The organism is Dyella marensis, from assembly GCF_049532885.1.
Lineage (GTDB): Bacteria > Pseudomonadota > Gammaproteobacteria > Xanthomonadales > Rhodanobacteraceae > Dyella_D > Dyella_D marensis.
In genome coordinates this window covers 458,020-515,690 of record NZ_CP064029.1, presented here as the reverse complement: position 1 = coordinate 515,690, position 57,671 = coordinate 458,020, and the positions used below count along the sequence as shown (strand labels likewise).

The 57,671-nt window shown below is 68.5% G+C and carries 44 protein-coding genes (2 of these 44 only partly in view); 22 read left to right on the top strand and 22 right to left on the bottom strand.

The genetic code is table 11. From position 1 onward, the window contains the following. Positions 1-374, top strand: the 3' portion of a protein-coding gene (locus ISN75_RS02160; RefSeq protein WP_343821716.1) for an FAD-dependent oxidoreductase. The gene continues 1,447 nt to the left of window position 1, outside the view; only the last 374 of its 1,821 coding nucleotides appear in the window; its start codon lies off the left edge, out of view; its stop codon occupies positions 372-374. Positions 375-473: 99 nt separating this feature from the next. Here the strand turns inward: ISN75_RS02160 and ISN75_RS02155 are convergent, their stop codons facing one another. Beyond that, the gene (locus tag ISN75_RS02155; RefSeq protein WP_167252674.1) at positions 474-779 is read right to left on the bottom strand and encodes a DUF3247 family protein; all 306 of its coding nucleotides are present in this window, start codon (positions 777-779) and stop codon (positions 474-476) included. Positions 780-912: 133 nt separating this feature from the next. On the opposite strand from ISN75_RS02155, the gene ISN75_RS02150 reads away from it, so the two are divergent. From ISN75_RS02150 to ISN75_RS02140, 3 genes are all read left to right on the top strand, one after another. Then, positions 913-2,178, top strand: a complete 1,266-nt coding sequence (locus ISN75_RS02150; protein ID WP_167252675.1) for an MFS transporter — start codon at positions 913-915, stop codon at positions 2,176-2,178. A 30-nt stretch (positions 2,179-2,208) separates the two neighbouring features. Next, on the top strand, positions 2,209-2,883 hold the full coding sequence (locus tag ISN75_RS02145; RefSeq protein ID WP_343821719.1) for a glutathione S-transferase: 675 nt from the start codon (positions 2,209-2,211) through the stop codon (positions 2,881-2,883). 100 nt (positions 2,884-2,983) lie between these two features. Further along, positions 2,984-3,313 (top strand): hypothetical protein, encoded by a 330-nt coding sequence (locus ISN75_RS02140; RefSeq protein WP_167252677.1) that lies wholly within the window; start codon positions 2,984-2,986, stop codon positions 3,311-3,313. A 150-nt stretch (positions 3,314-3,463) separates the two neighbouring features. On the opposite strand, the gene aceE is transcribed toward ISN75_RS02140, so the two are convergent. The 4 genes from aceE to rsgA all read right to left on the bottom strand — a co-directional run bounded on the left by aceE (position 3,464) and on the right by rsgA (position 11,338). Continuing rightward, on the bottom strand, positions 3,464-6,157 hold the full coding sequence (aceE, locus tag ISN75_RS02135; protein ID WP_167252678.1) for a pyruvate dehydrogenase (acetyl-transferring), homodimeric type: 2,694 nt from the start codon (positions 6,155-6,157) through the stop codon (positions 3,464-3,466). A 357-nt stretch (positions 6,158-6,514) separates the two neighbouring features. Further along, on the bottom strand, positions 6,515-8,800 hold the full coding sequence (locus ISN75_RS02130; protein WP_168649236.1) for an NADP-dependent malic enzyme: 2,286 nt from the start codon (positions 8,798-8,800) through the stop codon (positions 6,515-6,517). Positions 8,801-8,985: 185 nt separating this feature from the next. Further along, positions 8,986-10,260 carry a flavohemoglobin expression-modulating QEGLA motif protein gene (locus ISN75_RS02125; protein ID WP_343821722.1) on the bottom strand — a complete coding sequence of 425 codons (1,275 nt, stop codon included), beginning with the start codon at positions 10,258-10,260 and terminating at the stop codon, positions 8,986-8,988. Between the two features lie 25 nt (positions 10,261-10,285). Beyond that, complete coding sequence (gene rsgA, locus ISN75_RS02120; RefSeq protein WP_167252681.1) at positions 10,286-11,338, bottom strand: ribosome small subunit-dependent GTPase A; 1,053 nt, start codon at positions 11,336-11,338, stop codon at positions 10,286-10,288. A gap of 139 nt (positions 11,339-11,477) precedes the next feature. Here rsgA and ISN75_RS02115 point away from each other — a divergent pair, with 139 nt between their 5' ends. The 6 genes from ISN75_RS02115 to ISN75_RS02090 all read left to right on the top strand — a co-directional run bounded on the left by ISN75_RS02115 (position 11,478) and on the right by ISN75_RS02090 (position 19,801). After that, entirely contained in the window at positions 11,478-12,716 is a 1,239-nt protein-coding gene (locus ISN75_RS02115) for an aminotransferase class I/II-fold pyridoxal phosphate-dependent enzyme (RefSeq protein WP_167252682.1), read from the top strand. A 7-nt stretch (positions 12,717-12,723) separates the two neighbouring features. After that, positions 12,724-13,320, top strand: coding sequence for an SGNH/GDSL hydrolase family protein (locus ISN75_RS02110; RefSeq protein ID WP_343821724.1), 597 nt, complete (start codon positions 12,724-12,726; stop codon positions 13,318-13,320). Positions 13,321-13,421: 101 nt separating this feature from the next. Next, entirely contained in the window at positions 13,422-14,279 is an 858-nt protein-coding gene (locus tag ISN75_RS02105) for a UDP-2,3-diacylglucosamine diphosphatase (protein WP_167252684.1), read from the top strand. 258 nt (positions 14,280-14,537) lie between these two features. Next, positions 14,538-15,461 (top strand): Grx4 family monothiol glutaredoxin, encoded by a 924-nt coding sequence (gene grxD, locus ISN75_RS02100; RefSeq protein ID WP_167252685.1) that lies wholly within the window; start codon positions 14,538-14,540, stop codon positions 15,459-15,461. Positions 15,462-16,009: 548 nt separating this feature from the next. Beyond that, a complete protein-coding gene (locus ISN75_RS02095; RefSeq protein ID WP_167252686.1) occupies positions 16,010-19,081 on the top strand; it encodes a TonB-dependent receptor in 3,072 nt (1,023 codons plus the stop codon). 306 nt (positions 19,082-19,387) lie between these two features. After that, complete coding sequence (locus ISN75_RS02090; protein ID WP_167252687.1) at positions 19,388-19,801, top strand: hypothetical protein; 414 nt, start codon at positions 19,388-19,390, stop codon at positions 19,799-19,801. A gap of 86 nt (positions 19,802-19,887) precedes the next feature. Here the strand turns inward: ISN75_RS02090 and ISN75_RS02085 are convergent, their stop codons facing one another. Beyond that, positions 19,888-20,673, bottom strand: a complete 786-nt coding sequence (locus tag ISN75_RS02085) for an AMP nucleosidase (RefSeq protein ID WP_167252688.1) — start codon at positions 20,671-20,673, stop codon at positions 19,888-19,890. Positions 20,674-20,883: 210 nt separating this feature from the next. On the opposite strand from ISN75_RS02085, the gene ISN75_RS02080 reads away from it, so the two are divergent. Both ISN75_RS02080 and ISN75_RS02075 read left to right on the top strand, forming a co-directional pair. Next, complete coding sequence (locus ISN75_RS02080; RefSeq protein WP_208399580.1) at positions 20,884-21,828, top strand: DegV family protein; 945 nt, start codon at positions 20,884-20,886, stop codon at positions 21,826-21,828. A 34-nt stretch (positions 21,829-21,862) separates the two neighbouring features. Further along, positions 21,863-22,510 (top strand): DUF4124 domain-containing protein, encoded by a 648-nt coding sequence (locus tag ISN75_RS02075; protein ID WP_343821728.1) that lies wholly within the window; start codon positions 21,863-21,865, stop codon positions 22,508-22,510. Between the two features lie 141 nt (positions 22,511-22,651). Here the strand turns inward: ISN75_RS02075 and ISN75_RS02070 are convergent, their stop codons facing one another. Next, on the bottom strand, positions 22,652-23,434 hold the full coding sequence (locus ISN75_RS02070) for an SDR family oxidoreductase (RefSeq protein WP_167252690.1): 783 nt from the start codon (positions 23,432-23,434) through the stop codon (positions 22,652-22,654). Positions 23,435-23,534: 100 nt separating this feature from the next. Here ISN75_RS02070 and ISN75_RS02065 point away from each other — a divergent pair, with 100 nt between their 5' ends. Both ISN75_RS02065 and ISN75_RS02060 read left to right on the top strand, forming a co-directional pair. Continuing rightward, the gene (locus ISN75_RS02065) at positions 23,535-23,750 is read left to right on the top strand and encodes a hypothetical protein (RefSeq protein ID WP_167252691.1); all 216 of its coding nucleotides are present in this window, start codon (positions 23,535-23,537) and stop codon (positions 23,748-23,750) included. Between the two features lie 4 nt (positions 23,751-23,754). Continuing rightward, positions 23,755-24,600, top strand: coding sequence for an ABC transporter ATP-binding protein (locus tag ISN75_RS02060; RefSeq protein WP_343821731.1), 846 nt, complete (start codon positions 23,755-23,757; stop codon positions 24,598-24,600). Positions 24,601-24,650: 50 nt separating this feature from the next. Here the strand turns inward: ISN75_RS02060 and sppA are convergent, their stop codons facing one another. Together sppA and ISN75_RS02050 are read right to left on the bottom strand one after the other, a co-directional pair. Then, the gene (sppA, locus tag ISN75_RS02055) at positions 24,651-26,513 is read right to left on the bottom strand and encodes a signal peptide peptidase SppA (RefSeq protein ID WP_167252693.1); all 1,863 of its coding nucleotides are present in this window, start codon (positions 26,511-26,513) and stop codon (positions 24,651-24,653) included. A gap of 52 nt (positions 26,514-26,565) precedes the next feature. Next, positions 26,566-27,948: an MATE family efflux transporter gene (locus ISN75_RS02050; protein ID WP_167252694.1), complete on the bottom strand. Its 1,383-nt coding sequence runs from the start codon at positions 27,946-27,948 to the stop codon at positions 26,566-26,568. Between the two features lie 271 nt (positions 27,949-28,219). Here ISN75_RS02050 and ISN75_RS02045 point away from each other — a divergent pair, with 271 nt between their 5' ends. The 4 genes from ISN75_RS02045 (at position 28,220) to tal (ending at position 34,706) form a co-directional block, all read left to right on the top strand. Continuing rightward, positions 28,220-29,449, top strand: a complete 1,230-nt coding sequence (locus ISN75_RS02045; protein WP_343821732.1) for a DUF3667 domain-containing protein — start codon at positions 28,220-28,222, stop codon at positions 29,447-29,449. A gap of 516 nt (positions 29,450-29,965) precedes the next feature. Continuing rightward, positions 29,966-32,146, top strand: coding sequence for a primosomal protein N' (locus ISN75_RS02040; protein WP_343821734.1), 2,181 nt, complete (start codon positions 29,966-29,968; stop codon positions 32,144-32,146). Positions 32,147-32,401: 255 nt separating this feature from the next. Continuing rightward, positions 32,402-33,688, top strand: coding sequence for an NAD(P)/FAD-dependent oxidoreductase (locus tag ISN75_RS02035; RefSeq protein ID WP_343821736.1), 1,287 nt, complete (start codon positions 32,402-32,404; stop codon positions 33,686-33,688). Between the two features lie 64 nt (positions 33,689-33,752). Continuing rightward, positions 33,753-34,706 carry a transaldolase gene (gene tal / locus ISN75_RS02030; protein ID WP_343821738.1) on the top strand — a complete coding sequence of 318 codons (954 nt, stop codon included), beginning with the start codon at positions 33,753-33,755 and terminating at the stop codon, positions 34,704-34,706. Positions 34,707-34,887: 181 nt separating this feature from the next. On the opposite strand, the gene ISN75_RS02025 is transcribed toward tal, so the two are convergent. The 6 genes from ISN75_RS02025 to rpoH form a co-directional block, all read right to left on the bottom strand. After that, positions 34,888-36,333, bottom strand: a complete 1,446-nt coding sequence (locus ISN75_RS02025) for an efflux transporter outer membrane subunit (protein WP_343821740.1) — start codon at positions 36,331-36,333, stop codon at positions 34,888-34,890. Next, positions 36,317-37,522: an efflux RND transporter periplasmic adaptor subunit gene (locus tag ISN75_RS02020; RefSeq protein WP_167252699.1), complete on the bottom strand. Its 1,206-nt coding sequence runs from the start codon at positions 37,520-37,522 to the stop codon at positions 36,317-36,319. Before ISN75_RS02020 ends, ISN75_RS02025 begins: the two co-directional genes overlap by 17 nt. Further along, the gene (locus ISN75_RS02015) at positions 37,515-40,718 is read right to left on the bottom strand and encodes an efflux RND transporter permease subunit (RefSeq protein ID WP_343821742.1); all 3,204 of its coding nucleotides are present in this window, start codon (positions 40,716-40,718) and stop codon (positions 37,515-37,517) included. Before ISN75_RS02015 ends, ISN75_RS02020 begins: the two co-directional genes overlap by 8 nt. A 247-nt stretch (positions 40,719-40,965) precedes the next feature. Further along, positions 40,966-42,435: a sensor histidine kinase gene (locus ISN75_RS02010; protein ID WP_167252701.1), complete on the bottom strand. Its 1,470-nt coding sequence runs from the start codon at positions 42,433-42,435 to the stop codon at positions 40,966-40,968. 10 nt (positions 42,436-42,445) lie between these two features. Continuing rightward, positions 42,446-43,147 carry a response regulator transcription factor gene (locus ISN75_RS02005; RefSeq protein ID WP_214569407.1) on the bottom strand — a complete coding sequence of 234 codons (702 nt, stop codon included), beginning with the start codon at positions 43,145-43,147 and terminating at the stop codon, positions 42,446-42,448. Between the two features lie 92 nt (positions 43,148-43,239). After that, on the bottom strand, positions 43,240-44,097 hold the full coding sequence (gene rpoH / locus ISN75_RS02000) for an RNA polymerase sigma factor RpoH (protein ID WP_167252703.1): 858 nt from the start codon (positions 44,095-44,097) through the stop codon (positions 43,240-43,242). A 332-nt stretch (positions 44,098-44,429) separates the two neighbouring features. On the opposite strand from rpoH, the gene ISN75_RS01995 reads away from it, so the two are divergent. Beyond that, positions 44,430-44,747 (top strand): hypothetical protein, encoded by a 318-nt coding sequence (locus tag ISN75_RS01995; RefSeq protein WP_167252704.1) that lies wholly within the window; start codon positions 44,430-44,432, stop codon positions 44,745-44,747. A 45-nt stretch (positions 44,748-44,792) separates the two neighbouring features. Here ISN75_RS01995 and ung read toward each other — a convergent pair whose 3' ends face one another. The 5 genes from ung to ISN75_RS01970 form a co-directional block, all read right to left on the bottom strand. After that, positions 44,793-45,497: a uracil-DNA glycosylase gene (gene ung / locus ISN75_RS01990; RefSeq protein ID WP_343821744.1), complete on the bottom strand. Its 705-nt coding sequence runs from the start codon at positions 45,495-45,497 to the stop codon at positions 44,793-44,795. Then, entirely contained in the window at positions 45,494-46,339 is an 846-nt protein-coding gene (locus ISN75_RS01985) for a response regulator (RefSeq protein WP_167252706.1), read from the bottom strand. Before ISN75_RS01985 ends, ung begins: the two co-directional genes overlap by 4 nt. Before the next feature lie 132 nt (positions 46,340-46,471). Beyond that, positions 46,472-47,452 (bottom strand): permease-like cell division protein FtsX, encoded by a 981-nt coding sequence (gene ftsX, locus ISN75_RS01980; protein WP_423385120.1) that lies wholly within the window; start codon positions 47,450-47,452, stop codon positions 46,472-46,474. Beyond that, positions 47,449-48,126 (bottom strand): cell division ATP-binding protein FtsE, encoded by a 678-nt coding sequence (gene ftsE / locus ISN75_RS01975; protein WP_167252707.1) that lies wholly within the window; start codon positions 48,124-48,126, stop codon positions 47,449-47,451. The genes ftsX and ftsE overlap by 4 nt, the downstream gene beginning before the upstream one ends. 115 nt (positions 48,127-48,241) lie before the next feature. Further along, positions 48,242-49,993, bottom strand: coding sequence for a DEAD/DEAH box helicase (locus ISN75_RS01970; protein WP_343821747.1), 1,752 nt, complete (start codon positions 49,991-49,993; stop codon positions 48,242-48,244). Positions 49,994-50,421: 428 nt separating this feature from the next. Between ISN75_RS01970 and trxA the strand changes: the two genes are divergently transcribed. From trxA to ISN75_RS01955, 3 genes are all read left to right on the top strand, one after another. After that, on the top strand, positions 50,422-50,748 hold the full coding sequence (gene trxA, locus ISN75_RS01965) for a thioredoxin TrxA (protein WP_167252709.1): 327 nt from the start codon (positions 50,422-50,424) through the stop codon (positions 50,746-50,748). 166 nt (positions 50,749-50,914) lie between these two features. Then, on the top strand, positions 50,915-52,672 hold the full coding sequence (gene rho, locus ISN75_RS01960; protein WP_167252710.1) for a transcription termination factor Rho: 1,758 nt from the start codon (positions 50,915-50,917) through the stop codon (positions 52,670-52,672). Positions 52,673-52,919: 247 nt separating this feature from the next. Then, positions 52,920-53,915 (top strand): hypothetical protein, encoded by a 996-nt coding sequence (locus tag ISN75_RS01955; protein ID WP_343821749.1) that lies wholly within the window; start codon positions 52,920-52,922, stop codon positions 53,913-53,915. Positions 53,916-54,007: 92 nt separating this feature from the next. Here the strand turns inward: ISN75_RS01955 and pbpC are convergent, their stop codons facing one another. Both pbpC and ISN75_RS01945 read right to left on the bottom strand, forming a co-directional pair. After that, the gene (pbpC, locus tag ISN75_RS01950) at positions 54,008-56,434 is read right to left on the bottom strand and encodes a penicillin-binding protein 1C (protein ID WP_168649215.1); all 2,427 of its coding nucleotides are present in this window, start codon (positions 56,432-56,434) and stop codon (positions 54,008-54,010) included. Between the two features lie 48 nt (positions 56,435-56,482). Then, positions 56,483-57,671: the 3' portion of an alpha-2-macroglobulin gene (locus ISN75_RS01945; RefSeq protein WP_343821751.1), read on the bottom strand. 3,794 nt of this gene lie beyond the right edge of the window; 1,189 of the gene's 4,983 nt are visible here — the last part of the coding sequence; the start codon falls outside the window, past its right edge; its stop codon occupies positions 56,483-56,485.

Here is a 57,671-nt window from a genome sequence, read left to right as displayed (position 1 = left end):
CGATCGAACGCGCCCGCGACACCGCGACCAACCCCGGCATGCTGGAAGCCTTCGCGCTGGCCATCTGCGCCAGCGGCGGCGAACCGGCCTTCGCCGGCATGCCCGGCGGCGCGCCCGAGCTGGCCCAGGCGCGCCAGCAGTCGCGGAAGATCGACCAGGCCATGCAGGCCTTGCTGAAGGTGGCGCCGGAGGCGGGCTCCTACGTGTCGGAGAGCGATTACTTCCTGCGCGACTGGCAGCAGCGCTTCTGGGGCTCCAACTATCCGCGGCTGGCGGCGGCGAAGCGTCGCTACGATCCGGATGGATTGTTCTTCGTGCACCACGGCGTGGGCAGCGAAGCCTGGAGCGCGGACGGATTCACCCGCCACGCGTAGGTTGGGGTGAGCGCAGCGAACCCCAACAAACCCGCACGATCCCGCCATGTTGGGGTTCGCCTGTGGCTCACCCCAACCTACGCCAGCGGCGAGGCGTGGTCAGCATTCGCTGCCCATCGTCGAATCCAGATGCTCCACCCGCGCGATCTCGTCGAGCCAGACCCGGCGCTGCCAGTCCGGCGCCTCCGGGCGCTCCAGGCGCAGCTCGCCGTTGATGCCTTCGCGCCGGTCGCTGGGGTCGAGATAGAGCTGCACGTTGGGGCGTTCGACGATCACGCCCTCGCAGCGGTCGCCATTGGTCAGCTCCAGGCGTACGCGGCCGTTGGTCGGCAGTTCGCGCACCAGCGCTTCCAGGGCCAGGATGGTGGGTTCATCGGTGTAGACATGTTCGGCGGACCGGGCCATGCGTGCTCTCCGCGTTGGAACTTGCGCCCACCGTAGCGGCGCGCGGGGCAATCGCGGATCAAATCGGCGGCACGATGGCGTCAAGCGGGCCGGGCAGCGCGACTACAATGCGCGATCCCCGGCAAGGACTCCCATGTCGAACTCGACCTCCGCCGCCTCCCTGCGGCAGCACCCCGCCTTCGTGCAGTTCTGGTTCGCGCGCATCGCCTCCGGCTTCGGTTTCCAGATGCTCTCGGTGGCGGTGGGCTGGCAGATCTACGAGATCACCGGACGCGCGCTCGACCTCGGCCTGATCGGCCTCGTGCAATTCATTCCCTCCGTGGTGCTGGCGCTGCCGGCGGGCCACGTGGCCGACCAGTTCGAGCGGCGGCGCATCGTGCTGCTGGGGCAGATCGTGGACCTGCTCGCCATCGCCGTGCTCGCCGCGCTCAGCCTGCTGCATGCGGCGCACGAGGCCGGCATCCTGGCCCTGGTGTTCGTGATCGGCGTGGCCAAGGCCTTCGAGTTTCCGGCGATGCAGTCGATGCTGCCGGCGCTGGTGCCGCCCGCGCTGCTGGGCCGCGCGATGGCGGTGAACGGTTCGGCCGGCCAGGCGGCGATGATCATGGGCCCGGCGCTGGGCGGCCTGCTGTATGTGGCCGGCCCCGGCGTGGTGTACGTGGTGTGCGCGCTGCTGTATCTGGCCGCGGTGCTGCTGATGAGCCGCCTGCGCTACGAGCAGGCGCAGCCGAAGCGCGAACCGGCCACTTTGAAGACCTTGTTCGCCGGGGTGCATTTCATCCGCGCGCGGCCGGACGTGCTCGGCGTGATCTCGCTGGACCTGTTCGCCGTGCTGCTCGGCGGCGCCACCGCGCTGCTGCCGATCTTCGCCAAGGACGTGCTGCACACCGGCCCCTGGGGCTTAGGGTTGCTGCGCGCGGCGCCGGCGGTGGGCGCGCTGCTGATGTCGGTATGGCTGGCGCGGCACAACCTGGAGCGGCGCGTGGGCACGCTGATGTTCGCCTCGGTGGCGGGCTTCGGCGTGGCGACGCTGGTGTTCGCGGTATCCACCTGGCTGTGGCTTTCGCTGGTGGCGCTGTTCGCGCTGGGCGCGTTCGACATGGTCAGCATGGTGATCCGCGGCGCGCTGGTGCAGCTGGACACGCCGGACGACATGCGCGGGCGGGTGAGCGCGGTCAATGCGATCTTCATCAATACCTCCAACCAGCTGGGCGAGTTCGAATCCGGCCTGCTCGCCGCCTGGCTGGGCGCCGTCAACGCCACCCTGATCGGCGGCATCGGCACCCTGGTGGTGGTGGGCCTGTGGATGTGGATGTTCCCCTCCCTGCGCCGGCGCCAGAAGCTGCATGCGGAACCGGACCCCGCCGAGGCGGGCGAACATGCGGCCAATACGCTGTAATGCCACGTCGCCGGCCATAAAGGGAATCCGATGATCACCGTCCACCATCTCAACAACTCCCGCTCGCAGCGCATCCTGTGGCTGCTGGAAGAGCTGGAGCTGCCGTACGAGATCAAGCATTACCAGCGCGATCCCAAGACCCTGCTGGCGCCGCCGGAACTGCGCCGCATCCATCCGCTGGGCAAGTCGCCGGTGATCACCGACGGCCAGCTGACCCTGGCCGAGTCCGGCGCCATCATCGAATACCTCGCCGACCGCTACAGCAACGGCCGCCTGCTGCCGGCGCCGGGCACGCCGGAGCGCCTGCGCAGCACGTACTGGCTGCACTACGCCGAAGGTTCGGCGATGCCGCCGCTGCTGCTGAAGCTGGTGTTCCAGCGCCTGCCCAGGAACCCGGCGCCGTTCTTCGTCAAGCCGCTGCTGCGCGGCATCGCCGGCAAGGTGCAGCGGGTGTTCGTCGATCCGCAGCTCAAGAACCACCTGGCCTATCTGGAAGGCGAGCTGGCCAAGGCGCCCTGGTTCGGCGGCGAGCAGTTCGGCGCGGCCGATATCCAGATGAGTTTCCCGGTGGAGGCCGCCGCCTCGCGCGCGGGGCTCACCGCGGCCAGCCATCCGCGCCTGTGGGATTTCCTCCAGCGCATCCATGCGCGGCCGGCGTATCGCCGCGCGCTGGAGCGCGGCGGCCCTTATTCGATGGTGGACTGAAGGCGAATCAGGCACTTTGCTGAACCTTGCCGGCGCTGTTTACGCACCGCTCACGATGGCGCTGGCATGGTCTTTAACCCTGCATCGGAGGAGAACTGCCATGGGCCGTCAACGCGATATCGAGAGCACCATCAACGGCATCGGCGACCAGATGCGCGACCGCGCACGCCATTACGCGGACGTCGCGGGCAGCCACGCCGACGACCTGGTCGAGCGCGGCCGCAACCTGCGCCGCCGCTTCGGCCGCGACAAGGTCGACTACGCCCGCCGCCTCTCGCACGCCGCCGAGGACATCGCCGACGAGGCGAACTACCAGTACCGCCGTCTGCGCCGCCAGGTGAGCCGCCATCCGGTGGCGACCGCGGCGATCGTGGCCGGCACCATCGGCGCCTTCCTGCTGCTGCGCCGGGCGCTCCGCGACGACGATTGATCCCGGCGTTCAGACGGCTAAACAAAAAACCCGCCTTCCGGCGGGTGACGCGACAGAATAAAAAAAAACCGCCTTCCGGCGGGTGACGCGACAGAATAAAAAAACCCGCCTTCCGGCGGGTTTTTTGTTACTTCTCTCAACGCTTGCGCATCAGACGTACAGCGGATTCGGCTTCTCCGGATCCAGCTTGTACTCCTTCATGGCACGCGCCACGTCCTTCGGATTGACCTTGCCTTCCTTCGCCAGCGCCGACAGCGCGGCCTGGGCGATCCAGTAGCGGTCCACCTCGAAGAAGCCGCGCAGGTGCTCGCGCGTGTCCGAGCGGCCGAAGCCGTCGGTGCCCAGCACGGTGTAGCGCATGCCGTCCGGCACGAAGGCGCGGATCTGGTCGGCGAACTCGCGCACGTAGTCGGTGGCGGCGATGGCCGGGCCCTGGCGGCCCTGCAGCAGGGCGGTGACGTGCGGCACGCGCTGTTCGGCTTCCGGATGCAGGCGGTTCCAGCGCTCGGCGTCGAAACCGTCGCGGCGCACTTCGCTGAAGCTGGGCACGGACCAGATGTCGGCGGTGACGCCGAAATCCTTCTCCAGCAGTTCGGCCGCGGCGATCACCTCGCGCAGGATGGTGCCGGAACCGAGCAACTGCACGCGCGGCTCGCCCTTCTTCGGCTTGCCGGCGTCCTTGAACAGGTACATGCCCTTGATGATGTGCTCTTCCACGCCGGCCGGCAGGTCCGGATGGCTGTAGTTCTCGTTCATCACGGTGATGTAGTAGTACACGTCCTCCTGCTCCTGGAGCATGCGGCGCGTACCGTCCTGCATGATCACCGCCACTTCGTAGGAGAAGGTCGGGTCGTACGACTTCACGTTCGGGATCGCGCCGGACAGCAGGTGCGAATGGCCGTCCTCGTGCTGCAGGCCCTCGCCGTTGAGCGTGGTGCGGCCGGAGGTGCCGCCGATCAGGAAGCCGCGCGCGCGCATGTCGCCGGCCGCCCAGGCCAGGTCGCCGATGCGCTGGAAACCAAACATGGAGTAGTAGATGAAGAACGGCAGCATCGGCTGGTTGCTGATGCTGTAGCTGGTGGCCGCGGCCATCCAGGCGGCCATGCCGCCGGCCTCGGAGATGCCTTCCTGCAGCACCTGGCCCTTCTGGTCTTCGCGGTAGTACAGCAGCTGGTCGGCGTCCTGCGGGCGGTATTTCTGGCCGAACGGCGCGTAGATGCCGATCTGGCGGAACATGCCTTCCATGCCGAAGGTGCGCGCCTCGTCGGCCACGATCGGCACGATGCGCTCGCCGATCTGCTTGTCGCGCAGCAGCAGGTTCATGCCGCGCACCAGGGCCATGGTGGTGGAGATCTCGCGCTCGCCGGTGCCCTTGGTGATCTGCTCGAACGCCGACAGCTCCGGCGCCTTCAGCTTCACGTCGGAGGTGCGGCGGCGCTGCGGCAGCGAGCCGCCCAGCGCGCGGCGGCGCTCCAGCATGTACTGCACTTCCGGCGAGTCCTTGCCGGGGTGGTAGTACGGCACGTCCTTGAGCTTGTCGTCGGTGACCGGGATGTTGAAGCGGTCGCGGAAGTGGCGCACGGCTTCGTCGTCCAGCTTCTTCTGCTGGTGCGTGGGGTTCTGCGACTCGCCGGCCGCGCCCATGCCGTAGCCCTTCACCGTCTTGGCCAGGATCACCGTGGGCATGCCCTTGGTGTTCACCGCCTGGTGGTAGGCCGCATAGACCTTGTGCGGATCGTGGCCGCCGCGGTTGAGGCGCCAGATGTCGTCGTCGCTGAGGTTGGCGACCATCTCGCGCGTCTGCGGATACTTGCCGAAGAAATGCTCGCGCGTGTACGCGCCGCCGAAGGCCTTGCAGGCCTGGTATTCGCCGTCGATGGTTTCCATCATCAACTTCTGCAGCACGCCGTCCTTGTCGCGCGCCAGGAGCGGATCCCAGTAGCTGCCCCAGATCACCTTGATGGCGTTCCAGCCGGCGCCGCGGAACACGCCTTCCAGCTCCTGGATGATCTTGCCGTTGCCGCGCACCGGGCCGTCCAGGCGCTGCAGGTTGCAGTTGATCACGAACACCAGGTTGTCCAGGCCTTCGCGGCCGGCCAGCGAGATGGCGCCGAGCGACTCGGGTTCGTCCGTCTCGCCGTCGCCCATGAAGCACCAGATCTTCCGGTCGGACTTCGGCACCAGGCCGCGGTGCTCCAGGTACTTCCAGAACTGCGCCTGGTAGATGGCCTGGATCGGACCCAGGCCCATCGACACGGTGGGCACCTGCCAGTAATCCGGCATCAGCCACGGATGCGGGTACGAGGACAGGCCACGGCCCTTGCCCGCCACTTCCATGCGGAACAGGTCGAGCTGGTCTTCGCCGATGCGGCCTTCCAGGAAGGAGCGCGCGTAGATGCCCGGGCTGGAATGGCCCTGGTGGAACACCAGGTCGCCCGGGTGGTCGGCGCTGGGTGCGCGCCAGAAATGGTTGAAGCCCACGTCGTACAGCGTGGCCGAGGACGCGAAGCTGGCGATATGCCCGCCCAGTTCGCCCGGCTTGCGGTTGGCGCGCACCACCATCGCCATGGCGTTCCAGCGGACGAGGGTGCGGATGCGCCACTCGATCGCCGCGTCGCCGCTCATCTTCGCCTCGTTGGCCGGGGCGATGGTGTTGACGTATTCGGTGGTGGGATTGAACGGCAGGTAGCCGCCGGCGCGACGGGTCGAGTCGACCATCTTTTCCAGCAGGTAGTGCGCGCGCTCGGTGCCGTCGTGGTTGATGACCGCATTGAGCGAATCGACCCATTCCTGGGTTTCGGTGGGGTCGAGGTCCTGGTGGAGGATGTCGTCGAGCTGATCCATGGGGAGTCTTCTCTCCGCGACGCCGGGAACCGGCGCGGCTGCAGGTGGTGCATCGGGGATGCGGGAACCGTCCGAGTTTAGCTCCGGCGGGGTCGGGCCGCCAATTCGACGGGGGTCGATACGGGGCCGCATGGGGGCTGGGGCTTATTTAGAAATGGCAAAAAAGAACCGGCGTGGTGAGCGCCGGTTCTCGATAAACCTTGAAGCTGGAACCCTTCTCCCTCTGGGAGAAGGTGGCGGCAGCCGGATGAGGGTTCGGCCGGAGCGGTGCACCTCACTCTTGCGCTCCGGCCGTACCCTCACCCCAACCCCTCTCCCCGTGCACAAATTGGTAAACGGGGAGAGGGGCTCACAGCATCAGCGGCTCTTCTGCTGCGCCCGGATCTGCGCATCCACCGCCGCAATCGCCGTCATATTGACCACCCGGCGCGGCGTCGAGGCTGGGGTCAGGATGTGCGCCGGCTTGTCCACACCCATCAGGATCGGGCCGATCGCCACGCCGTCGGTCATCACCCGCACCATGTTGTAGGTGATGTTGGCGGCGTCCAGGTTCGGCATCACGAACAGGTTGGCGCGGCCGGTCAGCGTGGTGTTGGGGAACATGCGCGTGCGCAGGCCCTCGTCCCAGGCGGTGTCGGCCTGCATCTCGCCGTCCATCTCCAGCTTCGGCAGGCGCGACTTCAGCAGCTCGTAGACCTTGCGCATCTTCGCCGCGCTGGGGTTGTCGTGGCTGCCGTAGTTGGAATGCGACAGCAGCGCCACCTTCGGCTCGATGCCGAACAGCTTCAGGCGGTAGCTGGCCTGCAGGGTGGCCTCGGCGATCTGTTCGGCGGTGGGGTCGACCTGCACGTGGGTGTCCAGGAAGAACCAGGCGCCCTGGTCGTTGATCACGCCGGTCATGGCCGAGGTGCACTGCACGCCCGGGTCCAGCCCGAACACGCTGCGCAGGTAGCCGAGCTTCTTGTGGAAGCGCCCGACCAGGCCGCAGATCATCGCGTCCGCCTCGCCGCGCTCGACCATCAGCGCGGCGATGAGCGTGGGCCGCGAGCGCAGCAGGTTCTTGGCCGCCGCCGGCGACACGCCGCGGCGTTCGGTGAGCGCGTGGTACTGCTGCCAGTACTCGTTGAAGCGCGGATCGTCGTCGATATTGGTCAGCTCGAAATCGACGCCGGCCTTCATGCGCAGGCCGAGGCGCTGGATGCGCGTCTCGATCACGCTGGGGCGGCCGATCAGGATCGGGAAGGCCAGGCGCTCGTCGATCACCGTCTGCACGGCGCGCAGCACGGTCTCTTCCTCGCCCTCGGCATAGACCACGCGCTGGCGGTCGGCGCGGGCGCGCTCGTACACCGGCTTCATCAGCAGGCCGGTGCGGTAGATGAACTGGCCGAGCTTTTCCTTGTAGGCGTCCATGTCGGTGATGGGACGCGTGGCCACGCCCGAATCCATCGCCGCCTGCGCCACCGCCGGGGCCAGCATCACCAGCAGGCGCGGGTCGAACGGGCGCGGGATCAGGTATTCCTCGCCGAAGGTCGGCACGTCGCCGCCGTAGGCGCTGGCCAGGTCGCCGGCTTCCATGCGGGCCAGCTCGGCGATGGCGCGCACGCAGGCGGTCTTCATCGCCTCGTTGATGCCGGTGGCGCCGACGTCCAGCGCGCCGCGGAAGATATAGGGGAAGCACAGCGCGTTGTTGACCTGGTTCGGATAGTCCGAACGGCCCGTCGCGATGATGCAGTCCGGCCGCACGCGCTTGGCGTCCTCCGGCAGGATCTCGGGATTCGGATTGGCCAGCGCCAGGATGATCGGCTGGCGCGCCATGGTGGCGACCATCTCGGGCTTGAGCACGCCGCCGGCGGACAGGCCCAGGAAGATGTCCGCGCCGTCGACGATCTCGGCCAGGGTGCGCGCCTTGGTGTCGCGCGCATAGCGCTGCTTGTCCGGGTCCATCTGGTCGCGGCCGGTGTACAGCACGCCTTCGCGGTCGTAGGCCAGGATGTGCTCAGGCTTGAGGCCCAGCGCCACCAGCATATCCAGGCAGGCGATGCCGGCCGCGCCGGCGCCGGCGGTGGCCAGCTTCACGTCCTCGATCTTCTTGCCCACCACTTCCAGCGCGTTGAGCACGGCGGCGCCCACGATAATCGCGGTGCCGTGCTGGTCGTCGTGGAATACCGGGATCTTCATCCGCTCGCGCAGCTTGCGCTCGACGATGAAGCACTCCGGCGCCTTGATGTCTTCCAGGTTGATGCCGCCGAAGGTGGGCTCGAGGCTGGCGATGATGTCGACCAACTTGTCCGGGTCGCGCTCGTCGATCTCGATGTCGAACACGTCGATGCCCGCGAACTTCTGGAACAGCACGCCCTTGCCTTCCATCACCGGCTTGCCGGCCAGCGGGCCGATGTCGCCCAGGCCCAGCACCGCGGTGCCGTTGGTGATCACCGCCACCAGGTTGCCGCGCGCGGTCATCTCGCTGGCGGCGTTGGCGTCCTCGACGATGGCTTCGCAGGCGTAGGCCACGCCGGGCGAATAAGCCAGCGACAGATCGCGCTGGGTGACCATGGCCTTGGTGGCCGAAACCTTGATTTTGCCGGGGCGCGGCAGGCGGTGGTATTCGAGGGCGGCGAGTCGAAGTTCTTCGGGGAGTGCCATGGGTGCGCGATTCGCTGGAGATGCGGAGGGATAGGAGTGCCGCTGGCGGCAACATCGCGGGATGTTAGCACCGCGCCGGTGCGATTCCCTTGCGCAATGCGCAAGAACGTACGCGTATGGCGAGCGCGGATGTGCGGCATTAAGCCACGCCGCATGGCGCGTGGCGGACGCTTAGCCCGAATGTGTTAGAGGCTCAATGACAGGCTCTCCGCCTGCACCCGTCCCATATGGATGCGGTTGACGAACAGCGAGAACGCCAGCTTGCCGGCCAGGCCGTGCACGTGCTGCATCCACGGCGGCAGCCAGCGCGGCGGCACGATCGCGCCGGATTCGAAATGCGGCTGCAGGCTCAGCACGTCGTGCAGCGCCAGCTTGCCGGCGAACAGGTGGCGCAGCATGTCCATGCGGCGCTGCTTGAGCGCCCAGCGGAAGAAGGTGTGCACGGTGAGCAGGCCGCTCAGGTACACGTTGTCCTTGGCGAAGGCCGAGCCGCCGTCCAGCGGCACGCCGCGGAACACGCGCTGGGCCGAGTGGAAGCTGTCGAACGGGTTCTGCCCGCAGTCGGAAAAGTACTTGTAGACCTCGACGAAGTCGGCGCCGTTGAGCGCCATGTCGATGGCCAGGATGCGCAGGCTGATGCGCTTAAGCCGCGCGATGTCGATCGCGCCGGACATCAGCTCGGCGAACACCGCCAGCCCTTCCTGCGTGGCCGTGACCCGCGGCGAGGTGCGCGCCAGCGAGGCCAGCACCGGCTGGGCGCGGCCGTTGAGCGCGGTCAGCGAATGCACGTAGGCCTCGTGGGCCAGCAGCTGGTGGCGGTCGTACTCGCTGAAGCGCGTGCCGCCGCGCAGGCGGATGCGGGTGGCGCCGGCCGCGGCCTTGGCGGTGAGTTCGTCGTCGACCTCGACGTTGATGACGCCTTCGCCGAAGAACCGGTCCAGCGTGGCGGCCAGGTCGGCGCGCAGCACGTCAGCCTGCATGGTGGCGCTGTCGTCGTCGCCGGGCAGGTCCGAGCCCAGTTCGTCCGACAGCTCCACGAAGTAGCGCGCCGCATCGAGGTTGCTGCGGTCGCTGCCGGGGATCGGGTCGCCCGGGCGGCCGTACAGCACGATCGACGGCGCGGTGAAGCCGGCCGTGCCCACCGCCTCGAGCATTTCGGCGGCGATGCGCCAGGACTCGGCGGTGCGGCACAGGTATTCGCCCATCGGGTCGTCGTGGCCGGCTTCGCGTTCGATCCTGGCCAGCTCGGCGCGCGCCTCGGACAGGTCCGGGCGCGGGTAGTCGACCTGCGGCAGGCTGAAATCGCCCTTGGTGAAGGCGGCGATCAGGCGGTTTTCCAAAGTGGCCGGCCAGGCCACGGTGGGCAGGATGCGGATGGACTTCACCGCTGCCAGCAGGCGCTGATCCAGCTCGGCGTAACGTTGCAGGGTGGGCGTGAGCGTGGCGGTGACGGCGTTCATGGCTGGCTCCTGACCCGGGGGTACTTCATTCTTTGTCGCGTCCGCGATGCCCGTGCGGCTTGGTCGGCGGACGTCCGCCGCGCTGCCGGCGCAGGCGCGCCTCCAGCGTGGCGGCCTGTTCTTCGCGCTCGTCGCGCAGCTTGAGGTAATTGCGCCAGCGCTCGGCGGAAAGGTCGCCGTTGTCCAGCGCCGCCTGCACCGCGCAGCCCGGCTCGCTGCCGTGGCCGCAGTCGGCGAAGCGGCAGCGTTCGGCCAGGGCGTCGATGTCGGCGAACAGGTCGAGGTTTTCCTCGCCGGTGAGCTTCAGCTCGCGCATGCCGGGCGTATCGATCAGGCAGCCGCCGCTGGGCAGCTGCAGCAGGGCGCGGTGCGTGGTGGTGTGGCGGCCGCGGCTGTCGTGCGAGCGCACTTCGCCGGTGGCCATGCGCTCCCTGCCCAGCAAGGTGTTGGTGAGGGTGGATTTGCCCGCGCCGGAGGAACCGACCAGCACCGCGCTGTCGCCCGGCTGCAGGTAGCGCGCCAGCTCGGCCGCGCTGGCCGGGTCCTTGCCGTTGACCGCGTGGATCGGCGTGCCGGCGGGCAGGCGTGCGCGCAGGTTGGCGACCAGGGCCTCGGCGTCCTCGCGGATATCCAGCTTGCTCAGCAGCACCACCGGCTGGGCGCCGGAATCCTCGGTCAGCGACAGATAGCGCTCGATGCGCGCGGGGTTGAAGTCGCCGTCCAGGCCGGTCAGCACCAGCACGTAGTCGATATTGGTGGCGATGATCTGCCGCTCGTAGCGCTCCCCGGCCGCGGCGCGCGACAGCACGGTGCGGCGCGGCAGCACCTTGACTATATGCGGCGGGCTGCCCGGTTCCAGCTCGACGAAATCGCCCACCGACGGGCGTTCGGCGGGATCCAGGCCGCGTTTCAGGAAATGTCCGGCAGGCTGCGCCCCGAACAATGAGGCACCATCGTGCAGCTCGTAGCCGGCGCGGTGCTGCGCCACCACCCGGGCCAGCCGGAGATTGCCTTCCGGGAGGGCATCGCCGCGCCAGCCGACGCTGCGCAGACGTTCGATGGTCTCGGCCTGAGTCATGACGGGCGATTATGCCCTGCCCGCACGTCGCCCGGAATCGGGCCAGCGCACGCCTCGCACGGCCCGACGGCCGCTGCTAGCATGCGGAAGCACCCCCAAAAGCGCCGCACAGCGCTGAGCACTCGAAGGATCCAAGACGTTGGCCCCGATCAAACCCAGTGCGCACCTGGCTGAAGTGCGCTACGAAATCCGCGGCGCCCTTACCCGTCGTTCGCGTGAACTGGAGGCCGCCGGCCTGCCGATCATCAAGCTCAATATCGGCAACCCGGGCCGCTACGGCTTCGAAACCCCGCCCCACCTGCGCGAAGCCATCGCCGCCCACCTGCGCGACAGCGAAGCCTATGGCCACGAGCAGGGCCTGGAAGAAGCCCGCGAGACCATCGCCGCCCAGCAGCGCGCCCGCGGCGCGCGCGGCGTGGAAGTGGAGCGCGTGTTCGTCGGCAACGGCGTCAGCGAACTGATCGACCTGAGCCTGCGCGCCCTGCTGCAGCCGGGCGACGAAGTGCTGCTGCCCAGCCCGGACTATCCGCTGTGGAGCGCCGCCACCATCCTCAACGACGGCCAGCCGCGCTATTACCGCTGCCTGGCCGAGAACGGCCACCTGCCCGATCCGGACGAAATCGAGGCCCTAGTCACCGCGCGCACCCGCGCGATCGTGCTGATCAATCCGAACAACCCCACCGGCGCCGTGTATCCGCGCGAGCTGCTGGAGCGCATCGTGCGCATCGCCGAGCGCCATCACCTGCTGCTGCTCACCGACGAGATCTACGACGAGATCCTCTACGACGGCGCGCAGTTCGAGCCGCTCGCCCGGGTGGCCGGCGACGTGCCCTGCGTCAGTTTCGGGGGCTTGAGCAAGGTGCACCGCGCCTGCGGCTACCGGGTGGGCTGGATGAGCCTTTCCGGCGACCCGTCGCGCACCCACGACTACCGCGACGCCCTGCAGCTGCTGGCCGCGCTGCGCCTGTGCGCGAACGTCACCGCGCAATGGGCGGTGCGCCCGGCGCTGGAGAGCAAGCCGACCATCGGCGCGCTCACTTCGCCCGGCGGGCGGCTGCACGAGGCGCGGCGGATGATCCTGGAAGGCGTGGCGCAGAGCGAATTCCTCGACCTGGTCGCCCCCGGCGGCGCGCTGTACGCATTCCCGCGCGTGCGCGCCGACCGCGTGCCGCATTTCGACGACAACGCCTTCGCCCTGCGCCTGCTGGAAGAAGAATCCGTGCTGGTGGTGCCGGGCAGCAGCTTCAACGTGCCGGCCAGCCGCCATCTGCGCCTGACCCTGCTGCCGCCGCCGGAACAGCTGCGCGAGGTGTTCGTGCGCATCGAGCGCGTGCTCGCGCGCATGGCCGAGGGACAGCAGGCGCGCGCGGTCGCCTGAGCGGGGCATGCTCAGCTATCTCGCGCTCGGCGATTCCTACACCATCGGCGAAGGCGTGCCCGCCGAGGGCCGCTGGCCGATGCGCCTGGCCGCCGCCCTGCGCGCGCAGGGCGTGGCGCTGGCGGACCCCACCATCCTCGCCACCACCGGCTGGACCACCGACGAACTCTCGGCGGCGATGGACGCCGCCGCGTTCGCGCCGCCATACGACCTGGCCAGCCTGCTGATCGGCGTCAACAACCAGTACCGCGGCCGTTCCGCCGACGCGTACCGCGGTGAATTCCGCCGCCTGCTGGAACGCGCGATCGCGCTGGCCGGCGGCCGCCCCGGCCGCGTGCTGGTGCTGTCGATTCCGGACTGGGGCGTCACCCCGTTCGCCCGCGACAGCGGCCGCGACACCGCGCGCATCGCCGCGGAGCTGGACGCCTTCAACGCCGTCGCCGCCGCGGAAACCCGCTCCATGGGCGCGGCCTTCGTGGACATCGCGCCGATCTCGCGCGACTTCCCCGCCCTGCTCGCCGACGACGGCCTGCATCCCTCCGCCGCGCAATACGCGCTATGGGCCGAAGCCGCGCTGCCGGCCGCGCGCGCCCTGCTGGCCTGAGCACCCCTTTCGCATCGCAACAAAGCTGCAACCGCGCCGCCTCGAGCCGGTGACCTGCCCCGCGCAGACTGAGCTCCCGGATACCACCGGGAGAGACAGCCATGGCGACCTTCCACTGCCGCAGCGCCTTCATCTCCGACGTGCATCTGGGCACGCCTGACTGCAAGGCTTCCTACCTGCTCGACTTCCTGCGCAAGCTGCGCTGCGAGAAGCTCTATCTCGTCGGCGACATCATCGACATGGAAGCGCTTTCGAAGCGCATCTGGTGGCATGCCGACCACGGCGCGGTGCTGGCCGAAGTGCTGGACATGGCGCGGCGGGGGATCGAGGTGATCTATATCCCCGGCAACCACGACGCCCCGCTGCGCGGCCTGGCCGGGCAGAGCTTCGGCGGTGTGCGCATCGCGCTGGATGCCGTGCACGAAGGCGCCGACGGGCGCCGCTACCGGGTCAGCCACGGCGACGAATTCGATCCGGAACAGATCGGCCGCACCTGGATGCTGCACCTGGGCGAGGTGATGCACCGCTTCATCTGCTGGACCAACCGCCGCGTGCACGCCATGCGGCGCCGGCTGGAGCTGCCCTACCTGCCGCTGTCGATCATCGTCAAGTCGCATATCCGCAAGGCGCTGGCCTATATCCGCGCCTACGAGGAACGCGTCGCCGCCGATGCGCGCGAGCGCGGCTTCGACGGGCATATCTGCGGCCACATCCATTTCGGCCACGTGCGCGACATGGGCGGTGTGCTGTACCTCAACGACGGCGACTGGGTGGAGCACTGCACCGCCCTGGTCGAGGACCACACCGGCGCCATGGAGCTGATCCACTGGAGCGAGCAGCCGGCCGCGCTCGGCCGCGCCAGCCGCGAGCTGGTGCTGCCCTCGCCCGCCTCCGGCCTGGCGCTGGCGCCCCTGGCCCGGCACCGGCGCAATCTCTCGGAGCTGCGCCCGGCGGCCTGAGCGCAGGGGCTTGCGCCAGGGACGAGCGGCGAGGACGCGGGGCGATAAGGACGCGCCGCCGCAGGATGCGGGCCGCGTCCTCGCCGCTCGCCCCTGAACGTAGGTTGGGGTGAGCCAAAGGCGAACCCCAACAAATCTTCCCCGTGATCGCGGCGTTGGGGTTCGCTGCGCTCACCCCAACCTACGCTTGAAGCCGCCCCGGGGCGCCGGCATATGCAGGGGGCGTATCATTGCCCCTCTTTACCGGAGTCCCCCCTGATGTCCCTCGACAGCGCCACCCGCGAACGCATCGAAACCCTGCTCAAGAACCACCGCGTGGTGCTGTTCATGAAGGGCACCCGCCAGCAGCCGATGTGCGGCTTCTCCGCCGCGGCCACCAACACCCTCAACGAGCTGCTGCCCGACTACCACACGGTGAACGTGCTGGAAGACCCGGAAATCCGCGAAGGCATCAAGGCCTACGGCGAATGGCCGACCATCCCGCAGCTGTACGTGGAAGGCGAGCTGGTCGGCGGCGCCGACATCATTCGCCAGATGTACACCAGCGGCGAGCTGCACAGCCTGTTCGGCGCCACCCCGCCGGACCGCAGCGCCCCCGAGATCACCATCACCGACAAGGCCGCCGAAGCGATCCGCCAGGGCACGGCCAATGCGCAGGGCCTGGCCCTGCACCTGGAGATCGGCCCGGACCATAGCGCCGGCTTCCAGCTGGCGCCGGCCGGCGACCACGACATCGTGTCCAGCAGCAACGGCATCGAAGTGCACTTCGACCCGGGCAGCGCCCAGCGCGCCAAGGGCATCGTGATCGACTGGGTGTCCACCGTGCAGGGCGAGGGCCTGAGCCTCAAGTTCCCCGGCGCGCAGGAGATCAAGAGCCTGACCGTGCAGGAGCTGCAGGCGCGCCTGGCCGCCGGCGACCTGGTGCTGGTCGACGTGCGCCCGGCCCACGGCCGCGCCCAGGCCGCTCCGCTGGCCCAGGCCCGCGTGCTGGACGAGGTCGGCTACGACAGCCTGGCCGCCCTGCCCAAGGACACCGCCATCGCCTTCATCTGCCACCACGGCGTATCCAGCCGCGGCGTGGCCGAGCGTTTCGCCGCGCACGGCTTCAGCAACGTCTACAACGTGCAGGGCGGCATGGACGCGTGGGCGGCGGAGATCGATCCGAGCGTGCCGCGCTACTGATTCGATCTAGGAAAAATTCCTAGTAAAAAGCGGGGCCTACGGGCCCCGCTGGCGTTTCCGGCGCGCGAAAAAACCGGTCAAAACACGCCGCTTATTTATGATCCGTTCACTCATGGCGCAAGTTGCTGCGAAGTCACAGCCCTGGCGCCACGCAAGGGCGACCCCGCCCACCGCAAGCCCCTTCGTGTTTCTTGCCGCTGGCTTGCGTAAGTCCGCCTTAGCGAAAAATCTTGCGATAGAACTGCGAAAAATTACCCGGCGCATAAAACGGGCCAACGCAGGTTCCGCTCGCTTTTTCCTGCGACGGATAACCATTGCATAACAAATCCGTGGTTCGTAGCTTCGGACTAGGCCACAAGTCACGGCGGGGCACGCCATGAAAGGCCTCCGGATGTGGGGACATCCGGACGAATCGGGGGAGTACGGCTTACCAAGGCAGGCATGACAGGGGCATCCCGCCTCGGGCATGGCTTTGCCGTGGGCGGCATTCCGGTTCGATGAACTCGCTCAAGTCCGCGACCAAAACAATCATCAACCGAGGTTCGACCATGACTTCCAGCAAAGCCAAACGCTACGGTGGTTCCACGCTGCCGCGGCGCCCGCTCGTACTCGCCCTGGCCCTGGGCCTTGGCCTGGCGAGCAGCGGCATCGCGCTTGCCCAGTCCAACGCGACGGGCGTGATCTTCGGCCAGGCCGCGCCGGGAGAAACCATCCACATCGAAAGCACGCAGACCGGCCTCAAGCGCGACCTCACCACCGACGCGCAGGGCCGCTACCGCGCCGCCTCGCTGCCGATCGGCACGTACAACGTGTCGGTGCTGAAGGACGGCAAGGTGCTCGACAGCCGCAACGACGTGCAGACCACGATCAGCAGCGGTACCGAGGTGTCCTTCAACGCCAGCGCCGCCAATGCGCAGACGCTGGGCGCGGTGCAGGTAGTGGGCAACGCGCTGCCGGCGATCGACGTGTCCTCGGTGGACTCGCGCGCCGTGCTCACCGCCGACCAGCTGGCCAAGCTGCCGATCGCGCGCACCTCGATCAGCTCGATCGCGCTGCTGGCACCCGGCACCACGCCGGCCGCGCGCGGCTACGGCAACGCGCTGTCCTTCGGCGGTTCGTCCGCGTCGGAGAACGCGTACTACATCAACGGTTTCTCGGCCACCAACCCGCTGACCGGCGTGAGCTCGCGCCAGCTGCCGTACGACGCGATCGACCAGGAGCAGGTGCTGATCGGCGGCTACGGCGCCGAATACGGCCGTTCCACCGGCGGCGTGATCAACGTGGTGACCAAGCGCGGCACCAACCAGTGGAAGGGCGACGTGCAGGCGTTCTGGTCGCCCAGCGAACTGGCCCAGCAGCCGCGCAACGTGTATCGCCGCAACGGCACGCTGTACCAGGTCGGCAACGCCTTCTCGCCGCGCGACCGCGACGAAGTGCAGTACTCCGGCTCGATCGGCGGCGCGCTGATCAAGGACAAGCTGTTCTTCTTCGGCGCCGCCGATGCGGTGCGCCAGACCGACGTCGCCTACGGCACGCAGTCGAACAACTCGACCGTGCAGAACGACACCAACAAGATCACCCGCTGGCTGACCAAGTTCGACTGGAACATCACGGACAACCACATCCTGGAGTTCACCGGGATCGGCGACGACGAGCAGACCGACTCGCAGATCTACGGCTACAACTACTCCACGCTGCAGAACACCGGCTACAAGGGCCACCAGTACACCAAGAACTACAACGGCACCCAGACCAACGGCACGCCGGGCGGCAACATCTACATCGGCCACTACACCGGCTACATCACCGACGACCTGACGGTCAACGCGATGTACGGCAAGAGCAACTCCGACCACATGCAGAACATCACGGGCGCCGGCGGCGCGCCGTGCCCGGCGATCACCGACAACCGCGCCATCGCCGCCACCAATCCGGCGCCCAGCTGCCAGTTCGGCGCCGCCACCACGCTGCGCGAGGGTTCGAAGGACAAGACCAGCGGCTGGAGCTTCAACATCGAATACCGCCTGGGCAGCCATGACTTCCGCGGCGGCATGGACAACTACGTCCTGCGCGCCACCTGGGGCAGCGCGCCGGTCACCGGCACTGCCTGGCGCTACTTCGACCTCGGCTCCGGCCAGGCCATCACCCAGCGCCTGACCAACCTGGGCCTGAGCCCGAGTCTGTACAACCCGGCCTCGTTCGCCAACGGCTACTACGCCGAAAGCACGGGCCTGAGCACCGGCACCTCGGCGCGCACGGCGCAGCGTTCGGAGTTCATCGAAGACCACTGGCAGCTGACCGACCGCTGGAACATCTACCTGGGCCTGCGCAACGAGCAGTTCACCAACTACAACGGCGTCGGCGACGCCTACGCCAAGGAGCGCAACCAGCTCGATCCGCGCCTGGGCTTCGCCTGGGACGTGTACGGCGACAGCTCGCTGAAGGTCTACGGCAACGCCGGCCGCTACCACCTCGGCCTGCCCACCAGCGTGGCCGTGCGCGGCGCCGGTCCGTCCACCTTCCCGTCCACCTACTACTCGTTCACCAGCATCGACCCGGTCACCGGCGTGCCGCAGGGCCTGAGCGTGGGCGCGCCGTGGTCGCAGACCTTCTACAACAACGGCGCCAATGGCACCCCGCCGGATGCCAAGACGGTGTCGGTGAAGGACCTGAAGACCTACTACCAGGACGAGTACATCCTCGGCTTCGACAAGCAGCTGCCGAACAACTGGACGGTCGGCGCCAAGGCCATGTTCCGCGTGCTGCGCAACCTGATCGACGACGACTGCGACAGCCGTCCGATCCAGGCCTGGGGCGACGCGCACGGCATCAGCGCGCTGGTCGCCGCCGGCATCGCCAACAGCACGCAGTGCTGGCTGTACAACCCGGGCAACGCCAACACCTTCATCCTGTCGCCCGCCGCCGGCCAGTACTTCGAAGTGCCGCTGAGCGCCCGCGAGATCGGCGAGCCGAAGGCCAAGCGCCGCTACTACATGCTCGACATGTACGCCGAGCACCAGTTCAGCGACAAGTGGTACGCCAAGGTCGAGTACACCTTCTCGCGCAGCTACGGCAACTCGGAAGGCCAGCTCGACTCCGACATCGTGCAGGCCGACGTGTCCACCACCGAAAGCTGGGACGCGCCGGAGCTGATGGAGAACACCAACGGCCCGCTGGCCAACGACCAGACGCACCAGCTGCGCATCCTGGGCGTGTACCAGCCGACGCCGGAATGGCGCTTCTCCACGGTCAGCCGCATCACTTCCGGCACGCCGATCAGCTGCATCGGCGCGCGCCCGGAATCGGCCGGCGGCGACCCGGTGGGCTACCAGGCGGCGTACTTCTGGTGCAACGGCAAGCCCGCTCCGCGCGGTTCGTACGGCCGCACGCCGTGGACCTATACGATCAACCTGAGCGCGGCCTGGCAGCCGGCCTTCCTCGATCACAAGCTGACGCTGTCGGCGGACGTGTTCAATCTGCTGGGCAAGCAACGCATCACGCAGCTCAATGAGACGTGCGAGGATCCGTCGGGTAACACGACGATCAACTGCTTCCGCCCGCGTTCGTTCCAGGATCCGCGTTACGTCCGCCTGGGCGCGCGGTACGACTTCTCGCTGTAAGGGTCTGGCATTCCAAAGTGCGCGGGGCTCCATGGATGGGGTCCCGCGCCGACAAACAGCTGGTATCTCCCCATATGGGCCGCCGTGAGGCGGTCCTTTTTTTCGTGCCGCGCGAAGGGAGGAGAGCTTGCGAAAAACCGCAAGTAAATCGCGATCCGAAAATTATCGCCGCAATTATTTATTAATCGCCATTGATTACGATAATTTCGAAAAACATAACGCTTTCCATAATGCGCCACCTGCTGCTACAAAATCCCCGCTCGATCCCCGAGCCATTCGCCACAGATAGTCAAGGACGTTTCCTTCATGAAAGCGATTTCACTGCAGTGCGCTTTATCCGCTCTGGTTTTCCTGGGCCTGGCCGGCGCTGCCCACGCCGCCACGCCGTATTCCACCTCCAACATCTATTTCGACGAAAGCGGGGCGGTGGTGGGGCAGAACATCCTGCTCTGCTCGAACTTGGCCTATCACGCCGGCAATATCCACACGGCATACTCGATCACCCAGACCATCGCCTGCACCAGCTATCCCAACGGCGCCCCGATCACCACGCCGCCACCGGACGTGATCGTGCCGGGCACCCAGGTCACCAGCTACGTGCTGCCCAGCTTCCTCACCATCACCCAGGGCTGCGCCGCTGCCGAATGCGTGCAGGCAGGTAGCCCGGAACTGCCGCGCCTGGTCGACAAGGGCTGGACCTGGCAGACCGGCCTGCAATAAGCCGCTCTTCAGCTGTTCAACGCGCTGAAAACGAAAGAGCCGCCGGTCAGCCGGCGGCTCTTTCGCTATCTGCAGCATTAAAAAAATTACTCGACGTTTTCCTCGAAGCGCAGGTGCTTCACGCTGCGGCCGTTGCGGCGCACCAGCTTGAGCGCCTCGATGCCGATGCGGATATGGCGCTCGACGAACTGCGCCGTCACGCTGCGGTCGCTGGCTTCGGTCTTCACCCCTTCCGGAATCATCGGCTGGTCCGACACCAGCAGCAGCGCGCCGCAGGGGATCTGGTTGTGGAAGCCCGCCGCGAAGATGGTGGCGGTTTCCATGTCCACCGCCATGCAGCGGGTGCGGCGCAGGTAGTCCTTGAACTGCTCGTCGTGCTCCCACACGCGGCGGTTGGTGGTGTACACCGTGCCGGTCCAGTAGTCGTAGCCGAGGTCGCGGATCATGGTGGACACGCCGCGCTGCAGCTGGAACGCCGGCAGCGCCGGCACTTCCGGCGGCAGGTAGTCGTTGGAGGTGCCCTCGCCGCGGATCGCGGCGATCGGCAGCACCAGGTCGCCGATCGCGTTCTTCCTCTTCAGGCCGCCGCACTTGCCCAGGAACAGCGCCGCCTTGGGCGACACCGCGCTGAGCAGGTCCATCACGGTGGCGGCATTGGGGCTGCCCATGCCGAAGTTGATCAGGGTGATGCCGTCGGCGGTGGCATTGGGCATGGGGCGGTCGCGCCCGTGCACTTCCACGCCATGCCATTCGGCGAACAGATCCACGTAATGGCCGAAATTGGTGAGCAGCACGTACTCGCCGAACTGCTCCAGCGGCGTGCCGGTATAGCGCGGCAGCCAGTTGGAGACGATTTCCTGTTTGTCTTTCATGGGACCCTTTGGCAGGTCGATGGGCGCGGGAGCCTCCCGCACCGCGTTACCGGCGACGCCACGCCGGCGATAGGCCGAATGATCCGCGCCATTCTAGCCGGAACGGCGGGCTGGCTTGCGCATGGCGCAGTGCCGCATGGCCGCGATCCGTTCTGTGATGGACTTCACCCATGTTATGTTCCCGCCGCAGCCGGACTAGGGGGTGACAAGATGCGCATGGGCCTGGCCATCGATGCGTCCTGCGACGTTTCGCAGGGCTTCCTGGAGGAACACGGCGTCACGGTGATGCCGATCACCGTGCGGGTCGACGACGAGACCTTCCTGGACAACCGCGACCCCGCCGAGGTGCGCCGCTTCATCGACCGCAAGCTGGGCGACCGCAGCCACTCGGCCGAGACCGAGCCCTGCTCGGTGGAAGAGGTGCAGAAGCTGTTCCTGGAGAAACTGGTGCTGGAGCGGGACTGCGTGTTCTGCCTCACCGTCACCTCCACCCGCAGCCCGATCAACGACCACGTCAACAAGGCCAGCTTCGCGGTGCTCAAGCACTACCGCGCGGCGCGCGAGCAGGGCGGGCTGTCCGGCCAGTTCCTGATGCGCGTGATCGACACCCGCAACCTGTTCGCCGGCACCGCGCCGGCCATCCTGGAAGCCGCCCGCCTGGTCCGCGCCGGCGAGACGCCGCCGGCGATCCGCGAGCGCGCCACCTTTATCGCCAACCACTCCTACGGCTACATGCTGCCGCGCGACCTGTACTACCTGCGCGCGCGCGCCAAGAAGAAGGGCGACCGCAGCGTCGGCCTGTTCAGCGCGGTGCTGGGCTCGGCGCTGGACATCAAGCCGCTGCTGCGCTGCTTCCGCGGCGAGACCGGCCCGGCCGGCAAGGTGCGCGGCTTCGAGCACGGCGCGCAGACCCTGTTCGGCTACGCCGTGCAGCGGGTGCGCGCCGGCCTGCTGGTGCCGGCCATGTGCGTCAGCTACGGCGGCGACCTGGCCGAGCTGGATGGCCTGCCCGGCTATGCCGGCCTGCGCGCGGCCTGCGCCGACCACGGCGTGGCGCTGATGGAGGCGCCGATGAGCATCACCGGCATGGTCAACGTCGGCGAAGGCGCCATCACCCTGGGCTTCGCCGCCGAGGAACATGAGGCGGAGTTCTGAGCCGCCCGCCGCCGGCGCGCATAGAATCCTGCCGATGCGCCGACCTGTCCTGCTCCTGCTCCTGCTCCTGCTGATGCTGTCGCCGCTGGCCGCCCTGCCGGCCGGCGCGGCCACCGTGTACAAGTGCACCGGCGCCGACGGCCGGGTGACCTTCCAGGACCGCCCCTGCCCCCGCGCGCAGCGGCAGGACATCGTGCCGCTGACCGACCCCACGCCGGCCGCGCCGGCACCGCCGCCGCAGCCCGTAAGCGACGACCGCGACAGCAGCCCGCCACCACCCTCGCCCGCCCCGCCGCCACCGTCCGCGCCCCTGCCCGGCCTGTACGCCTGCACGCGCGCCACCGACGGCAAGTTCTATGTCAGCCGCAACGGCGATCCCCAGCCTTATCTCGCCCCGTTCGGCATGGTCGGCATGGTGCAGACGCCGCTCGCCCGCGGCGGGGCCGGCGGCGCCTCGGCGCCGGAGCTCAACCGCGGCAAGGTCACCGCGGGGCTGGTGTCGGACAACTACGTCTGGGTGCAGGACCAGTGCCGCCCGATGACCTTCAACGAAACCTGCCACGCCCTGCAGGACGACTACGACGACAACGCGCGCAAGCTGCGCCGCGCCTTCAAGAGCGACCGGCCGCCGCTGGAACAGCGCGACGAGGAGCTGCGGGGGCAGCTGGCGAATTGCCGCTGACCCATGTTCGTCATCCCGGCGCAGGCCGGGATCCAGTGGCGAAAGCGCGTGATTTTCGTGACGGCGCTTGAAGGGCTTTCGCGAAAACCGAGCGATACCGCTACTGGATCCCGGCCTGCGCCGGGATGACGAGCAGAAAACTCAGAACCCGTAGTTGAGAAACCCGCCATCCACCGCCAGCACCTGCCCCGTGACGTAGCTGGCGGCCGGCAGGCACAGGAAGGCGATCGCCGCGGCCACTTCCTCCGGCTCGCCGATGCGGCGCAGCGGGGTGTGGTCGAGCACTTCGTCGAGATAATCGTCGTCGGCCAGCGCCGGCTCCGAGCGCTGCGTGCGGATATACCAGGGCGCCACCGCATTGACGCGGATGCCGTCGGTGGCCCACTCGGCGGCGAGGTTGCGGGTGAGCTGGTGCAGCGCGGCCTTGCTCATGCCGTACGCCGCGCCGGTGCGCACGTGGGTGATGCCGGAAACCGAACCGACGTTCACGATCGCCGCATTCGCATGCTGCACCAGCTGCGGATGCGCGAGGCGGCACATCTCGAAGGCGGAGAACAGGTTCAGTTCGAAGATCGCGCGGTAATCGCGCTCGCTGTATTCCAGCGCCGCGGCCGGGGCATTGCCGCCGGCGTTGTTGACCAGCAGCGACAGCGGCGCGCCCAGATCCGCGATCCAGTCGAACACCGCCAGCCGCTCCTCCTGCACGCTGAGGTCGGCGGCGAAGGACAGCACCTCGATCTGCTCGAAATCGTCGGCCAGTTCGACGCGCACCTGTTCCAGGTAATCGTCGTCGCGCGCCACCAGCAGCAGGTTGGCGCCCAGCCCGGCCAGCTCGCGCGCGGCGGCGTAGCCGATGCCCTTGCTGGCGCCCGTGATCAATGCGGTATGGCCTTGCAGCTGCCAGGCGTCGATGCGGTTGTTCATGCGGCGAGCTTAAAACCTGGGTCACGCGGGGACCAGCCCGAGGTTGCCGCGCCACGGCATGCGCGGGACACTCGGGGCCGGCCCCCGTGGAGCATCCACCATGAAAGCTCGGCTCATCCTCCCGCTCAGCCTGCTCGCGCTCTGTGCCTGCTCCGGCAAGCCGCCCGCGCCCAAGGCCGAAGCCGCGCCCGCGCCGCGCGTCGCCACGCCGTTCGACGACCTGAAGAAGCAGGAACAGAAGGCCAAGGACGTGCAGAAAGTGGTCGACCAGCAGGCCGAGCAGCAGCGCAAGCAAGCCGACGCGGCGGAACAGTAAACGCATGGCGCACGAATCCACTGCAGCCGGATACGCCGCACCCGCGATCGCCGCCGATGCACCCGTGCTGGAACTGGACCGCGCCAGCGTATTGCGCGGCGAGCGGCTGATCCTGGAAGCGCTGAGCCTGCGCGTCGCCGCCGGCGAACACACCGCCATCCTCGGCGCCAACGGATCGGGCAAGTCCACCCTGGTGAAGCTGGTGACGCGCCAGCTGTATCCGCTGGCGCGCGACGACGGCCAGCCCAGCGTGCGCGTGTTCGGCCGCGAGCGCTGGCACGTGGCCGAGCTGCGCAGCCTGCTCGGCATCGTGTCGCCGGCGCTGCAGCTGGACTACACCACCGACACGCCGCTGGAAGTGTTCGACGCGGTGGTGTCGGGCTTCTACGCCGCGCGCGGCCTCGGCCCCGGCCATCGCCCCACGCCGGCCATGCGCGAGCGCGCGCATGCGGCGCTGGCGCAGATGGGCATCGCGCATCTGATCGGCCGCGACATGGCCACGCTGTCCACCGGCGAGGCGCGCCGCGTGCTGATCGCGCGCGCCCTGGTGCACCGTCCACGCGCCCTGCTGCTGGACGAACCCAGCGCCGGCCTGGACCTGGCCACCCGCCGCCACTTCCTGGAAAACCTGCGCGCGCTGGCGCGCGGCGGCACCACCTTGCTGCTGGTCACCCATCACATCGAAGAGATCGTGCCGGAGATCGGCCGCGTGCTGCTGCTGCGCGAAGGCAAGGCGCTGCACCACGGCGACAAGGCGCAGGTGCTCACCGACGACGCACTGAGCGATGCCTTCGGCATGCGCGTGCGGGTGGGACGCGACGGCGACTATTACAGCGCCGTGCCGGCATAAAAAAACGGCGGCCCGAGGGCCGCCGTTTCGTTCAAGCTGCTGCGCCCGCTTCAGCGCGGCTCGCAGAAGCAATACGCATACACATTCGGCTTGCCCGACTGCGCGTTCTTCAGCAGCTTCAGTTCCGGCGCCATCGCGGGCAGCTGCGCCACCCACTCCGGCAGATGCACGCCGTAGGCGCGCAGCGCGACGGTGGCCGAGCTGTCGTTGAGGTTGACCATGAACTGCTCGACGGTGCCCAGCGGCGCCTCCACGTAGCGCACCGACGGGTTCTTGCCCAGCTTGGCGCGCTGGGCCGCATCGGCCACCGCTTCGCGCAGGCCGCCGAGCTGGTCGACCAGGCCGCGGTCCAGCGCCTGCTGGCCGGTCCACACGCGGCCTTGCGCGATGGTGTCGATGGCGTCGTACGGCTTGCCGCGCGCCTGCGCCACGCCGCCGACGAAATCGCGGTAGCCCTTGTCGATGATGGCCTGGATCAGGGTGCCCACCTTCGGATCCAGCGGGCGGGTGATGTTGAACGCGCCGGCCAGCGGGCCGGTGCCCACGCCGTCGGTCTTCACGCCGAGCTTGTCCAGCGTGCCGGGCACGGTGAAATACATGCCGAAGATGCCGATCGAACCGGTGATCGTATTGGGCTCGGCGAAGATGCGGTCCGCATTCATCGAGATCCAGTAGCCGCCGCTGGCCGCCACGTTGCCCATCGACACCACCACCGGAATGCCGGCTTCCTTGGTCAGCGCGACTTCGCGGCGGATCAGCTCGGCCGCGTACACCTCGCCGCCCGGCGAGTTCACCCGCAGCACCAGCGCCTTGGTGCGGCGGTCCTCGCGCGCGGCGCGGATCAGCTGCGCGGTGGATTCGCCGCCGATGCTGCCCTGCGGCTGCTTGCCGCCGACGATCTCGCCCTCGGCCACCACCACCGCCACGCCCGGTTCCAGCACGCGGCCCGGCGACACGCCGGCTAGGTAGCGGCGCAGGTCGACCTGGCGGAAGCCCTCGCCCTTGCCGCCGGCCGGCACGCCTTCCTTGCGCATCATGTTTTCCAGGTCGTCGCGGGTGGCGAGGCCGTCGACCAGGTGTTCGTTGAAGGCCAGCTGGCCGAGGTCGCCCTTGGTGCCGGCGATCGCGTCGGGCAGGCCGTCGATGGCGGCGCGCAGCGCGGACGGCTCGATCTTGCGCAGCTTGGCCACTTCGTCGATGTAGCGGTCCCACAGGCCGCCCATCCAGAACGCATCGGCTTCCTTCGACTCCGGCGAGGCGTGGTCCAGGATGTACGGCTCGGCCGCGCTCTTGAACTGGCCGACGCGGAACAGGTGCACGTCCACGCCCAGGCGGTCGAGCAGGTCCTTGTAGAACAGGCGGTAGTTGGCCAGCCCCGTCAGCACCACGCCGCCCATCGGGTCGAGCAGCACGCGGTCGGCATGCGCGGCCAGGTAGTACTGGCCCTGGTCCATGCTGGAGGCCCACACGATCACCGGCTTGCCGGCGGCGCGGAAGCGGTCCAGCGCCGCGGCCACCTCGCGCAGCGCGGCGAAGCCGCCGGCGTGCAGTTCCTGCGGCTGCAGCAGGATGCGGGTGATGCGGCTGTCGCTGGACGCCGCGTCGATGGCCGACACCAGGTCGCGCACCTGCACCTGCTTGGGCGCATTGCCGGACAGGCCCTGCAGCGCGCGCTCCAGCGGCTCGATGCTGAACTGTTCGACCAGCTCGCCCTGCGGCTTCAGCACCAGCACGCTGTCGTTCTGCACGCCGCGCTCGCCGTGGCTGCCGGCCCAGAAGCCGAGCATCAGCAGCAGGAAAAAGCCGAGGAAGACGAAGAAGATCAGGTTGATGATGACCAGCCTGACCACGTTGATTCCGCGCCCAAACACGCGCAGGAATGCCCAGAAACCGTTGGTGCCGCGCTCCGCCATGCTTACTTTCCTCGACAAGACGGCGGCAGCGTAACCGCTCGGGCTTTACAGGTCATGTGGGAGAAGTTTGGGTCGTGCGGCGCCAGCGCTCGGTCCGGGAATTGCGCCAGAAGCGGGTGAACAGGAGGATGGCCGCCACGCTCAGCCCGGCCACCAGCCCCATCCACATGCCGCGCGCGCCCAGCCCCTGGCGGAACGCCAGCCACCAGCCGAACGGCATGCCGATCACCCAGTAGGCGAACAGCGTCATCGCCATCGGCCAGCGGGTGTCCTTCAGGCCGCGCAGCGCGCCGTTGGAGGCGACCTGGATGCCGTCGGAGAACTGGAACACGCCGGCCAGCACGATCAGCTGGGTAGCCAGCGCGATCACCGCCGCATCGCGGGTGTACAGCGCGGCGATCAGGTGCGGCAGGCCCAGCATCAGGCTGGCCGAGACCACCTGGGTGAGCACGGCCAGGCCGATGCCGCAGAAGCCGGCGTAGCGCACGCCCTCGGCGTCGCCGCGGCCCACCGCATTGCCCACGCGCACGGTGATCGCCATGGCCAGGCCCAGCGGGATCATGAAGAACACCGAGGCGATGTTCAGCGCCACCTGGTGGCTGGCCACCACGGTTTCGCCCAGCGTGCCCAGGGCCAGCGCCACCGCCACGAACAGGCCGCCCTCGGCCAGCAGGGTGATCGCCATCGGCAGGCCGATCGACAGCAGCTCGCGGATGCGCCTGAGGTCGGGCAGGTCGAAGCGCTCGCCCAGGTTCAGGCCGCGGTAGTTGCCATGGCGCGAGATATACAGCGCGAAACCCAGCATCTCCATCCACAGCACCAGGGCCGTGGCGATGCCGCAGCCGCGCGCGCCCTGCGGCGCCAGGCCGAACTTGCCGAACATCAGCACATAGCCCAGCGGCGCCAGCACGCACAGGCCGGCCAGGGCGAAGAACATCGACGGCAGGGTCATCGACAGGCCTTCGGAAAGGCCGCGCAGCGCGAAGTAGCAGGTGAGCGCGGGCGCACCCCAGCTGATCGCATGCAGGAAGGCCACCACGTCGTTGCGCAGGCCCGGGTCCACGCCGATCAGGTCGATCAGCGGACCGGCATGGCGCACGAAGAACCACAGCAGCACACCCATGCCCAGCGCCAGCCACAGCGCCTGGCGGAACACCGCGCCGACTTCGCCGCGGCGGCCGGCGCCGTCCAGCTGCGACACCGAAGGCGGCACCGCCATCATCATGCCGATGCCGCTGACGATGGCCAGCGCCCAGATGCTGGCGCCGACGGCGACCGCGCCGAGCACGTGCGCGCTGTAATGGCCGGCCAGCATGGCATCGACCACATTGGTGCCCACCGCGGCCAGCTGGGCCAGGATCAGGGGTGCCGCGAGCGAGACGGTGGCGCCGACCTCGTGCGCCACGCGGGCGCGATCGGAAGGGGAAAGAAACATAGGCGGGACTCCAGGGCCGGGCATTCTACAGGCTCTTGGTCCGTCATCCCGGCGCAGGCCGGGATCCAGTGGCGATACCGTCGGGTTTTCGCGGTAACGCTCAAGAGCAATGCCTTTCGACGCCCTCGCCCGTACGTAGCTTGTCGCCACTGGATCCCGGCCTGCGCCGGGATGACGAGCAAAGGCGCGACCGGCATGGGGTGACCGATGTGCGGTGCTATCGGTCAAGCTCTTATGCCAAGATCGCCCGCTTGCAAGGGGAGGGGTCAAGGTGAGCGGGAAAGACATCGTCTCGTACGACGGCGTGCATTGCGCCAATTGCACGGCAGCCATGCAGGGCGAGTTCTGCCACCACTGCGGGCAGTCGATCCACACCGTGCTCAAGCCGGTGCACCACATGTTCGAGGACACGCTGGAGACCTTCCTCCATGTGGACGGCCGCGTGCTGCACACCTTGCCGCCGCTGATGACCAGGCCGGGCTTCCTCACCCTGGAATATTTCTCCGGGCGCCGCCAGCGCTACGTGCCGCCGTTCCGGCTGATGTTCGTGCTGTGCCTGCTGGCGTTTTTCCTGACCCATATCGCGGTCGACGCGCTGGTGACGCGCGGCAAGGATTTCGCGCCCGGCGTGCACGTGGACCGGCGCCAGTTCGACGACCTGAAGACCTCGGACGAGGTCCGCCACGCCCTGGACGAGCAGCTGGCCAACCTGCAGCAGGCCCGCGCGACGGTGGCCAACGTGCCCGGCGCCGACGCCGGCCTGGTCAAGGCCGAGAAGGAACTGCGCAAGCAGGCCGAGCGGCGCATCGCCACCATCGATGGGGCGGCGGCGCCGGCCTCGGGGGCATCGGCCAAGGCACCGGCGGCGGCGTCCTCAGCGCCGGCCGTCACTTCCAGCACCGGGCACCGCGCGGCCAAGGACGACGACGTGGAAGCGGAAGACTGGCTGGACAAGCCGGGCAACACCCGCGTCTCCTGGCTGCCCGAATTCATGAATGCGCGGCTGGCCCACGCCGCCGCCAACCTGCGCGCCAATATCCGGGGCTGGAAGAGTTCCGACCCGGAAGTGCACGAACAGGCCGCCGAGCGCTTCAAGGCCGGCATCTTCGGCGCCCTGCCGCAGACCATGTTCGTGCTGATGCCGGCCTTCGCCCTGCTGCTGAAGCTGTTCTACCTGTTCAAGCGCCGGCTCTATATGGAGCACCTGATCGTGGCGCTGCACAGCCACGCCTTCCTGTTCGCCACGGTGCTGCTGTGGGTGCTGCTGGCCCTGCTGAAGTCATGGATCGCGCCGCATGCGGCCTGGGCCGGCAGCCTGCTGGGCTGGCTGGAATTCGCCCTGGCGATATGGGCGCCGGTGTACCTGTTGCTGATGCAGAAGCGGGTCTACCGGCAGGGCTGGTTCATGACCGTGCTGAAGTACCTGGTGATCGGCTGGTGCTACACCTGGTTGCTCGGATTCGCCCTGGTAAGCGCCTTGATGATGGGCGCGGTGCACTGAAGCAATAGGCAGGTATTTTGTGATGCACATCACAGCGAAACCGGGCAGTGGCCGACGCATCGAGCCCTGCCAGAATCGCGCCAGCGAGGGTTTTGCACAGCATCACAGGACTGTCAATAGATTGACCACGGCTATGTCAATTGGATGAACACCAGCCGAGCGGCCACTGTAAGTCATTGAATATAAATCGCATTACAAGTTGGCTAAAAGTTCGACAGCACGTCGCAAAGTCCGATTTTTCTGGCTTTGAGGGCACCCTTCCCCGGCGCATCCACAGACTTATCCACAGCTCTTGTGGATAAGCCAGATTTTCCCCTTCACAGAGCTACTTAGGGGGGACTTCTCGACGGGGGGCCAGCAGGGGGCCGAAAACGAAGGCGCAGGTTGGGGTGAGCCGCAGGCGAACCCCAACGTGGCGAGGCGCGTGAAGGTGCCGGTGTTGGGGTTCGCCTGCGGCTCACCCCAACCTACGTCGATGGCGCACGGCCGTTACACTGGCCCGCCCTGAGGATCGCCATGCCCTCCGTCCTGCGCGTCGCCCTGCCGGTGCCCCTGCCCACCTTGTTCGACTACCTGCCGCCGGCGGCCGGCGAGGCGCAGGCGGGCAGCCGGGTGCTGGTGCCGTTCGGGCGCGGCAAGGCGGTGGGCGTGGTGGTGGAAACGGATGTCGAATCCACCCTGGGCGGCGCGCGCCTGAAACAGGTGCTGCGGCTGCTGGACGAAGCGCCGCTGCTCGACGCGGAACTGATGAAGACCCTGGCCTGGGCCGCCGACTACTGGCTGGGCGCGCCCGGCGAGGCCTACGCCAACGCCTTGCCGCTGGCGCTGCGCGAAGACAAGCCGCTGCCCGACACGCATGAAGAAGTCTGGGCGCTGACCGTCGCCGGCCGCAGCGCGCTGGATGCCGGCAGCCGCAAGGGCGGCAGCCGGCGCCTGCTGGAAACCCTGGCCGCCGCGCCGCTCGGCGCCGGCGAACTGCACGAACGCCTGCCGGACTGGCGCGAGGCCGCGCGCCGGCTCGCCACGGCGGGCCTGATCGAACGCGTGCGCCGCGCAGCCGATACCGCGCCGCAGCCCGCCGTCGCGCCGCCGGCGCTCAGTCCCGAACAGCAGGCCGCGGTGGAGGCGGTAAGCGCGGAACTGGGCCGCTTCCAGCCCTTCCTGCTCGACGGCGTCACCGGCAGCGGCAAGACCGAGGTGTACCTGGCGCTGATCGAACAGGTGATCGCGCAGGGCAAGCAGGCCCTGCTGCTGGTGCCGGAAATCGGCCTGGCCCCGCAGACCGTGCGCCGCGTGCGCGAACGCCTGGGCGTGCCGGTGGAAGTGCTGCATTCCAACCTCGCCGAAGGCGACCGCGCGCGCGCCTGGCTGCGCGCGCGCGACGGCGAGGCGCGGGTGATCCTGGGCACGCGCTCGGCGGTGTTCACGCCGCTGCCGCGCGCCGGGCTGATCGTGGTCGACGAGGAACACGACGGCGCCTACAAGCAGCAGGAAGGCTTCCGCTACCACGCGCGCGACCTGGCCCTGCTGCGCGGCCGCGCGCTGGGCGTGCCGGTGCTGCTGGGTTCGGCCACGCCTTCGCTGGAATCGCTGGCCAACGTGGACGCTGGCCGCTACCGCGCGCTGCATCTGCGCGCGCGGCCCGGCGCGATCCGCCCGCCGCAGGTGCAGATCGTGGACATGCGCGCGCAGCGGCTGGAACACGGCCTGTCGCCCACCCTGCTGAGCGCGGTGGCCGACACCATCGCGCGCGGCGAGCAGGCGCTGGTGTTCCGCAACCGCCGCGGCTACGCGCCGGTGCTGCTGTGCCATCAGTGCGGCTGGCATGCCGAATGCCCGCGCTGCGAACACCCGCTCACCCTGCACGCGGGCCGGCGCCAGCTGATCTGCCACCACTGCGACTACCACACGCGCCTGCCCGAGCACTGCCCCTCCTGCGGCGCACCGGACCTGAAGCCGCAAGGCCAGGGCACCGAGCGCCTGGAAGAAGCGCTCAGCGCGCGCTTTCCGGATGTGCCCGTACTGCGCATCGACCGCGAGACCACGCGCCGCCGCGACGCCTTCGACGAACTGCTCGAGCGCCTGCGCGGTGACGGCCCGGCGATCCTGGTCGGCACGCAGATGCTGGCCAAGGGCCACGACCTGCCCAATCTCACCCTGGTCGCCATCGTCGGCGTGGACGAAGGCCTGCACAGCGTGGATTTCCGCGCCAGCGAACGCCTCGCGCAGCTGATCGTGCAGGTGGCCGGGCGCGCCGGCCGCGCCAGCAAGCCCGGCCGGGTGATCCTGCAGACCCACCACCCGGAACACCCGCTGCTGCGCCAGCTGCTGGCGCAGGGCTACGCCGCCGCGGCGAAGGAACTGCTGGCCGAACGCCAGGCAGTGCAACTGCCGCCGTACATGCACCAGGTGCTGCTGCGCGCCGATGCGCACCAACGCGAACACGTGGACGCCTTCCTGCGCGAAGCACGCGGCGCGCTGGAACCGGCCGCGCAGGCGGAACTGGGCATCGCCGGCCCGATGCCCGCGCCGATGCCGCTGCGCGCGGGGCGCCATCGCGGGCAATTGCTGGTCGAGGCGGGCAGCCGCGCGGTCCTGCACGCGGCGCTGCGGCCGTGGGCGCGTGGTTTGTCGGCACTGCCGTCGGCGCGGCGGGTGCGCTGGTCGCTGGATGTGGATCCGGTGGATCTGTACTGAGCGTGCCGGAACCTGAAGCCCCTCTCCCATCGGGAGAGGGGTTGGGGAGAGGGGTTGGGGTTGGGGTGAGGGTGCGGGCGGAGCGCAAGAGTGATGTGCTTCGCTCCGGCCGGACCCTCATCCGGCTGCCGCCACCTTCTCCCGGAGGGAGAAGGCCTTGCTTTCAGAGATTGAGGAAACGGCCAGACGCAATCGAGTACTGAGCGGGAGCTGCCCGCTAAAATACGCGACGCCCTCTCCCAACGAGCTCCCCCGATGTCACAGCCCGATCCCCGGCCGCACATCGTCATCCTCGGCGGCGGTTTCGGCGGCATGGCCGCCGCGCACCGGCTCGACGACGCCTCGCTCCGCGTCACCCTGGTCGACCGGCGCAACCACCATCTGTTCCAGCCCCTGCTCTACCAGGTCGCCACGGCGGGGCTTTCCGCACCGTCCATTGCCGCGCCGCTGCGGCAGATCCTGCGCAAGCAGCAGAACGTCACCGTGCTGCTGGACGAAGCGCAGGGCATCGACCTGGCCCATAAGCGCGTGCTGCTCGCGCAGGGCCCGCTCGACTACGACTATCTGATCGTTGCCACCGGCGCCACGCACGCCTACTTCGGCCACGACGACTGGGCCCGCCACGCGCCGGGCCTGAAGACGCTGGACGACGCCTTCGCCATCCGCCGCCGCGTGCTGCTCGCCTTCGAGCATGCCGAGCGCGAGGACGAGCCGGCGCGACGCCAGGCCTGGCTCAATTTCGTGGTGGTCGGCGGCGGCGCCACCGGCGTGGAGCTGGCCGGCACGCTGGCGGAAATCGCGCGCCACACGCTGCCGCGCGAATTCCGCCGCAGCGATCCGCGCCAGGCGAACATCCTGCTGGTGGAAGCAGGGCCGCGCGTGCTGCCGGCGTTCGCGCCGGAGCTGTCGGCGAAGGCGCGCAAGCAATTGGAGAAACTCGGCGTGCAGGTGCGCACGGATACCGCCGTTACCGCGATCGGCAGCGACAGCGTGCAGCTCGGCAACGAGACGCTGGCCTCGCGCACCGTGCTATGGGCGGCCGGCGTCGCCGCCTCGCCGCTGGGCCAGCAGCTGGGCGTGCCGCTGGACCGCGCCGGCCGCGTGCTGGTGACGCCGGAGCTGGCCGTGCCGGGCCACCCCGAGGTGTTCGTCGTCGGCGACCTGGCCAGCGTCACCCAGGCCGACGGCAAGCCGGTGCCCGGCATCGCGCCGGCCGCCAAGCAGATGGGCCGCTACGTGGCGGACGCGATCCTGGCGCGCCTCGGCGGCCGCGCCGCACCCGCACCGTTCCGCTACCGCGACGACGGCACGCTGGCCACCATCGGCCGGCTGTCGGCGGTGGCGCAGTTCGGGCGGGTGAAGCTGTCGGGCGTGCTGGCCTGGTGGGTGTGGCTGGTGGCCCACGTGTATTTCCTGATCGGCTTCCGCAACCGCCTGGTGGTGCTGCTGGACTGGGCCTGGTCGTACTGGACCTACCAGCGCCATGCGCGCATCGTCACCGGCTCCGATACCCGCCGATCCGGCGGCACAGACGAAAGCTGAGCGCGCTTTGCCCGGCGCCGCGCGGGCGGCGACAATACCTCGTTCCCCCAGACGGATTCCGCTCGTGTCCAACCAACTCGAACAGCTGCGCCAGTACACCACCGTGGTCGCCGATACCGGCGACATCGAGGCGATCGCCCGCTATCGCCCGGTGGACGCCACCACCAATCCCTCCCTGCTGCTGAAGGCGACCGAGCTGCCGGCCTATGCGCCGCTGATCGACGAAGCCGTGCAGTGGGCCAAGGCCCAGAGCGGCTCGCGCGAACGCCAGCTGGTGGACGCCGGCGATTACCTCTCCGTCGCCGCCGGCCGCAAGATTTCCGAGCTGGTGCCGGGCCGCGTGTCCACCGAAGTGGACGCGCGCCTGTCCTTCAACACCGACGCCACCATCGCCAAGGCCGAGCGCCTGATCGGCCTGTACGAAGCGGCCGGCGTGACGCGCGAGCGCATCCTGATCAAGATCGCCTCCACCTGGGAAGGCATCCGCGCCGCCGAGACGCTGGAACGCCGCGGCATCCAGTGCAACCTCACCCTGCTGTTCTCGTTCGAGCAGGCGGTGGCCTGCGCCGAGGCCGGCGTGTACCTGATCTCGCCCTTCGTCGGCCGCATCATGGACTGGTACGTCGCCAACACCGCGACCAAGACCTACGCGCCGGAAGAAGACCCGGGCGTGAAGTCGGTGCGGCGCATCTACGGCTGGTACAAGCAGCACGGCTTCGACACCGTGGTGATGGGCGCGAGCTTCCGCAATATCGGCCAGATCCAGGCGCTGGCCGGCTGCGACCGCCTGACCATCAGCCCCGATCTGCTGGAGAAGCTGGAAGCCACCAGCGAACCGCTGCCGCGCGCGCTGCAGGACGACGGCAAGCGCGAGGCGCGCGTGCCGGCGCTGGACGAAGCCGGGTTCCGCTGGGGCCACAACGAGGATGCGATGGCGACGGAGAAACTCGCCGACGGCATCCGCAAATTCGCCGCCGACCAGCGCAAGCTGGAGGCGATGCTGGCGGCGCGGCTGTAAGCCTCTGCTCTTGCCCCCTCTCCCCTCCGGGGAGAGGGTTGGGGTGAGGGGCCGGGCGGAGCGGTGAGCTGAGGGTCGGTACAAGCCTTAAAGCTTTTCCTCGCCCCGTAGAAGCGTTACCGCGAGCACCCGCCCCTCATCCGGCTGCCGCCACCTTCTCCCCGGCGGGGAGAAGGATTCTCTATTTGGCGCTGGCTAAATCGCCGGTGGTCCACCCGCCACCCAACGCCCGCACCAGCTGCACACTCGCCCGCAGCTGCCGCGTATCCAGATCCAGCAAGGTTCTCTGCGCATCCAGCGCCGCCGTCTGCGCCTGCACCACGTCGAGATAGCCCACCGCGCCCTGCCGATACCGATCCATCGCGATATCCAGCGAACGCTTCGCCGCGTCCGCCGCGTCCTGCTGGTCGTTGCGGGCCGTGCCGAAGTGATCGAGCTGGGCGAGGTTGTCCTCCACCTGCTGGAACGCGTTGAGCACCACGCCGCGATAGCGCGCGCCGGCTTCCTCGGTGGCGGCCTTGGCCGCTTCGACGCCGGCCTTGCGGCGGCCGCCGTCGAACAAGGTGAGCAAGGCCGTCGGGCCGATCGCCCAGAACTGGTTGGGCGCCGTGAACAGGCCGCCATAGCGGTCGCTCTGGAAACCGCCCTGCGCGCTCAAACCCAGCGACGGGAAATACGCCGCGCGCGCGATGCCGATCCGCGCATTCGCCGCGGCGACGCGGCGCTCGGCGGCGGCCACATCCGGACGGCGCTGCAGCAGCGTCGACGGCACGCTAACCGGCACCGTCGGCAAGGGCAGCGCCGCGGTGTCGGCCTGCAACGAGAAGTTGGAAGCGGACTCGCCGACCAGCGACGCGATCGCATGCTCCACCAGCGCACGCTGCGCCTGCGTCTGCGACCACTGCGACTTGGCCGAGGACAGCTGCGTCTGCGCGCGCGCCACGTCCAGGCCCGAAGCGATGCCGCCGCTGTGGCGCGTCTGCGTCAGCTCCAGCGCCTTCTGATAAGCGGCGATGCTTTCCTTCAGCAGCTGGATCTGCTGATCGAGTCCGCGCAGCACCAGGTAGTTGTCGGCCAGCTGCGCCTGCAGGCTCAGGCGTGCGGAGGCCAGATCCGCGGCCGCGGCCAGCGCATCGTCCTTGCCCGCTTCGACCGTATTGCGCACGCGGCCCCAAAGGTCCACTTCGTAATCGACCTCGGCACCGAGCGTGTAGCTGTCGTAGTTGGCCGGCGAGGTGGCACCGCGCAGCGGACGCGTATCCGACTGGCGGTCGCGCTGCGCATTGGCATTGAGGCCCGCCTGCGGGAACAACCCCGCGCGCGCCTGCTGGCTGAACGCCTGCGCCTGCTGGTAATGCGCCAAGGCAGCGGCGAGGTCGGCGTTGTTCTTCAGCAGGCGCTGCTGCAGATCGCTCAAGCGGGCGTCGCCGTACAGCGTCCACCAGCCGTCGCGCGGCAGCTGGTCCGAGGGCTGCGCCGCCACCCAGCTCTTGCCGTAGGCCTCGCCGTGCTCCTGGAACTGCTCGGCCACCGGTACCTCCGGCGCCTTGTACGCCGGCGCCAGCGAACAGCCGGCCAGCAGCGCGGCCAGCGCGAGGGCGAGAACGCGCTCAGGCCTTCTTTGCATTGCCGCGCCCCTGGTTCTTGGCCAGTTCGGTGTTGTCCTTCTCGGCAGTGCGCACCTGGTCGCCGTCGACCAGGCCGTCCGGCGGGCTTTCGATCACGCGGTCGTCCGCGCCCAGGCCCGAGCCGATCTCCACCGTCTTGCCGTAGTCGCGCAGGATGGTCACCTGCTTGAAGGCGATCTTGTTGTCCGCGCCCAGCGTGGCGATGCGCGTGCCCTTGTCGTCGATGATCAGCGCGCTGGCCGGCACGCGCAGCGCGGCGGCGTCGCCGGGGCGGTCCAGCCGCACGCTGGCGAAGCTGCCGGGCATCAGCTTGCCGTCGGCGTTGTCGACCGCGAGCTGGATCAGCGTAGTGCCGGATTCGGCGGCCACCGCGCCGGCGGAAGCTTCCACGCGCGCCTGGAAGGTGCGGCCGGGATACTCCGGCAGCGACAAGGTGGCGATCGCGCCCGGCTTGATCGACGGCGCGTAGTTCTGCGGCACGCGCACGTACACGCGCAGCTTGCGCACGTCGGACACCACGAACAGTTCCGGCCCGCTGCCGCTGCCGGCGTTGATCAGCGCGCCGACGTCGGTCTCGCGCGCGGTGACCATGCCGTCGAACGGCGCGACGATGCGGGTAAAGCCCTTCAGCGCCTCGATGCGGTCGACATTCGCCTTGGCCGCCTTGGCGATGGCCTGCTTGGCGGTGAAGTCGCCGGTCTTCTCGTCCACTTCCTGGCGCGAGACCGAATCCGAACCGAGCATGGCCTGCCAGCGCTTGGCGGTGGTGGCGGCCAGCGCGGCATTCGCTTCGGCGCTGGCCAGGTCCGCCTTGGCCTGCAGCAGCTGCTGGTCCAGGTCCGGCGTTTCGATTTCCGCCAGCAGCTGGCCGGCCTTTACCGGCGCGCCGATGTCGACCTTCCAGGATTTCAGGTAACCGCTGACGCGCGCATAGATCGGCGCGCGCGCATAGGCTTCGAGGCGGCCCGGCAGATCGAGCGAGGCGCCGGCGGCGCTGCGTTCGACCGGCACCACGCTCACCGTGGGCACGGCCTGCTGGTCGGTCCAGTCCTTGAGCTTGCGCGCGTCGTTGGCGCGGGTGACCACGCCGGCGGCGACCACGGCGACGACCACGACGGCGCCGATGATGCCGGCGCGGCGCAGGCGGTGCACCGGCACGGGACGGGGGGTGTGAGGAGCGTTAGACATGGACGGGCTCTCCGGAAACCGAAGCCGGGTCGGCGGCGCGGCCATGCCGCGCGTGGATGATGCGGAAGACGACAGGAACGAAGAACAGCGTGGCGACCGTGGCGAAGATCAGGCCGCCGATCACGGCGCGGCCCAGCGGGGCGTTCTGCTCGCCGCCCTCGCCCAGGCCCAGCGCCATCGGCGCCATGCCGATGACCATCGCCAGCGCGGTCATCAGCACGGGGCGGAAGCGCACGAAGCCGGCCTCCATCGCCGCCAGATGCGCGTCGCCGTGCTCGGCCAGGCGCTCGCGGCAGAAGCTCACCACCAGGATCGAGTTCGCCGTGGCCACGCCCATGCACATGATGGCGCCGGTGAGCGCCGGCACCGACAAGGTGGTGCCGGTGGCGAACAGCATCCACACGATGCCGGCCAGCGCCGCGGGCAGCGCGGTGATGATCACGAACGGATCGCTCCACGACTGGAAGTTCACCACGATCAAGAGATAGATCAGCACCGCCGCGCCGAGCAGGCCGAAGATCAGGCCGGAGAACGCGCTGTTCATGGTCTTGACCTGGCCCAGCAGCGCGGTGGACGAACCCTTCGGCAGCTGCTTGGCGTGCGCGGCGACGATGTTCTGGATATCCGCCGCCACGGCACCGAGGTCGCGCCCCTGCGTGGTGGCGAAGATCTCCACCATCGGCTGGATGTTGTACTGGCTCACCACCGCATTGCTGGTGCCGCGCTTGATCGTGGCCAGGCCGCCGAGCAGCTGCGAGCTGCCGCCGCCGCTGGAGGTGACGGGGATGTTCTCCAGCGCCGACAGCGAATCGAGCTTGTACTGCGGCGTCTGCATCACGATCGGGTAGGAGATCTGGTTCTGCGGATTCAGCCAGAAGGTCGGCGCCACCTGGCTGGAGCCGGCCAGGTTCACCACCAGGCTGTTGGTGACGTCGCGCTCGGTCACGCCCAGCAGCTGGGCGCGGGTGCGGTCCACGTCCACGGCGAAGGTGGGGTTGGCCTGCGACTGCTGGATGCGCGCATCGGCCACGCCCGGCACGCGCCGGATCTCGCGCAGCAGCGTGTTGGCGTAGGCGAAGTTCTGCGGCAGGTTGTTGCCGCGGATCTGCAGGTCGATCGGCGCGGGCGAGCCGAAGTTGAGGATCTGGCTGATGATGTCCGCCGGCGGGAACGAGAAGGTCACGCCCGGGAACTGCCGCGGCAATTCTTCGCGCATGCGGCGCACGTACCCGGCGGTGGGCCGGTGGCCTTCGTTGAGCGCGATCTGGATGTCGCCGTCCCACGAACCGATCGTGCCGGTGTTGTTGTAGGCGGTGTTGATGCCGCTGATCGGCTGGCCGATGTTGTCCACCACCGTGCCCAGTTCCTCCGGCGGCACGATGCGGCGGATCGCCGCCTGCACGTTGGCGAAGATGGTGGCGCTCTCCTCCACGCGCGTGCCGATCGGGGCGCGCACGTGCATCAGGATCTGGCCCGCATCCACCGCGGGGAAGAAGTTGCGGCCCAGGAACGGCACCAGCGCAAACGAAGCCACCACGAAGGCGAGGAAGCCGCCGACGAACACGCGCCGGTGTTCCAGCGCCATCGCCAGCAGGTCGCGGTAGGCCGCGCGCACGCGCTCGAAGCGCGCCTCGAAGCTGCGCTGGAAACGCACCAGCGGGTTGGACGAAGGCGGCAGCGCAGCGCTGTTGCCGTGCTCGTCGGTGTGCGGCGCGTGCGGCTTGAGCAGGTACTTCGCCATCGTCGGCACCAGGGTGCGCGACAGGATGAACGAGCAGATCATGGCGAACATCACCGCTTCGGCCATCGGCACGAACAGGAAGCGCGCCACGCCTTCCAGGAAGAACATCGGCACGAACACGATGCAGATGCACAGCAGCGAGACGAAGGCCGGCGTCACGATCTGGCGCGCGCCGTCCATGATCGAGGTCTCCACGTCCTTGCCGTGTTCCAGGTGCCAGTTGATGTTCTCGATGGTGACCGTGGCGTCGTCCACCAGGATGCCCACCGCCAGCGCCAGGCCGCCCAGGGTCATGATGTTGAGCGTCTCGCCCACCGCCGACAGCGCGATGATGGAGCCGAGGATCGCCAGCGGGATCGAGGTGGCGATGATCACGGTGGAGCGCCAGCTGCCCAGGAACAGCAGGATCATCAAACTGGTCAGCGCCGCGGCGATGATGCCTTCCTTCGCCACGCCGCCGATGGCCGCGCGCACGAACAGCGACTGGTCGCCGATGGGCGCGATCTGCAAGGTGTCGGGGAAGCTGTCCTTCGCGTCGCGCAGTTTCTGCTTGACGCCGTCGATGATGGCCAGGGTCGAGGCCGAGCCGTTCTTCAGCACCGTCATCAGCACCGAGCGGCCGCCGTCGACGTGCACGATATTGCTCTGCGGCGGGTTGCCGTCGCGCGCCTGCGCCACGTCGCGGATGTACACGGTGGTGCCGTTGACCGTCTTGATCGGCAGGTCGCCCAGCGCGCGGATGTCCGACGGCGCGTTGTTGAGCTGCAGCGTGTATTCGTATTCGCCGATCTTCTGCGTGCCCACCGGCACGATCAGATTCTGCGCGGCCAGCGCATTGGCCACGTCCTGCGCCGACAGGCCGCGCGCCTGCAGCGCGGCCGGATCGATGTCGATCTGCACCTGGCGCGTCTTGCCGCCGAACGGATACGGGATCGACGCGCCCGCCACCGAGGTGAGCACCGGACGCACCGCGTTGGTGCCGAGGTCGCCCAGGTTCTGCTCGCTCAGCCCCTTGCCCGACAGCGCCAGCTGGATGATCGGCACGGTGGAGGCGTTGTAGTTGAGGATCAGCGGCGGCGTGATGCCCGGCGGCAGCTGGCGCAGCAGGGTCTGCGCGACCGCGGTGACCTGCGCGTTGGCGGTGCGGATGTCCACCGTCGGCTGGAAGAAAATCTTGATCACGCCGAAGCCGTTGATCGACTGCGCCTCGATGTGCTCGACGTCGTTCACCGTGGTGGTGAGCACGCGTTCGAACGGCGAGGCGATGCGCCCCGCCATCTGGTCCGGCGGCAGGCCGGTGTACTGCCACACCACGCTGATCACCGGAATCTTGATGTCCGGGAAGATATCGGTCGGCGTCCGCATCGCGGACAGCGGGCCGATGATCATGATCAGCAGGGCGAGAACGACGAAGGTGTAGGGCCGCGAGAGCGCGATCCGGACGATGCCAAGCATGCGGGGGATTCCGAGCGCGAATGTTGCGTCGCGAAATTTTGCCACGGCACCCTGGCCGGGCGTTCGGTTATCCGGATGAAGATATTTTCATTATTGATTTACCCCCCACGCCGAGACGACCTAGCCCCCTCTCCCCTCCCGGGAGAGGGCTGGGGTGAGGGGCCGGGCGGAGCGTTAGGCTGAGGGTCGCAAGAGACGTAAGAGCCTTTCTTCTCTTCGTAGCGGCGCTACCGCAAGCACCCGCCCCTCATCCGCCTGCCGGCACCTTCTCCCCGGAGGGGAGAAGGCTTGCTTCGTCGAGCGGCGCCTGCACCGTGCGCGACAGGCAGGTACCCGGCACTTCCCCCGGCTTCACCGTATAGCCGTACAGCGTAATACGCGAACCGGGCCCTTCCTTCTGCTCGCCGATATCCAGCGCAAAGCCATGCAGGCGCACGATCGCGCTGACGATGCTGAGGCCCAGGCCCGAGCCGGGCATCGCGCGGCTGTTATCGCCGCGGTAGAAGCGGCGGGTGACGGCATCGCGCTCGTTCGCGGGGATGCCGGGGCCCTGGTCCAGGATGCTGATGCGCGGGCCGCGGCTGTCCATGCGCGCGCGCAGGCGCACTTCGCCGCCGGCGGGGGTGAACTTGATGGCGTTGCCGACCAGGTTGGCCAGCGCCTCGAACAGCAGATGGGCGTCGCCGCGCACGGACACCGTGGGTTCGATATCGAGCACGAAAGGCTGGCCGCGGTCCTCCGCCACCGGCGCGTAGAACTCGTGCACCTGCTGCAGCACGCTGCCCAGGTCCACCTCGTCGAAGCAGGCGCTGCGCCGGCCGTCTTCCAGTTCCGATACGCGCAGCAGCGCGCGGAAGCGGCCGAGCACCTGGTCGATGTCGACGATGCTCGCTTCCAGCAGCGCGGCCTCGGGCTGCTCGGCCAGCTGCTGCTGCGCGCGGTACAGCCGCGCGCGCAGGCGGGTGAGCGGCGTGCGCAGGTCGTGGGCGATGTTGTCGCAGACGCCCTTCACTTCGTTCATCAGGCGCTCGATCTCGTCGAGCATGGTGTTGACGATGGCCGCCAGCACGTCGACTTCGTCGCCGCGGCTGCTCACCGGCAGGCGCTTGGCGAGGTCGCCCTGGCGGATCGGATCGGTGGCCTGCTGCAGCATGCGGATGCGTTTTTCCGGGCCGCGGCGCAGCAGGAAGCCGCCGAGCAGGCCGGGAATGATGGTGAGCGACACTGCCCACAGCAGCGCTCGCCACACCACGGCGCCGAGACCGTCGACGGTGCTGTTGTCCTTGGCGATGACCAGCACGCGGCCATCCGCGAGCTTCGTGGCCAGCGCGCGGGCGCGCACGCGGCTGCCGTCGCGGTCGGGGCGCGGCAGGCCCTGCGCCAGCAGGCGCACCTTGCTGTCGGCGGCCAGCTCCGCCGGCATGCGCGCGATATTGCCGGCCAGCGGCTTGCCGGCGGCGTCGAACAGGCCCACCGACATCACGCCGTGCGGGTCGATGGTGATGGCGGCGTCCACCGTGGCGGGCAGGCGCGAGGTGTCGGTGTTCGCCAGATAGTGCATGCGCTGTTCCAGCATCTGGTCGATCACGGTATTGAGATAGCGCGTGGTCTCCCACTGGATGACGCCGACCAGCACCAGGCCCCACACGGCGAACAGCGCGCCGTAGATCAGGATCAGGCGGGAGGTGGCGGAGCGCCAGGCGTTGGGGCGATTCATGCCGATAACCTCACGGCGGGGCCGCCGCGTTCTGGGGTGCCGAGGTGATCATGTAGCCGGTGCCGCGCACGGTGCGGATCAGCGGCACCTGGCCGGACCCGTCGATCTTGCGCCGAAGCCGGCCGATGTGCACGTCGATCACATTGGTGCCGGGGTCGAAATGGAAGCCCCACACCGCCTCGAAGATCATGGTGCGGGTGAGTACCTGGCCGGAATGGCGCATCAGGTATTCCAGCAGGCGGTATTCGGTGGGCTGCAGGGTGAGCGGCTGGCCGTTGCGGAAGGCGACGTGGCGCACCCGGTCCAGTTCCAGCTCGCCGACGCGCAGGCGCGTGTCGTGCGGCTGCGGCTGGCGGCGGCGCAGCAGCACTTCGGCGCGCGCGGCCATCTCGTCGGGGGCGAAGGGCTTGGTCAGGTAATCGTCGCCGCCGGCGCGCAGGCCGCGGATGCGGTCGTCCACTTCGCTGAGCGCGCTGATCATCAGCACCGGCGTTTCGATCTGCTGCCGGCGCAGCGCCTCGACCACTTCGATGCCTTCCAGGCCGGGCAGCATGCGGTCCAGGGTGATCAGATCGTAGGCCTGGGCGCTGGCGCGGGCCAGGCCCTCGCGGCCATCGGCCACCCATTCGGCGGTCATGCCGTGCACGCTGAGCTCGGCCACGATCTCGCGGGCGGTAACCTCGTCGTCTTCGATGACCAGGACTCTGGGCATGGCTATGGACGTCCGGACGTCTATCTGTCGTGTCGCAAAAAACCGACGGCCCCGGGTGGGGCCGTCGGCAATCGTAACGCTGCAACGGAGAATCAGGCGGCGAACAGGCCGCGCATCTTCTTCATCGCATTGGCCTCGACCTGGCGGATGCGCTCGGCCGACACGCCGTACTCGTCGGCCAGGTCCTGCAGGGTGGCCTTTTCCTCGTTCAGCCAGCGGCGCTGGATGATGTCGCGCGAGCGCTGGTCCAGCTTCTGCAGGGCGTCGCTCAGGGTTTCGAGCTGGTTGTCGGCCTGGTCGGCGTCGGCGATGTTGTCGTACGGGTCGGCGCCTTCGTCGATCAGGAACGCGGCCGGCGCGGGCTTGGCGTCATCATCGGCGTCGGCCGGGGCTTCGAAGCCGATGTCGCGGCCGGACAGGCGGGCTTCCATCTCGCGCACGGTCGCTTCCGGCACGCCCAGGTCCTTCGCCACCACGCGCACTTCCTCGGCGTTCATCCAGCCCAGGCGCTTCTTGCTCTTGCGCAGGTTGAAGAACAGCTTGCGCTGCGCCTTGGTGGTGGCCACCTTGACGATGCGCCAGTTGCGCAGGATGAACTCGTGCATTTCGGCACGGATCCAGTGCACCGCGAAGCTGACCAGGCGCACGCCCTGGTCCGGGTCGAAGCGCTTGACCGCCTTCATCAGGCCGATATTGCCTTCCTGGATCAGGTCGCCGATCTGCAGGCCGTAGCCGCTGTAGCCGCGGGCCACGTGGACCACGAAGCGCAGATGGGACATCACCAGCTTGCGGGCGGATGCGAGGTCTTCTTCTTCCTGATAGCGGCGCGACAGCGCCTGCTCTTCTTCCTGGCTGAGCACCGGGATGCGGTGTACCGCCGAAATATAAGCATCCAGACTGCCGACGACGCTGGGCACCGGCAGGTTGGCGGTCACCAAAGCTTGAGACATGTGTGGATCCTCCTGGGGTCGAATTCAGCTTAGCACTCCCTCAGTGAGAGTGCTAAAGCGGTCGGGAGTTCCTCAGCGGGTGATCCCGGCTGCTTTATTGAACCGAATCGTACAGGAATACGGGGTTCCTGTCCAGACGCAGGCCACGGTAGCCGCCCGGCCCTCAAGTCCCCGTTAATCGAACCTCATCGCAAGGTTCACGTAAGGCTTTTCCTACCGTGCGGCGGGGGCTGCGCCGACAGACAGGCGGCGTCCCGGAGGCGTCCCATCGACCGGCCCGGCGGGGTGCCGGGCGTTCCATGCGGACATTCACTCTCCAAGGAGCAAACCAGATGCGCGTTGCAAAATGGCTGTTGATCGCCGCGACCACCGGCGTGGCGGGCCTGTTCGCCGGCTCCGTCGCCGCCGAGCCGAACTGTACGGTGTGCCTGAAGGGCTACCAGGGTTGCGTCAACAAGGACCCGAACAATGCGGCGAACATCGCCGCATGCATGGCGCAGTACTCCACCTGCCTGGCCTGGTGCGGCGAGCCGTCCGCCACCGCGGCCCAGCGCCGCGCCCTGCTGGACGTGCGGCCGTACCGGCCGGACCTGTCCGCCACCTCGACGGCCACCGCCCTGCCCCCGCCGCTGGCGCCGCGGGCTCCCTGATCGCAGGGGACTCCACGGAGGGTGCCGCCGGCACCCTCCTCGCCGTCAGGCGGCCAGTTCGCTGCGCCGGGGCAGCGACCAGTCGATCGGTGCCTGGCCGTGCTCTTCCAGATAGCGGTTGGCCGCGGAAAAGTGCCCGCAGCCCAGGAACCCCCGGTGCGCCGACAGCGGCGACGGGTGCACCGAGCGCAGGATGCAGTGCCGGCTGCTGTCGATCAGCTGCCCCTTGCGCTGCGCATACGAACCCCACAGCAGGAACACCAGCCCTTCGCGCTCGCGGTTGAGCGCGTCGATGGCGGCGTCGGTAAAGCCCTCCCAGCCCTTGCCCTGGTGCGCGGCGGCCTGGCCCTGCTCCACCGTCAGCACCGCGTTGAGCAGCAGCACGCCGCGGTCGGCCCAGGGGGTTAGGCAGCCATGGTCCGGCGGGGCGATGCCCAGGTCGCGCTGGATCTCCTTGAAGATGTTCTGCAGCGATGGCGGCGTCGGCACGCCCGGCCGCACCGAGAAGCACAGCCCATGCGCCTGGCCGGGGCCGTGGTAAGGGTCCTGCCCCAGGATCACCACCCGCACCTGCTCGAACGGCGTGTGCTCGAACGCGGCGAAGATCTCCGGCCCGGGCGGGAAGATCACCTTGCCGTGCTGCTTCTCGCTGCGCAGGAAGGCCGACAGCGCCTGCATCTGCGGCCGCTCCAGATAGGCGCCGATGCGCTCCTTCCAGGACGGCTCCAGCTTGACCCGGCCCTCGTTCATGCGGCCTGGTCGTCGCGCTGGCGCAGATGCCGCGCCACGCGCAGCTGGAACAGCACCTTGGTGATCAACAGCTTCTCCTCGATCGGTTTCTCCACCAGGTCGTTGGCGCCGGCCTTGAGCAGCGCGGCCTGGTTGGCGGGATTCTCGTCGCCGGTCATCACCAGCACCGGCAGGCGGCCCTTGCCGTAGGCGTAGTCGCGGCGGATGCGCTCCAGCAGGTCGCCGCCGGTGAGCTCGCCTTTCAGGCTGACGTCGGTCAGCACCAGGTCGGCGCCGATCTGGCCCTGCGCCTTGGCCACATCCAGCCAGGCGAGTGCGTCCTCGGCACTGATCACGTGGCGCACGGTCAGGCCGTATTTTTCCAGGATGCGGCGGGTGGCCAGGGCGACCACGCGGCTGTCCTCCACGTAGAGCACCTCGCCCTCGGCCGAGCTTTCCGGGCGCACATAGCCGCGGATGAACTCGGCCAGCGCCTGGAAACCCAGCGACTTGTCGAAGTAATCGGTGACGTGCTCGCCCAGGGTGCGGCGGTGCAGGCGGTCGTCGACGTCGCCGGACACCACCACGATGGGCACATAGATCTGCGGCGCCGATTCGCGCACGTAGCGCGCCAGCTCCAGGCCGTCCATGTCCGGCAGGCGCAGAGCAATGGTGATGAAGTCGAACACGCCGCCCTCGAGCAGCTGGTGCGCTTCCGCACCGCTCGCGCAGCCCACCACCTCGGCGTCCGGCAGCTCCACCTTGAGCACGCGGCTGATCAGCTGCCGCACCACTTTCGAACCGTCCACCACCAGCACGCGCGGCGCGGCGCTGACGATGCGGTTGCTGAAACCTTCACTCATTGACCGATCCATCCACGCTCAGCGGCCTCCTTGCCGAACCATCGATGGACGCCCCCTTGCGCCCTCTCATCCGGGCATCTTGCCCTGCCGGCGCGGCAGCTGCCTGCGACCGGCGTCACTTTCGTTATTGTCCTAAGCGGCCTTGCGCAGCTGCCAGGCACTGACCAGGCGCGCGCCCAGCCAGCCCAGCACCGCCGCGGCCAGCGGCACCGCGCCCAGCAGCCACAGCGGCAGCATGCCGAGCTGAAGCTTGCCCTCGTAGACATGACCGAGCCGTGTCACCGGCTCGGCCAGCGCCATCTCGATCAGCAGCGCCATGCCGGCGGCCAGCACGCCGCTGAACAGGCCGTACCAGATGCCCGCGTACAGATAAGGCCGGCGCACGAAGGCGCCGCTGGCGCCGATCAGCATCAGCACGCCGATCTCCTCGCTGCGGCTGGCGATATCCACGCGCACCGTATTGCCCACCACCAGCAGCACGGCCAGCGCCAGCAGGCCGGCCAGGATCAGCACCACCCGGTTGCCCACCCCCAGCAGCGCGTCCAGGCGCTGGCGCCAGGTGCCGCTGTCCTGCACCAGGTCCACGCCCTGCAGGGCGCGCAGGTCGGTGACCAGGCGGGCCACGTCGTCGGCGTTGGCGCCGGGCTTGGGCAGCACTTCCACCGCATACGGCAGCGGATTGCTGTCCAGCGTGTTCAGCGCGCCGGAGAAGCCCTGCATCCTGGCCAGTTCGTCCATGCCCTGCTGCGGGCTCTTGATCGTTACCGAGGCCACGTCCGCGCGCTCGCGCAGCTTGGTCGCCATCAGCTCCACCGCCGGCCCGGTCTGACCCGGCTGCATGAACACCGACACGGCCTGGTTCTGCCCCAGCGCCGCGCCGAGCTGCTGCACATTGCCCAGCAGCAGATAGAAAGTAAGCGGCAGGGCCAGCGCCAGCGCCATCACCGCCACCGTCAGCAAGGTGCCGACCGGGCGCGCCATCAAGCGGCGCAGGCTGGCGCCGGCACTCCAGGCGTGGTGGTCGCGCCAGCTGGCGACGGGGCGCGGGCGGCTGCGTTCGACCCGGTTCGGCTCGGCCACGATCGGCGCGTCGAGGTTCTGCGGGGCGCTCACAGCACCTCCTCCGAGGCGATGTCCGCCACCAGGCGGCCGTGGTCCAGCACCACCACGCGCTTGCGCATGCGCTTGATCAGCGGCAGGTCGTGGCTGGCGATCAGCACGGTGGTGCCCACCTGCTGGAATTCGGCGAACAGGCCCATGATTTCCACCGCCAGCTGCGGATCGAGGTTGCCGGTGGGTTCGTCGGCGATCAGCAAGGTGGGCTTGGCCACGATGGCGCGGGCGATGCCCACGCGCTGCTGCTCGCCGGTGGACAGCGTGGCCGGCAGCTGGCGCTCGTAGGCGAGCAGGCCGACTTTCTCCAGCGCGGCGCGCACGCGCCGGCCGCGCTCGGCCGGGGCGACGCCGCCGATCACCAGCGGCAGTTCCACGTTGGCGAAGACGGTGCGGTCCATCAGCAGGCGATGGTCCTGGAACACCATGCCGATGCGCCGGCGCAGCTTGGGAATGCCGCCGCGGCCGATCTTGGCCAGGTTCTGCCCATCGAGCGAGATGCTGCCGTGCGACGGGCGCTCGATCAGCCCGAGCAGCTTCAGCAGCGTGCTCTTGCCGGCGCCCGAATGGCCGGTGACGAAGGCCATCTCGCCCGCCGCCACCTGAAAAGACAGCTGCGAGAGCGCCTCATGGCCGCCCTCGTAGCGTTTGCTGACTTGGTCGAAGCGGATCACCGCGTGTCCTCGATCCCTGATGCCGCACTGCCCGCAAGGATAAGGGATGCGCGCAGCAAAACGATCACCGCGCAGGCCGCCGCGACGCGATCGGCGTGCGCGGCGGCAAGCAGGTTCAGCGGCCGGTGAACAAGCGCGCGAGGCGGCGGAAGAAACCGGGCTTCTTCGGCGCGGTTTCCTTCGCGTGCACGGCGGCGGTGGCCGCCACCTGGCGCGACGGACGCGGGCCGGCATCGGCGCCGCGCTCGCGCTGGGGACGATGCCCGTCGCGATTGCCGCGCGAACCTTCGCCAGCGGCGGCGGCCGGAGCGGCGTTCTCCACCGGCGCACCCTCGCGGCGGCGGCCGCGGCCGCCACGGCGGCGGCGGCGCTTGTTCGGGCCTTCCGCACCGGCGGCATCGCCGCCGGCCGGGGTTTGCGCATGCACGGCCACGGCCTGCACGGCTTCATCGGCTGCCGGCACGGCTTCGCGCGGCTTGCGCTCGCGCGGCGGACGGCCCTCGCTGGAGCGGCTCTCATTGGAGCGGCCTTCGCCGGAGCGGCGCTCGCCCGAACGGCGCTCGCCGGACCCGCTGCGGCTGCGCGGACCGCGTCCGCCGCCGTCCTTCTCGCGGCTCTCGACCTTGTCGCCGAACGCGGCGCTGTCGGCCGCGGCGTCGGCGGCGTACTGCGCGTCGATCTCGCGCGGCTTGGGCATCACCAGCATTTCGGGATCGATCGCCGCCACCGGAATGCGCTGGCCGATATAGGTTTCGATGTCCGGCAGCGACATGGCGTACAGGTCGCAGGCGAAGCTGACCGCGTCGCCCTCGGCGCCCAGGCGCGCGGTGCGGCCGATGCGGTGCACGTAGTCCTCGGCGTCCTGCGGCAGGTCGTAATTGAAGACGTGGCTGACCGCCGGGATGTGCAGGCCGCGCGCGGCCACGTCGGTGCACACCAGCATGTCGAGCTGGCCGTCCTGGAAGCGCTGCAGCAGCTTCTGGCGCTTCAGCTGCGGCACGTCGCCCGAGAGCGCGCCGACGCGGTAGCCCTGGCGCTTGACCCGATCAGTGATGCGCTCGGCGGCCATCTTGGTGTTGACGAAGATGATGCTGCGGCTCGGGTTGGTGCGCTCGAGCAGGTTCAGCAGCAGCGGCATCTTCTCCTCCTTGGAGGGGAAGTAGACCACCTGGCGCACGCGGTCGGCGGTGACGTTCTCGGTCTCCACCACCAGCTTCTCGGCGTTGTGCATGTGCTCGTAGGCCAGCTCCAGCACGCGGTGGCTGAGCGTGGCCGAGAACAGCAGCACCTGGCGCTGCTCGCGCGCCGGCAGGCGGCGGAAGATGAAGCGCACGTCCTTGATGAAGCCGAGGTCGAACATGCGGTCGGCCTCGTCGATCACCATCACTTCGACGCCGTTGAGGCCGAACACGTGCTGCTTGTAGTAGTCGAGCAGGCGGCCGGGCGTGGCGATGATGATGTCGCAGCCGTCCTGCAGCTGCTTGCGCTGCTTGTCGTAGTCGACGCCGCCGTAGATCAGCGCGGTCTTCAGGCCGGTGTGGCGGCCGATATTGCGCGCGTCCTTGTCGATCTGGATGGCCAGCTCGCGGGTGGGGGCGATGATCAGGGCGCGCGGGTCGCTGTCCTTGCGCTCGGCCACGGCCGGGCTGGTCAGCAGGCGGTTCATCAGGGCGACCAGGAAGGCGCAGGTCTTGCCGGTGCCGGTCTGGGCCTGGCCGGCGACGTCGCGGCCGGTGAGGGCCATGGGCAGGGTCAGCGCCTGGATCGGCGTGCAGCGGGTGAAGCCCGCCTCGTCGAGGCCCTGCTGCAGCAGCGGATGGAGGTCGAAATTGGTGAAAAAGGTATCGGTAAGAACGGTTTCGGACATGGATAAGAGTCGGTGAGGTAGGCGGCCGGGTGGCGGCTCGCCCTGTCCCGGCGGCGGTCGGAAAGCCTGAAGGACGGGTTAAGGTGCGGCGCCGGCCAGCGCGACGGGTTGGCCGGTCAGCGGCGAGGGCTCGCGGGTTACCGCGGTGCGCCTCGCGACTGGCGCCGAGGTGGCGGGCCCAGGCGACCGGCAGTTCCGCCGACATAGGGAAACAGGCCCCTTGCCCGTTTTCCTATATCGCCGGAACTGCCGCGAAGGCGGCCCTTGAATCGCTTGAATCGTGCCCTGAGTTACGCTGGAATGGAGGCCTGCCGCAACGGCATCACTTCCTTATTCCGGTCCGACCCGCGCTTCATGGGCGCCCCAGTGTAGCCGATGCTGGCCGCGCGGTCGTCAAACCATCCCCCGCCTGTCAATCGGAGACCCCGGTGAGCGACCTGATTACCCACGTGAGCGACGACGCCTTCCAGAAGGAAGTGCTGGAGTCGGATACCCCCGTCCTGCTGGACTTCTGGGCCGAATGGTGCGGCCCCTGCAAGGCCATCGCGCCGGCGCTGAACGAACTGGCCCAGGAGTACGAGGGCAAGCTGCGCATCGCCAAGATCAACATCGACCACAACCAGAAGACGCCCCGCGACTACGGCGTGCGCGGCATCCCCACCCTGATGGTGTTCAAGAACGGCAAGGTCGAGGCCACCCAGATCGGCGCCGTCAGCAAGGGCCAGCTCAAGCAGCTGATCGACAAGTCGATCTGAGCCTTCGATCCGAATACCGGATCTTTCGCACCCGCCGCCCGCTTTACGGCGCCGCGCGGCGGGTGTTAGATTCCCCGGGCCTGTCGGGACTTCCGTCCCCCGCGCCCTTCGCGCCCCGCGCGCACCCTTCCCTCCTGTGATTAACGGCGCCCCGTGAGGTTTGCCCGTGTCTGATATCGAAAGCCAAGACCAGAACGACGCCAAGAGCGCCGAGCCCAAGACTGCGTCCGAAACGCCGCGCACCCGCGCACCGCGTAAATCCGCCGCAGCCGCCGCAGCAGCCGCCGCCGAGAGCGCGCCCCGCGTGGAAAAGCCCGCGTTCGAGCCGCCGCCGCCGCTGCCGCCCATCCCCGTGCAGGCCAGCCTGCCGGTGGACCAGGCGCCCGGCAGCTTCCAGGGCGATGCCGCACCCCGCGAGGGCGCGCCGCCGCAGCAGGCCCGCGAGGGCGGCCAGCCCCAGCAGCAGGGCGGCCAGAATCCGAACAACGACCGCCGCAACGACCGTAATGACCGCGGCCGCCGCCGGCGCCACGAGCGCAACAACAACCAGCCGCAACAGCAGCAGCGCGGCCAGGGTGGCGGTGGTGGCCAGCAGCACGTCCGCAACAACAACGGCCTGCCGGTGGACGACGACTACGCCGACGCCGGCAGCAACGACCGCCTGATCAACCTCACCGAGCTCAAGCGCAAGAACGCGATCCAGCTGCTGGAATTCGCCGAATCGCTGGGCATCCAGGAAGGCGTCGCCCGCGCCCGCAAGCAGGACGTGGTGTTCAGCATCCTCAAGGCCCATGCCCGCTCCGGCGGCGGCATCTGGGCCGAGGGCGTGCTGGAAATCCTGCAGGACGGCTTCGGCTTCCTGCGTTCGGCCGACGAGTCCTACCTGGCCGGCCCCGACGACATCTACGTCTCGCCCAGCCAGATCCGCCGCTTCAACCTGCGCACCGGCGACTACATCACCGGCCGCGTGCGCCACCCGAAGGAAGGCGAGCGCTACTTCGCGCTGCTGAAGGTCGACGACATCAACGGCGACCCGCCGGAAGCATCGAAGAACAAGATGCTGTTCGAGAACCTGACGCCGCTGTTCCCGCGCAAGGCATTCCATCTCGAGCGCGGCAACGGCTCCACCGAAGACATCACCGGCCGCATCCTCGACCTGGTGGCGCCGATCGGCCGCGGCCAGCGCGGCCTGATCGTGTCGCAGCCGAAGTCCGGCAAGACGATGATGCTGCAGAACGTGGCGCAGGCCATCCAGTACAACCACCCCGACGTGCATCTGATCATGCTGCTGATCGATGAGCGCCCGGAGGAAGTGACCGAAATCGCCCGCACCGTGCGCGCCGAGGTCATCAGCTCCACCTTCGACGAACCCGCCGTGCGCCACGTGCAGGTGGCCGAGATGGTGATCGAGCGCGCCAAGCGCCTGGTCGAGCACAAGAAGGATGTCGTCATCCTGCTCGACTCCATCACCCGCCTGGCCCGCGCCTACAACACCGTGGTGCCCAGCTCCGGCAAGGTGCTCACCGGCGGTGTCGACGCCAACGCCCTGCAGCGCCCCAAGCGCTTCTTCGGCGCCGCGCGCAACGTGGAGGAAGGCGGCTCGCTGACCATCATCGCCACCGCGCTGACCGACACCGGCAGCAAGATGGACGAGGTGATCTACGAAGAGTTCAAGGGCACCGGCAACATGGAAGTGCACCTGAACCGCCGCATCTCCGAGAAGCGCGTCTACCCGGCCATCGACATCAACCGCTCCGGCACCCGCCGCGAAGATCTGCTGATCGACCCGGACATGCTTTCCAAGATCTGGATCCTGCGCAAGCTGCTGCATCCGATGGACGAGCTGGCGGCGATGGAGTTCATGCTGGACAAGATGAAGAACACCAAGACCAACGACGAGTTCTTCAACTCGATGAAGCGCTGACGCCTCACCGCGTTCCGCTCGATAAGGCCGGCTTCATGCCGGCCTTTTTTTTTGGCGCAGGCGGGCGCACCGCACGCCAACTGAAAATTGGGAGTCTTCCCTAAGCCATCGTGGCTAGCCCAAGCCACATGCGGCTTGCGGCGAATACGGCCGCGCATGTGCGCAAATATTTCGGAGTTCGCCGCATTTATTCGGGTTTCTGGCTGAGTGTATTCAAGCTTCTCCCTAACGCGAGAGGCATACGCTCATGCAGCACACGAAAGCGCAGCAACCGGGATTCGCACGTTATCTGCCTCTGCTCCTGCTGGCCTTCGCGCCGGCCGCCTTGGCGGAAGACCGCATCCTTCCCGAGATCAACTACACCGGCACGCTGGTCACGTCCAATCCCAATACCGTGGGCAAGGGCGCGCTCATCCTCACGCCCAACCTCATCTACCTGTATGCGAACGAACGCTACAACCGCTCGGGAGAAACCAGGAAGCTCGCGCATCCGTATTCGCAGTGGCAGGTGCTGCTGCCGATCGCCTACGGCATCACGCCGCGCCTCACCGGCAAGTTGAACCTCGGCGCCACGCACACCTCCGAAAACGGCAAGCACACCACCGCCATGCGCGCCACCGACGCCTCGGTGCGCCTGCAATACCTGCTGCAGGCACCGAGCCGCGACGGCACCCGCGCCGCCATCTCGTTCTTCGTGCAGCACAACCTGCTCACCGCCCCCTACGACTCGCTGCGCGACCACGCCTTCGACGGCATGGGCAGCGGCGCACGCCGCACCACCCTCTCGCTGCTCGCACAGCGCACCTTCTGGATGCCGAACGACCGCCCCCTGCGCATCCGCGGCCAGCTCTCGTGGAGCCCGCGCCCACCCGCCGTGCGCCTGCGCGACATCAGCGTGTACAACACCCCGCGCGGCTTCCGCGGACGCTACCACCCCGGCGCGCAGTTCAACCTCAGCGTAGGCGCCGAATACAGCATCGATCCGCGCTGGGTGCTGGCCATGGACGTCAGCGCCAACCGCCAGGGGCGCGCATGGCTCGACGGCAAGGTGCGCCGCAAGGACGGCAGGCACTGGGCCATGCAGCGCACGGACGACTACAGCTCGGTTTTCAGCGTAACGCCGGGCATCGAATACAACTTCAACAGCCAGTATGGGTTGATCGTGGGGGCGCAGGTGAGCTTTGCGGGGCATAACACGCGGGCGTTTGTCAGTCCGCGGGCGGCGTTCAATATGGCGTATTGAATGAAGGTCGCCGCGATGGAAGAAGAAGCGGACAGGCCGCTTGCCTTCCTCTCATTGCCACATCGGACGCCTCAAACCTGGCAGCGGGAAACCTATGGCGTCGTCAAGCGCGAGCGGGGGCCAAGTGCAGGCGACACGAGCGGCGGCAAGACAGACAGCGACATGTGCGCGAAGGCGCCATGGTCCGCCAACGCGGTGATCTGATGCATCCCCGCCTGTGGCAGCGCCACGCGCATCGGGGCAGCACCGGAGCTCGATCCCTGCAACCTTCCATCCACCAGCCATTGCACCTGCTCCACCGTGCCCAGCGCACGCAAGGTGATGGATAGCGGCGCATCGCTATGGGGTGCGGCACGCAGCACCGCGCCATCGCTGATGCCGGCGATGCGGATCGGGTTGGCCACTTCCAGTGAATCGGGTTCGCAGCCCGGCGCCAACGGCGGCAGAGCAGAGGCTGCCGCATCCGCGGATGCCAACCATGGGGTGGCGAGCGCAGGCCAGCGGGCCAGGGTCACGGTGTGCTCGCCCGCGCCGTGGCAGGTGGCGCTGAGGCGGCGCTGGTGCGCGTCCACGCGCAAGGTCAGCAAGCCACCCATCCAGGCGGAGACATCGCGTTCGGGAAACGTGGGGGGCACGGCGCCATCCAGCGTCCATGCGGTGCGGCGGTCGCGGCATAGCGTCGGCGACGTGCTGCCGGCGAGGCCACCAAGCGGCCAGCAGATATCTACCGCACTCACCGACGCCGGGCGTGGCGAGCGCGGGTTGGCATGCGTGTTCGGCAACATGCTGGCGACGTTGAACATCAGCGGCAGCGCCGTCACCGCGCCGTATTGGCCTGGCGACGGCGTGCCGTCGGGGCGGCCGATCCATACGCCGAAGGTCCAGTCGTCGGTGACGCCGATGGCCCACGCATCGCGATAGCCGTAGCTGGTGCCGGTCTTCCAGGCAATGGCGCTCTGCGCGTTCAAGGTACCGTCGAGCGGCGCGCCGGTGACGTCGGCCGGATTGCTGGAAAGGATGTCGCGGATGATCCATGCCGCGCCCGGCGACAGCAGCCGCCGCGGCTGTGCCGGCTGCGCTGTCGTGTAGCGCGGCGTGCCTGCCACGCCGCTATTGGCGAACGCGGAGTAAGCACCGACCAGTTCCTCCAATCGAGTAGAGGCGCCACCGAGAATCACTGCCAGGTTGGGCGAGCCACCCGACGGGAAGCGCAGATCGATGCCGCCATTGGCCAGGCGCGCCACGAAGCGATTCGGCCCGACGCGATCGAGCACATCGACAGCCGGCACGTTGAGCGACTGCTGCAACGCCTGCGCCACGCTCACCGGCCCGCGGAACGCCTCATCGAAATTGGCGGGACGATAGCCGCCGAAATCCTGCGGCGCATCGACCAGCAGGCTTTGCGAGGTGATCAGCCCATCGTCCAGCGCCAAGCCGTAGAGGAAAGGCTTGAGCGTGGAACCGGGCGACCGCGAAGCGCGCACCATGTCGACATGGCCGAGCCGGCGCGGATCGGCGAACTCGGCGGTGCCCACATAGATGCGCGTTTCCAGCGTGGCGTTGTCGACCACCAGCACCGCGGCCGACGTACGCGGCGGCATGCGCGACAGGTACTCGCTGACGCGGTCCTCCACCGCCCGCTGCAGGTTGGCGTCGATGGTGGTGACGATGCGCCGCTCGCCCGGTTGCTCGCGATGCAGGCGTTCCGCCAGCAGCGCCGCATCCAGCGGCGAGCGCAGCGAGCGTGCGGCCACCGGTTCCAGCCTGGCGTCCGCAACCTCGGCCGCACTCCATAGCCCCTCGTCCTGCATGCGCTTGAGCACTTTGTCGCGCGCACGCCGCGCCGCTTCCGCATGGCGATCCGGACGGAACGTGCTGGGCGATTGCGGCAGCACCGCGAGCAAGGCCGCTTCGGCATGCGACAGCTGTCGTGCCGGCTTGCCGAGATAAGCCCATGAAGCAGCCTCCACGCCTTCGATCGGCCCGCCGAACGGCGCGTGGTTGAGGTAGATATCCAGGATCTGCGCCTTGCTCAGATGCGCTTCCAGCTGCAGGGCGCGGAAGATCTGCACCACCTTGCCGGTGACCGTATGCGGCATCGGCATCACGATGCGCGCCACCTGCATGGTCAAGGTGGAACCGCCGGAGACAGCACGGCCATGACGCAGCACACCCCAAGCCGCGCGCGCCAAGGCCAACGGATTCACGCCGGGATGGCGATAGAACGCGCGGTCCTCATAAGCGAGCAGCGCTTTCAGATACAGCGGCGACACCTGTCCGGCCGACGTGGGATAGCGCCACACGCCATCGCTGTCGGCAAAAGCGCGCAGCGGCGTACCGTCCTTCGCCAGCACCACGGTGCTGCCGGTATCCGGCGCCGGCAGGCGCAATGGGAAAAGGCGATCCAGCAGCACCGCCGCCAGCAGGACGCCAAGACTACCCACGACGAGCACGCGCCATAAACGACGCCACCATCGGCGAGGCGGCGTCTTCTGGCTGGAGGGAGCGGAAGTGCTCATCGATCGGGTTGCCAACCGGGCCGCGCGGAGCGCGCGGCCCAGCGACACTCAGGGTTCTTCGACGGTGAGCTGGGCAGGCGTCGCCGCACCGTAGCCACGGATGCCAGGGCGATACATGTCCTCCACCAGCGGCGGCGGCACCGTGTAGGTCCCCGGCGTCACCGCGCGGACCACATAGAACACGCGCGCCACGTTGCCACGCCGCAGCTTGAGGGCTGCCGCATAGCGGTCGTCGCGATACTCCTCGTGCACCACGTTGGCCGCACCTTCGTGCTCGGCGAGCTGGATGCCATCGACCACCACGCCCTCCCACTGCCTGGCGCCGCCCAGGTTGAGGTTCTCTACCTCCAGGCCGCCGGGCTGCAGGTCGGTAACCAAGGCATCGGGCATGTCCACCCGCGCTTCCATGCTCACCTCCACGATCAAGGTGTCGCCCTCGCGCAGCTTGCCGCCCGGCCAGGGATGGCCATCGGTAGTGAAGTAGCTGCGGCGCACGTCGATCTGGCTGGCATCGGCGGCCGGCGCCTTCTGCGGAATGCCCGCCACGTCCAGCGTGGCGAATACGATGCCCTTGTCGGCGCCTTGCACGGTCACGCCGCTCTCCAATTCCGCCGGAGTGAGATCGCGCACCCAGATCGTCTGGCCTTCCGGCGCGCTTTCCGTCTTGCTGCCCACCCGCACCGTGGCGGCAAGCGTGCCGCGGCCCGCGGCGTCGAAGGTATGCGCCACACGTGCGATCGCCACCTGCTCCTGCGTGCTCAGATACGACCACGACCAGTGGTAGTACGGCACCTTCTCGTCCGTGGACTTCACCTTGGTGGTCGCGTTGCGTGCCCAGTCGACCAGCTTCGCGTCGTACTCGGCCTTGTTGAGCCCATAGGCATGGGCCAGCGACACCATCACGCCCAGGTCGCGCAGCTCGGAACCGTAGTCACCCACGTACCAGGGGCGCTCCTTGTCCCAGGCAAACGCTTCCTGGATCGCCTTCTGCGCGCGCTCATTGTCGCCCATCAGCTTGAACGCCACGGCAAAATGGACCAGCGGCAGCGGACCCACCAGCTTGTTCCGCTCGTTGTCGAAGACCGCGCGCAGCGTGCCCAGCGGGGCCCGGTTGACGCGGGCGAGCACATAGCCGGAGTAAGCCTCATCGGCGATGCGCATGTGGTCGTGATGCTCGTACGAGTAGTACGGATGCCCACCGGCGAGCAGGTCGTCGTTGAGCCGCAGCAGCGCCTTC

Bases quoted from the DNA above. Each gene is read 5' to 3' on its own strand.
- ISN75_RS02155 (WP_167252674.1), bottom strand. From the start codon at position 779: ATGGCCCGGTCCGCCGAACATGTCTACACCGATGAACCCACCATCCTG.
- ISN75_RS02150 (WP_167252675.1), top strand. From the start codon at position 913: ATGTCGAACTCGACCTCCGCCGCCTCCCTGCGGCAGCACCCCGCCTTC.
- ISN75_RS02145 (WP_343821719.1), top strand. From the start codon at position 2,209: ATGATCACCGTCCACCATCTCAACAACTCCCGCTCGCAGCGCATCCTG.
- ISN75_RS02140 (WP_167252677.1), top strand. From the start codon at position 2,984: ATGGGCCGTCAACGCGATATCGAGAGCACCATCAACGGCATCGGCGAC.
- aceE (WP_167252678.1), bottom strand. From the start codon at position 6,157: ATGGATCAGCTCGACGACATCCTCCACCAGGACCTCGACCCCACCGAA.
- ISN75_RS02130 (WP_168649236.1), bottom strand. From the start codon at position 8,800: ATGGCACTCCCCGAAGAACTTCGACTCGCCGCCCTCGAATACCACCGC.
- ISN75_RS02125 (WP_343821722.1), bottom strand. From the start codon at position 10,260: ATGAACGCCGTCACCGCCACGCTCACGCCCACCCTGCAACGTTACGCC.
- rsgA (WP_167252681.1), bottom strand. From the start codon at position 11,338: ATGACTCAGGCCGAGACCATCGAACGTCTGCGCAGCGTCGGCTGGCGC.
- ISN75_RS02110 (WP_343821724.1), top strand. From the start codon at position 12,724: ATGCTCAGCTATCTCGCGCTCGGCGATTCCTACACCATCGGCGAAGGC.
- ISN75_RS02105 (WP_167252684.1), top strand. From the start codon at position 13,422: ATGGCGACCTTCCACTGCCGCAGCGCCTTCATCTCCGACGTGCATCTG.
- grxD (WP_167252685.1), top strand. From the start codon at position 14,538: ATGTCCCTCGACAGCGCCACCCGCGAACGCATCGAAACCCTGCTCAAG.
- ISN75_RS02095 (WP_167252686.1), top strand. From the start codon at position 16,010: ATGACTTCCAGCAAAGCCAAACGCTACGGTGGTTCCACGCTGCCGCGG.
- ISN75_RS02090 (WP_167252687.1), top strand. From the start codon at position 19,388: ATGAAAGCGATTTCACTGCAGTGCGCTTTATCCGCTCTGGTTTTCCTG.
- ISN75_RS02085 (WP_167252688.1), bottom strand. From the start codon at position 20,673: ATGAAAGACAAACAGGAAATCGTCTCCAACTGGCTGCCGCGCTATACC.
- ISN75_RS02080 (WP_208399580.1), top strand. From the start codon at position 20,884: ATGCGCATGGGCCTGGCCATCGATGCGTCCTGCGACGTTTCGCAGGGC.
- ISN75_RS02075 (WP_343821728.1), top strand. From the start codon at position 21,863: ATGCGCCGACCTGTCCTGCTCCTGCTCCTGCTCCTGCTGATGCTGTCG.
- ISN75_RS02070 (WP_167252690.1), bottom strand. From the start codon at position 23,434: ATGAACAACCGCATCGACGCCTGGCAGCTGCAAGGCCATACCGCATTG.
- ISN75_RS02065 (WP_167252691.1), top strand. From the start codon at position 23,535: ATGAAAGCTCGGCTCATCCTCCCGCTCAGCCTGCTCGCGCTCTGTGCC.
- ISN75_RS02060 (WP_343821731.1), top strand. From the start codon at position 23,755: ATGGCGCACGAATCCACTGCAGCCGGATACGCCGCACCCGCGATCGCC.
- sppA (WP_167252693.1), bottom strand. From the start codon at position 26,513: ATGGCGGAGCGCGGCACCAACGGTTTCTGGGCATTCCTGCGCGTGTTT.
- ISN75_RS02050 (WP_167252694.1), bottom strand. From the start codon at position 27,948: ATGTTTCTTTCCCCTTCCGATCGCGCCCGCGTGGCGCACGAGGTCGGC.
- ISN75_RS02040 (WP_343821734.1), top strand. From the start codon at position 29,966: ATGCCCTCCGTCCTGCGCGTCGCCCTGCCGGTGCCCCTGCCCACCTTG.
- ISN75_RS02035 (WP_343821736.1), top strand. From the start codon at position 32,402: ATGTCACAGCCCGATCCCCGGCCGCACATCGTCATCCTCGGCGGCGGT.
- ISN75_RS02025 (WP_343821740.1), bottom strand. From the start codon at position 36,333: ATGCAAAGAAGGCCTGAGCGCGTTCTCGCCCTCGCGCTGGCCGCGCTG.
- ISN75_RS02020 (WP_167252699.1), bottom strand. From the start codon at position 37,522: ATGTCTAACGCTCCTCACACCCCCCGTCCCGTGCCGGTGCACCGCCTG.
- ISN75_RS02015 (WP_343821742.1), bottom strand. From the start codon at position 40,718: ATGCTTGGCATCGTCCGGATCGCGCTCTCGCGGCCCTACACCTTCGTC.
- ISN75_RS02010 (WP_167252701.1), bottom strand. From the start codon at position 42,435: ATGAATCGCCCCAACGCCTGGCGCTCCGCCACCTCCCGCCTGATCCTG.
- ISN75_RS02005 (WP_214569407.1), bottom strand. From the start codon at position 43,147: ATGCCCAGAGTCCTGGTCATCGAAGACGACGAGGTTACCGCCCGCGAG.
- rpoH (WP_167252703.1), bottom strand. From the start codon at position 44,097: ATGTCTCAAGCTTTGGTGACCGCCAACCTGCCGGTGCCCAGCGTCGTC.
- ISN75_RS01995 (WP_167252704.1), top strand. From the start codon at position 44,430: ATGCGCGTTGCAAAATGGCTGTTGATCGCCGCGACCACCGGCGTGGCG.
- ung (WP_343821744.1), bottom strand. From the start codon at position 45,497: ATGAACGAGGGCCGGGTCAAGCTGGAGCCGTCCTGGAAGGAGCGCATC.
- ISN75_RS01985 (WP_167252706.1), bottom strand. From the start codon at position 46,339: ATGAGTGAAGGTTTCAGCAACCGCATCGTCAGCGCCGCGCCGCGCGTG.
- ISN75_RS01970 (WP_343821747.1), bottom strand. From the start codon at position 49,993: ATGTCCGAAACCGTTCTTACCGATACCTTTTTCACCAATTTCGACCTC.
- ISN75_RS01955 (WP_343821749.1), top strand. From the start codon at position 52,920: ATGCAGCACACGAAAGCGCAGCAACCGGGATTCGCACGTTATCTGCCT.
- pbpC (WP_168649215.1), bottom strand. From the start codon at position 56,434: ATGAGCACTTCCGCTCCCTCCAGCCAGAAGACGCCGCCTCGCCGATGG.